Here is a 45351-nt window from a genome sequence, read left to right as displayed (position 1 = left end):
TTCCTTACGTTTGCGTGGCATAACGTGGCTCCTTGGCCATCAGTTTATGCCTCACACACAAAGGTTCGGATAGGCTCCACCGGAGGGGTAGCCAAGATGATGATTCATCTCGCCGCTCAGCGCTCGCTCGATCAGCGCCTTATTGAGCGCCAGCGTCGCGGCATTGATGGCTTCTGCTGTCATCGGACCGTTGCCAAACTGCTCAAGCAGTTCGGCCGGAACCGCCGGCAGCTCCACCGGCTGGGCTTTCGGTTTGCGAGGCATGCACTCTCCTTGAGAGCATGTTATGCCTTAAACACGAAATTCCTGACAGGCCCTCACGGATCGGTCTCTGAATCTGGACATCTGGTTCGCAGATCCCTACGCCCCTCGGCAACGGGACAACAACGAAAACACCAACGGCCTGCTGCGCCAGTTTCTGCCCAAGGGTGCGGACCTGTCAGGCGTCACCCAGACGCAATTGAACGACATTACCAATTTGATGAACGGCCGCCCTCGCCAAACCCTCGAACGGCCCCCCTGAAGAGGCTATGGCGATGGAATCGGCTGTCGCCGGATTGGATAACCGTTGCACCTGATTCTTGAGGCCGCCTGGTCACCATTGGCTGCGGCGTTCTTAGTCACCCATCCTGTATAGTCCCCGATCTGCCGCAATACCGTATTCGAGATTCACTGCTTACATTCCGCCGTCGTTCCCGAGTTGTACTCCATGGTCAAACCATAAACGTTCATCCGCTTTCCCGGAAACCACTCCGGAACGAGATTCAGCTTCGCCAGCACCTCTTCTTTGCAATACGAAATTTTTTGTGAACTTGAGTCAATGACACGCCATCCTTGATAAGCAAAAGTATCTCGATAAGCGGCCAGCAATTTTTCATCCACCGACCGGGAGTCCATACTCACCATAATCAGCGCAGCACTACCTCGTTCGCTTTCTTTATAAAATACAACCAGCCCACCTTGCCCAAGGATTCCATTGATATCAGACTTCATCTGCCGATATTTTTCAACAGTATCCATAGGAATATTAATCAGCACCCTCGCAAAAAAAACATAAGCCACCGCCGACAGCAATACACTAGCAATCAAAGTCTTTAGCAGTCTCATCAAAAATCATCCATCATTATTGAACCTTTCCTATTCTTGCTCCGTTCCCAACCCCAAGAGCGCCACCCATGCTTGGTATTTTCGTTACGCCTCCTGCATCAACGCCGGGCCTCGCTACGGCTCGTATCCTGCACCGACGTGAGATTCAGGTTGCCACCCACCTCCGCCATCACCCTGTTGGCGTTGACGTTTGCCCCAACGATGTTGGTATTGCCGCCGCTGACGATCGTCGCCGTATTGCTCGCGTCGACGTGTGTATTGTTCTGCGTCGCCGCATCCGAATTCGCGTCGCCGCGCGCAAGCGACATCGACACCGAGACACCGAATCCGCCGGTGCCATATGACACGCCCACGCTCGCGCTCTTCGATTCGTTCGTGCTGCACGTGCTGTCGGTACGCGACCGTCGTATTTACGTCACGGCCCGCCACGATCGCGAGATTGCCACCCGTCGCGATCTGCGTTCCCGTGTCGCTCGACACCGAATGCTCCGCGTGGTTGCGAGAGTCCCCCTCCGCCGCATCCTGACTACTCTGGCGAACCGCCTTCAAATTAACGTCGTTGTTCGCTGCGAGCACGACATCGCCGGTCGTCGCAATAACCGCCGCGTTGGCGTTCAGGTTCCGACCAGCAGCATTCAGCTAAAGAAGATGTTCTTCAACACCACGTACACAATGAAACTCATCATCGCAGTGAAACAGCACCACCAGATGATCTTCTGCTTTCGCGTCTTCGGCGTTTGCCCAGGGAAGCTCATCATAATTACCACCTAACTCCTGTTTTACCTTGGTCGACTGTATAACCCATCCCGGCCGATGCCGGGTTACTAGTTTTACCAAGGTTTGCGCCAGCACCAATACCAATGACTGTCGCAGTTCCATTACCCGGCGAATACACGATACCACCACCGATGACCGATAAGGCACCCGTCCCATTACCAGCGTACCCAGACAAAAAGTTGTTTGTCTGTCCCGGCCGCACCGAGCTTTGGTTAAGCCAACCGAATTGCACACTTGCAGCGGCATTCACAGAATTTGGCAGTGCCTTGTTCACGCCGTAACCAAAGTACGAGTTCCCATCTCGCGAGAACGTCCCCCACACACTACCCACGAAATAATCAATCTGGAAGTTCACGAAGTCCGGAGCACGAGCCAAGCCCGGATTCTTGCCCGTCGTCGTCGCGTGATACGCGAACCCGCTACCCTGCGCTCCCTTCACAATATACGCCTGCAAATCCGGATCACCCGGCCCCAGCGATTGCGTCCACACCGTCTGACCGGCCTTGTTCACGCCGTACCGTGTCCACTCCGTCCCGTCTTGCGGCTGGTCGCCCGATGCAACGCGTACATTGCCCGGCAGCACACCACCATCGCTCATCACCAGATCCATTTGCGCCATCTGCTCTTGAATCTGCTGCTCCGTATATTTCCCGCCGCTCTCCGCCGCCAGTTTCTTCGCTAGCGTCTGTTCCTTCGCTTTGCTGTCCTCGTGTAACTGCCGATTAAACCGATCAGCACTCGCCCCAGTCAACGCTCCAGTCCCGCCACCGACCAATGTCCCAGCTCCACCAGCCAGCACATTCGATGTCAGATTTCCCAGCAGTTCGTCGACGTTCTTGTTACCCGTCGGCCCTGAATCCTTGATCGACTGCGCAATCTCATTCAGTTGCGGAGCAAGCTTCGCCGACACACCAGCACCGGCAGCGCCACCAACCGCACCCAAGCCACCGCCGGTCAACCCACCCGTCAGCGCACCGCCGGCAATGTGTAGCGCAACACGATTGTCACCACCCTCGGCCCAACTGTTGGCCTCCTGCTGGTACTGTGCCTTGAGCGTCGGATCGGTCGCGTTGTTCGCTTTCGTCTGCGCCTCCTCCCGCTTCTTATCGGCATAGCTCCCAATCTGCTTCGCAATCGTCTCCGCCGCTGCCTGCGCCGCGTTGATCAAATCCGACTGATTGCTCAACACCTGCTGCAAATCCGGCGTCTTGCTGACCGTGCCATTCAGATTCGACGTATCACGATTGAGCGTCGCCACGTCCTGTTTCTGGCTCGCCTGATCCGTAATCGTGATGGTACCGGTACTGATCGCACTCTTCGTACTCGCGCTGCTGCTGTCGCTCTCGCTCACATACAGCGGCTGGCCGCCACCGGTATTCTTCCCGCTCGTCGGCCCGTGCGTCGCGTAATTGCTGCCCCCATCACCCACACCACCACCAGCACTGATCCCGAAGCTACTCGCGTTGTAGCTCGAACTGTTCTGAATATCCGAGAACGACAACGTCCCGGTCGTCAGCTGGTTCTTGTCCGGCGTCGCCGTGCTCGCGATATACGCCCCCTTCAGGTCCGTATTGCCCTTCACGTTGATGTCGAAACCACCGTCCCCGGCCTGAATCCCCGCCTGCTCGTTCACACCCGCATAGTTACCGCTCGCATGGCCGTTCTGCATGCTGACGCTGGCGCTCGCACCACCCTGGCTGACACTGAACCCGCCGCCCGAACTACTCTGGTGGGCCTCGCTGCGGCTCGTATCCTGCACCGACGCGAGATTCAGGTTGCCGCCCACATCCGCCATCACCTTGTTGGCGTTGACGTTGGCCCCAACGATATTGGTATCGCCGCCGCTGATGATCGTCGCCGTATTGCTCGCGTTGACGTGTGTATTGTTCTGCGTCGCCGCATCCGAATTCGCATCGCCGTGCGCACGCGACATCGACGCCGAGACACCAAATCCGCCGGTGCCATACGACACCCCCACGCTCGCGCTCTTCGATTCGTTCGTGCTGCGCGTGCTGTCGGTATCCGTGCTGTTGACCAGATTGACCTTGTTCGTCGCCTGCAGCAGCACGTCCTTCGCGTTCACGTCCGATCCCTGGATCGTCACGTTCCCTTGGCCCGCGTTCTTGTCGCCCGTCGCGACGAACGCCGCCGTGCCGCCCGCCTTCACGCTGCTGCCGTTGTTCTGCCTGCTGTCCTCGGTGAACGTCGTCTTGCTGTGCGACGAGCCGAAACTCAGTTCGATCTTCGCCTCCGGCTTGCCGTTCGGATCGCTCAGCGCCTTGGTCATATTGCCCGTCGCGCCGACCAGATCGGCCATGCCGCCGGCCGCGGCGATCGCATGCAGCGCGGCGGCACGTCCGTCCTGGCTGCCGCCGGCACCCTGCGCCTGCTGATTCACGTTCTGGATCGCATCGATCACCGGCGACTTCACCGCCAGCGTGAAACCCGAACTCTTCACCTCGTGCGTTTCTTCGTGATGGCGATCCGTCTGCGACGCATCGATCGTCACTTCCTTCGCGATGCCCGTCACGTCCTTGCCTGCGACAATGTCGGAGCCCGTCACGTGGAGTTTGTTGCCCGCTACCATCGACACGCTGCCGTCGGTGCTGCCGATCAGGCTGCCCTGCGAACCCTTCACCGTGTCGCGGCTGGTATCGATGGTCTGGTTCGTGCCGTACGAAATCCCCGCGCCCGCACTGCCGAGGCCCGACTTCTTCACGTCCTTGTAGTGATATTCGCTCGAGGCCGTGTCCCCTGTCGTAACCGTCAGGTCGTGACCCGCGGAAAGACTCACATCGTTGGTTGCCGCAATCGTCGCGGCCTTCGCCGTCAGGTCATTGCCTGCCTGCACCGCGACACTGTTACCCGACAACGTCGTGCCCACCGCGTTCGTGTAACTGCTCGAATCGATCGTGTGCGTCGATTTCGACGACAGGAAGCCGTTTTCCTTGCGATAGTGCTCGTCGTTTGCGCTCGCGCTTTGTTCACCGGCATGCAGATTGACATCGTGCCCGGCGCTCACGCCAATCGCACCTTGCGCATTCGCATACGCGGCCGTCGCATTCACGTCATGGCCCGCCACGATCGCCAGATTGCCGCCCACCGCGATCTGCGTGCCCGTGTCGCTCGACGCCGAATGCTCGGCATGATTGCGCGCATCCCACTTCACCGCATCCTGGCTGCTCTGGCGAACCGCATTCAAATTGACGTCGTTGTTCGCCGCGAGCACGGCATCGCCGGTCGTCGCAATCACCGCCGCATTGGCGTTCAGGTTCCGACCGGCAACAGCCTGAAGCGTACCCGCATTGACCGTCGATACACGGTCGATGCCGGTCGCGCTGCCATTCGCGGCCTTCGCCGAGCTGGTCGTGCTCGTCAGGTTCAGGTCGCGGCCAGCCGACAGCGCTACGGTGTTGCCTTGAATCAACCCGCCAAGATTATTGAGGTCCTGGTTCGCACTCGCGAGCACGGTTCCACCCGACACCGTACCGCTGTTGTCGATCGAATCGGCATGAATGATCGTGACGTTGCGGCTAGCGATCGTGCCCGAGTTCTTGTACGCGCCGTTGGCATCGACCGTGACGTTCTTGCCGGAGATGATCGTGCCTTCGCCAGTCACGTCCGCCGCGTTCGCGCGCAGATATACCTGCGGCACCAGCACCGTCTGCTGACTGCCGTTCGGCAATGTCACCGTCTGATTCACAAGCCACACGATGTCGCTCGTCAGCGCAGCCATCTGCGCGTCGGTCAGCGCCGTGCCGACATTCAGCCCGAACTGCTGCGACGCCTTCACGCCGTTCGCCATCAGCGCTTCGTATTCCTTCTGATTGTCCGTGTAGTCACCGATGAACCGCTGGCCGGCGGTCTGGATGATCTGCTGCTGAACGAGCTGCTGCTCGTAGAAGCCATCGCCGATGCGCTTGAGGACCGTATTCGGATCGACCTTGAGTGCATCCAGCATCGTGTCGCTGGACAACCACTTCCTGTAATCGGTAAAGCGCGGGTCCGTCTCGATCAGGAAGTGGCTGCCCGGGTCGCTCGTCACCCGATACAGCGCGTTGTTCGGCAGGCGCGTATTCGGCGTGACCGTGCGCACGACTACATCGCCGACACTGGCCTTCACGGCCGATACGGTCCCGACGCCGACGCCCGACACACCCGAGCCGACCAACACTTGCCCGCCAACTTCCTTGCCCGCTACTGGCGTCACGCCCGTACCGCTTGCGCCCTGCGCAGCGGATGTCGCCGCCGCCACGCTCTTGATCGGATCGGACGGTTTGCCCGGATCGGCCAGCACCACCGGCAGATCGATCGTTTGTGACGGAATAGCCGGCGAGTAGTTGGTCGTCGAGGTCGCGCGCTCGTCACCGCTGAAGGCCCCGCCGGACTGCACCCAGGTATAGATCGCCTTGCCCGAGCCCGTGAACGTTTCAGTACCGGTCGCGCCGATGTTCTGCACGTTCCTCGGATGGTTGCCGTCGCCGGCCACGATCTGGCTCTTGTCGTTGACGCCGGACGGCGTGTTGATCGTGATATGACGGCCAGCGGTAACCGTGCCGGGTTGCGAAGCCGTTACAACGTCCCTGGTCGATTTCACGTCTACCGTGTAGACGGTATAGGTCTGGACGAGCCGGCTCGCGACATCCCCGTTATACCCAACGAGCGCCTGATTCAGATTTTGGTAGGCCGCGACGGTGGCCTTGTACCACTGTTGGAACGGTGCGCATGCCGCGTTTGTCGAGGTCAGACATGAAGGGCTCGGTGGGCTGAAGAGAGGCGGTTTTGCGCCCGTCACATCAGCTTCAGTAGGGGGCTTGATGGCGAACCAATCGCTGCCAACGCCGCGTCTGCCAGTAACCAGTCCAGCACCCGCAGTCATGGCGAACGGCCCCGACGTCATCCATGCCGGATTCGCGTCCGGCGGCGGCGCTACGCCGAACGTCGCCCAGATGTCAGCCGGGACCGTCCGATACGCACCAGTTTGTGTAGCTGCGCCGCCCCCACCAAAGTTGATTGCGGCATACGCCGTGTTATCGATCTTGCCCGCCACCCCGTTCATCGTGTACTTCGCATACTCGGCAAACGGATATTTCGTCGACGGCAGCAGGATGAATTTCTGATCGTCGTCCAGCGCCCACTGGTAATCCGTGCCCGGATGGATTTCCTGGCTGTTCTTCTGGTACAGGTAGACCGTCGACGGGTCGATCTTCTCCGTCGAGCCCGGCACCTGATACCAAAGCTGATTCCCGCTGTCGGTCGTGACGGTCGTGGTCTGGAAGTTCGAATTCAGGTTCTCGAACCGGTTTGCGCCGATCGTGATGTCGCGACCGGCGTCGATCTGCGCGCCGTTGTTCGTCACGGTCTGCGCAGCGCCGGTTGCCTGATGGTTCGCGTCCAGCGCGCCGCCGACACGAATGTCGTTGCTCGCGTACATCAGCGCGTTGTTCTGGTTCATGAGCGTCTGCGCCCCGATGTCGAGGTCACCGCGAGAAGCAATCACGCCACCGACACCCTGGGCATTCCGGTCGTTGACAACCGTGTTCGCGCCCACTGCGACCGTGTCGCCGTAAATCCGGCCACCGGCATTCGTGATCGTGTCCCCGGCCGTCACCGTTGTTGTGCCGCCATCGATCAGACCTTCGTTCGTGATCGACTGGTTCGCGTGAATGTTGGTCGCGTTGCCACCGATAATCTCACCGGTCGCACGGTTCCGGATCGAATTGGCGCTCACATTGGCGACATTGCCCGCCGACAGCGTACCGCTGTTGTCGAGCGTGCCGCCGGCCGTGGTCGTCAGATCATGACCGGCCACGATCCGGCCGGTGTTGGTCAGGTCACCTTGCGCCGTTACGTTGACGTCGCCCGATGATTGGAGCTTGCCGTCGTTGCTCAAAGTCCCGGTCGAGACCGTCAGTTTCTGACCACCATTGATGTCGCCCTGGCTGTTGACCAGCGTATTCGCTGCCGTCAACGTTGCAGAGCCTTTCGACTGGATGCTGCCCGACGTGTTGTCGATGATCGGTGCGGTCAGCTTCGCATTCCTGTCCGCTCGAATCGAGCCGGACGTATTGTCGATCGCCTGATTCGCATCAAGGGTGACGCTTGCGCCTTCCATCCCGGCAGTCAACCCCGGCACGCCTGCGGTGGTCGGCAGCGTTGAATTGGCAGTCTGCGCATTGCGAATCGTATCGCCCGTCACCCACAGCGCGCCGCGCGCATGCATGGCACCGCGCGTGTTATCGACCGTCGTACCGGACACCGTGACATCGCTGTTGCCGCCGATCTGGCCGGCCACGTTCGACACCGTACCGGCGCTTCGCACCGTCAGTACGCCGTCCGCCACGAGCGAACCCGCATCGTTCGTCACGGAAGCAGCGTTGACGGTTGCCGCACCGCTCGACGAAATCGCACCACCTGCGTTGCTCAGTGCTCCCGTTGTCAGCGTGACGCCATTGCCGAGAACCTGACCACCCGTGGATTGCCCTGTCAGTATGCCGTTGTCGAACGTCTGGCCGTGCGTATCGAGATCGACCGATCCCGTCGCCTGCACCAATCCCGACCGGTTATCGAACGCCCCCGAACGGCTCGTCAGCGATTGGCTCGCCGCCACGTTGCCGAGCGTGTTGTCGATCGCACCTTGTCCGGACGCGAGCGTGACGTTCGCCCCCGTGATCGTACCGCCCGAGTTCAGCAAGCCGGAATTGGTGAGCGTCGCGTCCCCCGAGGCCAGCAGCTTGCCGCCCGCATTGTCCGTCGTATCGGATGTCGCCACCGACAATGCGCCGGAGACGGAGCCGATGGTGCCACCGCGGTTCGTCACGGTGTGCGCCGCCACGGTCGTGTCGTGTGTCGTCGCGATCGTGCCACCTGCATTCGTCAATGCGCCTGCAACATTGAGCTTCGCTGCGTCCGCTGAAACCGCGCCTTGCGAATTGTCGAACGTGCCGGCCTGCGTGTTCAGCGCACCGGCAGCGGTAATCTTGCCTTGGGTATTGTCGAGTACCTGCGAGACGATCAGCGTCATGTCGCCGTTGGACGCGCCGATCTGGCCTGCACGGTTATTGAGGATGCCGGCTGTCGCGGACAGCCCGCTCGCCCCCACCAGCTTGCCGCTGTCGTTCGACACCGTGCGGGTTGCGGTCAACGACAACGCATCAGACGATGACCCGATCTGACCGCCCGCATTGACGAGATCCCCCGCCTGGACCTGTGCGCCGCGCACGGCCGTCATACTGCCGTTCGAGTTGTCGATCGTGTCGCTTGCAACGACGAGCGCATTGGCCGAACTTACCGTACCGCCAACGTTCGTCAGAGACTTCGTCGCACGCAGCGCCGTGTCGCCGGCGGCCGATCCGATCACGCCCGCCGCATTGCCAACGCTGTTTGCCGTCACCGACAGACCATTGCCGCCGACTATCGCGCCGGACTCATTCGAGACCGCGCCCGTCGCCGTCACGGTCAGCATATCGGTGGTGCCGATCTTGCCGCCCGTATTGACGACATCGGTCGCGGTGATCCGTGCGGCGTGCGCGCTCACCGATCCAGCCGAGTTGTCGAGATGGGCCGTGTGAATCGACAGATCGTTCGCGGACGCGACCTTGCCGTTTGCGTTGTTCAGCGATTGCGTGACGTCGAGCGAGGTATCGCCCGCGACGGACCCGATCTGGCCCTGTGCGTTGGAAACCGCATTCGCCGTCAGCGTGAGACCATTGCCGCCCGCGAGCTTCCCGTTGTCGTTCGACACGTTCCCGGTCGCCGTCAATGTCAACGCGCCCGTCGACGTGCCGATCTCGCCGGCCACGTTCGTGAGCTCGGTTGCCGCGATCTGCGCCGTGCGTGCAGTCATGTGCCCCTGCGTATTGTCTAGCGCGCCGGCCGAGTTCAGGGACAGTGCGTCCGCCGCCAACGTCCCCGACCGGTTCGAAACCGATTGCGCGGTTACGTTCGCGAGGCTGTGCGAACTGATGGTGCCGGAGTCGTTGACCAGTTGCCCCGCACTCAGCGTCACGTTCTGTCCGCTCATCGTGCCGGCGACATTCGACAACGTACCATTCGTCGTGACGTTGACCGCGCTGGCCGCGTTCACGGTTCCGTGGTCGAGCGTGACGTCGTTTGCGAACAGATTGACGTTGTCGCCCGCGGCCAGTGTGCCGCTGCTCGTCACGTTCGCGGCGCGCGCCGTGACGGAGCCACCGCCGACGAGATTGCGTGCGGAATCCGCGCCCGCGTATGCCAGCCCGCTATTGTTGAACGACGTGGCGGCTGTCAGGTTCGTGTTGCCGGCCGACGAAATCGTTCCGGCGTTCGACAGCGCCCGAGACGCGTTCAGATCGGTGGCCTGCGTACTGACAATCGTGCCTTGCTGGGCGACGTTGGCGCCATCGATCCGGGTATTCGCGGCCGACTGAAGACGCGCCGTCGGCGCAATCGTCACATCGCCGTTGTTCGAGACTTGAATATCGCCAGTCAGTGACGTGATGGAACCGGCATCGCGCACACCCACGCCGGCCTCGGTCCCGATCATCCGGACGCTATTGGCGAACATGCTTCCCAACGCCTGCACGTCGATCGCGACGCCCGGCGCGGCATCGGTACCGTTCCGCGCCTGCGCGGTGTTGCTCGCATAGTCGACCCGGTTCGTCCCCGCCACCGCGGTGATCGAATCCGCCCACACCTGGCCGTTGATCGTCATCGCGCGTGCGATCAGGTCGATCGCGCTGCCATGCGCGTCGAGCCCCGCACCGGCGATGCCGATCTGCCCCTGCGTCACGTTGAAACCTGCCAACGTGCCATCCGGATTGAAAGTCGGCACGCCCGTCGTCAGCGTGACACGCGGAACATTCAGAAAGCCGCAACCCGCACAGGTGATGCCTGCCGGATTCGCGATCACGAGATTCGCGCGATTGCCGGCGATCTCGGTGGGCCCGAGCAGTTGACTGGGGTTGCCCGACGTGACCTGGTTGACGATCACGCGCGCGGCGTTGTTGCCCAGGAATGGATTGCCTTGCACCCAGCCGGCGAGTTGCGTCCGCGAATCCCGGCCGCTGTTGACCAGCACGGCCCCCTTCGTGCCGACGTTGTACTGCGTAAAGTTGTTCAGCGAGACGCCGTTCTTCGGTGCGGTAATGTTGACGAGCGGTACGCCCGATGCCGACACTCCGACGACCGGATGGGTCGGACCGCTTCGATCGGGCGTGATCGGCAGCGTTGCCTGCGCTTCGGCGACGAGCGGCTGCATGCCGAACGTACAGAGCGCGGCGAACGCGGTTGCGCGTGCCGCAAACCAGATCGAGATTCCGGAATCCACCGACACGGGTCGAGTGGCTGGCCGCACGCGAGCGCGTTCACCGCCCCCGTGCGCCGATGCGTATTCGTCAACCGCTACCAGCATGCCGCGCACGGCACTGAAGACCAAGCGAAAGATTCCGGAATTCATGATCGTCTTATTCTTGAATGCATGTCGAGCCGGCCGTCCACGCATCGCGAGAATGACCGGCCGCTACTCACGTTACTTGCAGCTCAGTGCCGCCAGACCGTTGATGTTGCCCGTCGTCGCGGCCGGGATGCCGTACGACACCACCAGATACGGTTGCTTCGCGTCCGTGCCCATGACCGTGCTCATCAGCGCCGATCTGGTTTTCGAGCTGAGCTCCGCCAGACCAATCGCGGAGGTTCCAACGAACGACTGGTTCTGGTCGCTGCCGATCGAGTACTGCAGATTCAGCGTGTAGTTGATGGCCGGATGACCAAAGGTGTCGGTACCGCTCGTCAGCGTCGCCGTGGCGCCATTCAGCGAGCCCGGCGCCGTATTGCCGTCCGTCGACGTCGGACGCGTTGCGAACGCCAGCGAGCATTGCATTTGCACGGGCGACGTCGTATCGATCGCAACCGGCACACCGATTGCCCATACTTGCCCCTGATTGGCGTTGTACGTCGCGCCTGCCGAATCGGCGCCGTCCGCCCAGCGGCCGATGGCGATGTCGCCATTGCCGGCGAGATCCGTCACGGTGCCTTTGGTCAGGGTCTTGATCGTGCCCGACGAGTCGTAGGGAATCGCGACATAGGCGCCTGGCGCCTGCTCCTTGAGCGACGCGGTCGGCTGGGACAGGGCTCTGAGCGTGTAATTCCCGTTCGGCATCTGTCCACCGTTCCACGATGCCGGCGGCATCAGAATGCGGACCGTCGAAACCTGGCTCGAGATCGATTGGGATTGCCCTTCCACGCGAATCCCCGTCGAAGACGACGCACTACCCGACGGCGCTCCGTTCGACGACGCACCATTCGATGCCGCGCTGCCACCGCCACCACCGTCGTCACCACCGCCACATGCGCTTAGGCCAAGCGCCGCCACCACCGCAAACGTTGCCGTCGCGGCTTGCAAAAGCCGATGCTTCTCGTACCGGTGCTGCATGGTTACTCCTTCTTCTGATTGACGATCTGATTGACGATCAACAGGACACCGAGTCGAGATCGACACCCCGCTCGGCCCGCCCCGCTACGCTCAGAACAACGTGCTGACCTGGAACAGCAACGTCGGCGACCCCGTCTTGAATCCTTCCGGCTTCGACAACGGGAAGCCGAGCGATACGTCGTAGTTCAGCGCGGCGCCGAGCACGTTCTTCGGTGCGAGATTGCCGCGCATGCCGACGACGGCGCCGACCAGCGTTTCGCCGAGCAGGTATTGGGCGGCCGGTCCCCGCACGCGCCCGGCATCGATGCCGGCATAGAGCGCCTGCGTACCGACAGGCGTCGGCACGTACCAGTCGAGTTCGTTGGAAACCACCCAGCCGCTCTCGGCGGCGAGCGTCAGTTGCTGATCGAAGCCGCGCACCGCGTAACGCGTGCCGATCGTGAAATAGTCGGAAGGGGTCAGCGGCGTACGTGCGTTCTGCATGTTCCAGCCGAACTGGTACGAGAACGCCTGACTGCCGATCCTGAAAGGAACTTGAGCGCCGAGGCTTGCCAGTTCGACCTGCGTCTTGCCGTCGAAGTCGGGAGTGCCGACCACCGTGCCCGAATGGCTGGAGACGCCCGGCAACGATGCGCGCCACGCGAATGAGCCGTCGAGCACGACATTGCCGATGTACTGGCGATGCGCGATACCCAGTTCGTAACCGATGATGTCGCGATGCTGCACCGGAATGTCGACACCGTCGATCGCGTTGCGGCTGATCTTGTGGAACAGGTTGCCGTGAATTTCGGTGCGCGCGTGCGCGTTCCGATAGATCACGCCGGACAGCCCGGCCTGAAGTTGAGACTGAACACCGCTGTATTCGATCGGCTCGTCAAAACCCGCGACCGTCTGCTTGTACCGCGAGCGGCTCGCGTTCAGCGTCAGCATCGCGTAACCGATCGGCACGCTGTAGTTCGCGGAGACGGACTGATTCCCCTTCGCGGATGCGCCAATGTTTGCGTTCGTCGTGCCTGCGATCTGCAGTTGATCGTACAAGTGAAACGGGGAATCGAAGGTGAACGAGCCCGACAGCTCGTACTTGCCGGTCGAATCGAGACCCGCGTTGTCCGCGCCGATGACGGCATGCCAGCGCTTGCCGGTGCCCGGATGGAACACCAGCTCCGAGTCGCCCGGATTCATGCCGGGTGCGATGTCGAACGTCGCATCGGACTGTGACTGGAGACGGCGCACGTTCTCGAGCCCCTGATCGATGTCGCGCTGATTCAGCAACGCACCGGCCGATGCCGGCAATGCCGCGCGCGTCCAGCCGATCGTCGGTTTGCCGGCGCGGATGTCGCTGATCCGCCCGGGAACCACACGAAGCGTCAGCGTTCCGGCTTGCAGCGATTGCACTGGCACGAGCACGCGTGACGTCACGTAGCCACGGTCGATCAGTGCGTTATTGGCCGCGTCCTGAATCTGCTTGAGCGCGGCCTTGCCGACGCACTGGCCGACGACCGGTTGCAGAAAACGCGCAAGCCATGCGAACGCATTGTCTTCCAATGCGATTGCCTTGATCGGAAAGCACGGATTATCGAGCGGCAAGTTGTCGACGCCGGTTGTCGATGCCTTCTCGCCCGTCGGCGTCAGGACGGTCGGACGAGGATTCAATTCCTTCGTCGCGTCCAGTTGCTGTTGTTGCAAACGCTGGATTTGCGGGCCAGACGTGATCTCGGACGGCGGAACGCCTTGCGCGAATGTAGAAACGCTCGCCAACGCCGAAATCAACGCTGCCGAAGTTTCTCGTTTCTTCACTTGTTAGCCGCGTAATGATTGGTCTCTCGCGCCGCAATTTATCAAAACACTCGAAAGCACAGTGTCAGAAATTGCAATGCCGTACCAATATCCTCAGCCGTGAATGTTCACCCGCCGTGGCTGCATGATCGGCGATCGCGGCGTACTCCAATCAGATATGCACAAGTCAATCCCTCTAAAAAGCAAAAAAATTGACACTTCGAAAAGGTTATCCAATAAAAATCACGCATCAAAAACAGAGCAGTTTCTCTAGGGAGACCGCCAGGCAAAAGAGGCGCCATCGCCCCCACATCAACTCAATAAATCATTGATTTATTTAGACCACTCGCAAATCAACAAGGAGTACCGGGCACATCTCCGTGGAATCGCCCTGCGAGACTTCATCGTTCTTACGAAAATCCCAAAAACCACCCTTAATACTGAGATAGGAAATATCAAAATCTGGACGATTGACATTCCTCACCGCCGTTAATCCACTGATCATCGACAAGTGACAGTAGACGTCCGTGCGATACTAAACGTCTCCAATTTGCAACACGATTTTCGCCACACGCCCTGTTTGGCTCCGGAATGTAGAATTTTTGAGACACATATCACTTTCCCGAACACGGCCAGCTGCGGCCGCTCCGCCGATGTACTGTTCAAGGCTGAGCGGGCCGAATCGGTTTTGGGTGTCCGACCTTCCGCAGCGATTACCGGAGAACGCCACGCATGGATCAAGACAACGCATCGGAACTCGTCGCTTCTTCCCCCATACACGCCGGCAGCGGCGCATCCGCGTCGATCCCGGCCGTCGCGCCATCCAGAACCGCGCTGCTCGTCATGCATTACCAGACCGACATCCTCGGCCTCTTCCCGTCGGTCGCGGCCGAGCTGCTCTCCAATACGCGCAAGCTATGCGACGCCGCACGAGCGGCCGGCGTCGGCGTCTGGTTCGCGAACCTCCGCTTCAGCCCCGGCTATCCGGAAGTCAGCCCGTTGAACAAGAACGGCCAGGGCATCAAGCAACTCGGCCTGTTCATCGACGACGGCCCGTGTCCCGAACTGGCCCGGCAACCCGACGAACCGCTGATCATCGCCCACCGCGCGAGCGTCTTCTTCGGCACCGATCTGCAGGCGCGGCTGAGCGCACGAGGCGTCGATACGCTGATCATGGTCGGCATCGCGTCGACCGGCGTGATGCTGTCGTCGATCGCTCACGCGAGCGACGCCGATTTCCGCCTCTATACGGTCAAGGATTGCTGCTACGACCCGGACCCGATCGTCCACGAGCATCTGTTCGCCACCGCGTTCGAATCGCGCACGACGGTGCTGTCGCTCGCGGATGCGCTGCGGCTGCTGGCGTAACGGCGGACTCGTGGCACCGCCGTTCGGAACCGTACGCCGGACGCCGCTTACCGAGCCGCCGCGCCCATTCCCGCCAGAATGAGATCGATGCCAGCCAGGAACTGCGCGCGCTCGTCGTGCGCGGCCAATTGCGCCACCACCTTGCGCACGAACGGGTACTGCGCCGGATCGAGCTGCGCCCACCGCCGGGCAACGGCCGCGACGATCTCCGGCTGCCTCGTCTCGCGCGGATGCAGCCGCGCGCCGGCCGCGTACTGGCCGGCCAGCCCGAAGATGTAATGCATCAGTGCGGACGCGCCGTCGAATTGCGCGGATTCCGGCACGCCCAGCGCCTGAAGCTGCCCGCCGACGCGCTCCAGGATCCGCAGCACCGCGTGCTGCCACGGTTCGCGGAACAACTGCGCCCCCACCCACGGATGCGCGCTGAACGCGTCGAACAGACGCAGCGCGATGCGCCGGAGCGCGTGCGCCGCATCGCCGTCATGCTCCGTCGGCACGTCCGTTAGCGCAGCTGCGATCACTTGATCCGCGGCCGCCGCGAGCAGGTCGTCCTTGTCGGCGACGTGCCAGTAGATCGCGCCGCTTCCGGTCGCCAGGTGTGCCGCGAGCGAGCGAAACGTCAGCGCGCCCTCGCCTGCATGGTCGAGTATCCCGATCGCGGCCTCGACGATCCGCTCTTTCGACAACGCATCCGCGCGCCGCTCGGTCCGGTTGCTGGTTTTCATGCGCGTCAGCTTGACACATCTGGAACATCGTTCCAATATCTCGCCAATGGAACACCGTTCCATTACTTTTCCGAAGCGGGCGCGATGCCGGGGGTACCGCGTTCTCGATCACACCGGGCCGCCCTGGCCTGAAACCGAGCCACCGATGAATCCGCCCGTGACCCATGATGTCGTGATTGCCGGAGCCGGCCCTGTCGGCCTGTTTCTCGCATGCGAGCTGCGCCTCGCCGGTGTGTCCGTGCTGGTGGTCGAGCAGACGGACGATTCCGAATCTCCGCTGAAGCGTCTCCCGTTCGGCATGCGCGGCCTGTCCGCGCCGACCATCGACGCGCTCTACCGTCGCGGCCTGCTCGACGGCATCGCATTGCCGGCCCACGCAAAGGACACCGCGCACTGGATGCAGCAAGCACGTCGTCCGGCCGGCCATTTCGCCGGCATCCAGTTCTTCCACGACGACATCGATGCGTCGCGGTGGCCGTATCACCTGCCCGGCCCGGCCGGCACGCACATGGCGACCGACATGGCGCGCGTCGAATCCGTGCTGACCGCCCGTGCGGGCGCAACGGGCGTCGAGATTCGCCGCGGCCTGGCGGTTGAAGGCTTCGATCAGTCGGCCGATGCGGTCACGCTGCGCGTGGGCGGCGAGACTTTCCGCGCACGCTGGCTCGTCGGTTGCGACGGCGGCCGCAGCGCGGTCCGCAAGGCCGGCGGCTTCGCGTTCACCGGCACCGACGCCGAGCTCACCGGTTATTCGATCGAAGCCGGGTTCGCCGATCCGGGCGCGCTGCCGCCGGGCCGTCACTACACGCCGGCGGGCATGTACACGTACACGCCGCCCGGTACCGTCGCGCTGGTGGAGTTCGACGGCGGTGCGTTCCATCGCAGCGGGCCGGTGACGCTCGAGCATGCGCAGGCCGTGCTGCGTCGCGTGTCCGGCGCCAGCGTCACGTTGAACACGCTTCGGCTCGCCGCCACGTGGACCGACCGCGCGTATCAGGCTGCGACGTATCGCAACGGACGCGTGCTGCTCGCAGGCGATGCCGCGCACATCCACTCGCCGCTCGGCGGCCAGGGGCTCAATCTCGGGCTCGGCGATGCGATGAATCTCGGCTGGAAACTTGCCGCGACGATCCGCGGCGACGCGCCGGCGGGCCTGCTCGACAGCTACACGGATGAACGGCATCCGGTGGGCGCGCGCGTGCTCGACTGGTCGCGTGCGCAGGTCGCGCTGATGCGGCCGTCCTCGGGTTCGCGCGCGCTCGCGGCGATCATGCGCGATCTCGTCGATACGCGCGACGGCGCGACGTACTTCGCCGAACGCCTGTGGGGCGTGTCGCTCGCGTACGATCTCGGCGGCGGCCATCCGCTCGTGGGCCGCAGCGTTCCGGATTTCGAACTGACTGATGGCACGCGGCTCGGTGAACGCGCGAGGCGTGGCAAGGGTGTGCTGCTGGAGTTCGATGTCGGCCGGCCACTTCACGCGACGGCAAACCGCTGGCGCGACCGCGTCGCCTATATCGCGAGCGACGCGAAGGACCGGCTCGGATTGCGCGCGGTGCTCGTGCGCCCCGACGGTTTCGTCGCCTGGGCGTGCGATGACGACGTGGACGCGGACATCGACGCCGCCACGCATGCGCTCACACGATGGTTCGGCACGCCGCGCGCGGCAAATTGAGCGCCGCCGCCCGACGCAGGAAGCTGCCGACCGACAAATCTCCATGCGCGCCATCAACGGCACGCCCGACATTCTCGAACGCCCACGCGATCCGCCCTGCCGCAGCCCGGACCACCCGCGACGTGCGCGACATCGCGCACATCGGCCGCGTCCGCCTCACTTCGCGATAAACACCCCCGACGTCGGGCACGTGCCCTGCGTATTGCCATCCGTCACGAGCGACGCCGCGCTCGGAAACTGCGCAGTCGCATTCGTCTTCACGGCGATCCACGCTTCGGTGAAGTAGCTCACGCCGTTCGTCTTCGTGCATTTCAGCGACACCGCGCTGCGCGTGTTGCTGCCGAACGCGCCTTCGAACGCCGACAGCAACTGGTTACGCGTGACCGTCTTGCCCGCGTTCGCCTGCAGGAACGCGTTGAACGACGTGTTGCCCAACCGGCTGATCATGCCCGACGCCTGGTTCCAGTACGCATCGGGCGTCGCCGAATTCGAACAGGTGCCGTGCTTGAACCATTCGTGCTTGTCGAGACACGACGCAACGCCCGGCATGTACGTCGACAGCGTGTCGCGGGTCGCGCTGCTGATCGGGTACGCGTCCATGCTGCACCACTGGTGCGCGTTGTCGAGATCGATATCGTTCTGCGGCACGCCGCAGTAGAACGGCTGGTTGCCGTCATAGCGGTTCGGCCACAGCCCGTGCAGCGACAGGCTCGTCGCCGCATACGAGCCGGCGAGGTTCGTGCATTCCGGCGTGTCGTGCGACGCGCAGAAGCCGGGCTCCCACGATGCGGCGAGCAACAGGTAGTCGTAGCTGGTCTGCGCGGCGGCGTGCAGTGAAACGGAAGCGACGGCGAGTGCGGCAGCGGCGCGGGCGAGCGTCTTGAGCATGGCGTGTTTCCTCGGAAAGGGCTTGCGGGCGCGGGATGCGCCGCAAGGTTGTCGAATGTCTGCTCGCGATTGTTGCTGCCGCAACGTGGCACGAATGTGAAGGTGCACGAAAGAATGCGGGGATCGCTCAGGCGCCGAGCTGCGTGCACGCCCGCGCCGATGCTTGCGGGCCTTCGAGCGCGAGAATCTGCCACACGCCGATGCTGACGCGCCGGCGCGCCGCCGTCGATGCGTCGGCCAGCAACGCCTCGACGCGCGGCGCGGCATCGGGCGCCTTCTGCTTCAGCGCCGCATGGTGCCGCGCGCGCGACGCCGGTTCGGGCTCGTACACGTCGCACAGGCGCACCATGCCGGCGAGGCCGGCCAGAACGTCGTCCTTGTCGATCGCACCCGGCTCGACGGGCGCGAGCCCGTTGCGCTCTTCCGGCGGCAGCCTGTTGCGCGCGCCTTCGTCGATCGCCGTGGCGGAAGCCGGCGGCAGGCCGCCCATCGCCGCGACGATCCGGCTGCCCGCGGCGATCATGTCGCCCTGGCATGCGATCTTCTCGGCGGCCGCGACGTTCGAGCAGAACGACACCGACGTCCGGTACACGTCGTCGCTCATGCGCAGCACTTCGTCCGTGTCCGCCTGCGCGAGGCCCGCGCTCGCCAGCGCCAGCGCGGCCGGAATCAGGATGCGGAACGCCCTCGTCTCGTTCATGGTTGTGTCATCCGTGGGTGCTGATGGCGGACAATCTCGCCGGGCCGTGCGCAAGCGCCCCTTGTGATGCCGGGCCCGCGGCCGGCGCCACGCGTTTCACTTCATCGACGCCGCCTCCGATCCGCCAGGCGACAACGCCGCGCTGTCCTGCTCGCGCCACGCGCGGCGCGACGCCATGATCGCGCTCACCGCCGAGCGCGCGACCTTCCACCATGCGAACGGGCGCGGATCGGCGAGCATGCTGAGCGCGCGCGCATAGTCGAGCGTGAGGCCGGGCGTCCACGCCATCGTCACCGCGCGCTTGCGGATCTGCGCGGCCACCCACAGCTCGGGCGTGAGCAGCAGCCGCACGAACGCGCCCCACCCGGCCCGCTCGCCCTTCAGCCGCCACACCGCACCGTCGAGCGCAGCCTCGAGCGCATTCGACACGGTACTCGAGCAGTTGCGGTGCGTGAGGTTGTACGTCGTGTTCTGCCGGTACGACGACCAGAACGCGTCGAGCTTGGCCGGATCGTAGTTGCGGATGCGCACGCGCACGGTCGACGGGCACCACGCTTTCGACTCGGTCGCATAGTCGGGCTGGAACAGGCCGGGCACGTCGTTCTCGCGCGTCGCACGCAGGATGCGCGTGAATTCGTCCGGAGAACGATCGATTTCGACGCCCGGATACAGGCTGATGTAGATGCCCTCCGGCGATTCCAGCGCCGCATGGCCGGTCGAGATCACGCCGTTGACGTCCACCGCCGCGATGTAGCGGTCGATCACCGGATAGCGCTGCGCTTCGGCCTTCGACGTGCCGGTCGGCGTCCATACGTGCACGGTGAGCGCCCGCTCGCCGTCGGCCGGCGGGCCGTCCCATTCGGATTGCGCGAACTGCGGCAGGCCCTGCGCATCGTCGAGATCCGGCGCGAGCGCCGGCGCGGGCGACGTCGCGAACGCCGGGTTGCGCGTCAGCCGGCGCACGCGTGCGGCGAGGCTCAGCATGTGCATTCCGCCGAACATCAGCAGCAGGCCGAGGCAGTACGGCACGGTGCCCGCGTAGTGCGTCGGGTACGGCTGGAAGAAGAAGATCGCCAGCAGGATCTCGACGACGCCCCACGCGAACGCGACGTGCCAGCGGCGATAGCGCACCATCCACGCGGACGTGCACTGCAGCAGCCCGTCGACGAGAAACAGCGTGCCGAAGATCATCGACAGCAGGAAGTGGCCGTGATGATGGCCGGCGAACACGAGCCCCGCGGCCACCACGACCGCGACGCCCTTCACGTAGCGCAGGATGCGCTGCCCGCCGACCCCGCTGCCGGCCACCGCGAGCGTCGCGAGCCCTTCGATCAGGAACAGCCACGCGAACAGCTCGATCGGGAAATGCAGCGCGCCGTCCAGCGCGTCGATGAAAATGCCGACGCCCGCGGCCACCCACAGCCAGCCGAGCACGGTCAGCCCGCGCCAGCGGGTTCGCAGATATTCGATGCCTAGCAGCAGCAACACCAGTCGTACCATTGCGCCCTCGTTTTTTCGGGATACGCGCGGCCTCGCGTTCCCGGTCGTTTCGGCCGCGCATGGTGCGACGCGCCTGCCGGATGGCGGTCATCGTTGCCGGCGCGTCATGCCGTCGACATGACCGATAGCGGCCGGCACGCGCCGCTCTGGCCGAATAATAAGATATGACGGAGCCGGGAGAAAGCGCCGCGAAAACGTTTTCGACGGGCGCGAACGCACGCGGGCGCCCGCTGCCGCGGCAGACTTCCGGTTCGACAACGTGCGGCGGATACGCGAGAATCCGGCTTCCGAGGGCGAAAGCCACTGAACTGAAGCGAACCGCACGGACGGCGTAGCCGTCGCGACGTGCGCCGCGCGACGGCAGCATCGACCGGAGCACCACCATGCCCGCCTCCCCGCTTCATCCCCCGCCGCTCGGCCCGCAACTCAGGCGCTGGCGCGCGCTGCACCGCGTGAAGCAAAGCCACGCAGCCGAACTGTTCGGCGTCGCGCAATCGACGATCTCGCGCTGGGAGGCCGGCCTTCAGCAGATGTCGCCCGACGAGCGCGCAACGGCCGAACGGCTGCTCGCCGCGCGCCTCGACTCCGCGGGCGATCACGCGCTCGCGCGGCTGATCGCCGGCAGCGCGGGCCGCATGCATCTCGTGTGCGACCTCACGCACCGTCTGCTGGCCAGCTCGCCGGCGCGCGCGGCCGAATTCTCGCAGCCGGTTTCGGCACTGCTCGGCACGTCGCTGTGGCGCTACGCGACACCGGAAATCGTCCGCATGGAAGCCGCGCTCGATCCGCTCGGCTGGCACGACCGCGCGGGGCCGCCGAGCGTCGAGTTCGACACCGGCGCGAATGCGTCGCGCGTCGTGCCGATTCGCGGCAGCCGGTGCCGGTGGACGCGGATGACGCTGTCGGACGGCTCGGCCGTGCGGCTCGTTGAAACGCTCGACGCGCGCTGACGCACGCGCATATTTCATGCGTGGACGAAGCGCGTCCGGCCGGCGTACGCTTGGCGGTTCATCGCAAGGACGCCGATCATGAATCCCGATACGATCCACGCGCGGCTCGCTTTCCTGCGCGAAGCCGAGCGCCTGAAGGACGTGCTGCGCAGCGGCCATACGTCGGCCGGCCGTGCGGAAAGCACGGCCGAGCACAGCTGGCGGCTGTGCCTGATGGCGCTCGTGTTCGCCGACGCGCTGCCCGGCGTCGACGCGCTGAGGCTGCTGAAACTGTGCGTCGTCCACGACCTCGGCGAGGCGCTGCATGGCGACATCCCGGCGATCGAGCAGGCCGCGCACCCCGACAAGAGCACGCACGAACGCGACGACCTGCTGACGCTGACCGCGTCGCTCGACCGCACGATGCGCGACGAGATCGTCGCACTGTGGGACGAATACGAGGCAGCCGCGTCGCCGGAAGCCCGCGCGGCGAAGGCGCTCGACAAGCTCGAAACGATCCTGCAACACAACCAGGGCCGCAATCCGCCCGATTTCGACTACGCGTTCAATCTCGGCTACGGGCGACGCTACACCGACGCGCAACCGCTGTTCAGCGCGATCCGCGCGATCGTCGACGCCGATACGCAACGCCGGATCGACGCGAGCGGCCAGCGCGCGTAAGCTCGCGGGATCGGGCAGCCGGCCGGCCCGCCCCCGCACGAAAGCCGCCGCATGACTCAGAACATCTACGACGACCCCGCCTTCTTCGAAGGCTACAGCCGCCTGAACCGCTCGATTCACGGGCTCGACGGCGCCCCCGAATGGCCGGCGCTGCGCGCGCTGCTGCCGGGCCTGCGCGGCCGCCGCGTGCTCGATCTCGGCTGCGGCTACGGCTGGTTCAGCCGCTGGGCCGCCGACCAGGGCGCGGCGAGCGTGCTCGGCATCGACGTGTCCGAGCGGATGCTCGAACGCGCGGCATCGAGCGCCGCGCATCCGGCGATCGCGTACCGTCGCGCCGACCTCGAAACACTCGCGCTGCCCGATGCCGCGTTCGATCTCGCGTACAGTTCGCTCGCGTTCCACTACATCGTTCACCTCGACACGCTGCTGCGTACGATCCATCGCGCGCTCGTGCCGGGCGGGCGGCTCGTGTTCTCGATCGAGCATCCGATCCATACGGCGCCGCGCCGGCCCGGTTTCGTCGTCGATGCGCAGGGCCGCCGCTCGTGGCCGCTCGACGGCTATCAGCGCGAAGGCGAGCGCGTGACCGACTGGCTCGCGCCGGGCGTCGTCAAGCAGCATCGCACGCTCGGCACGCTCGTGAACCTGCTGATCGGCAGCGGCTTCACGCTCACGCATCTGGACGAATGGGGGCCGACGCCCGAACAGGTCGTCGCACAGCCCGCGCTCGACGAGGAACGCGACCGGCCGATGATGGCGATCGTCGCCGCGCAGCGCTAGCACCGCGCGCCGCACGCGCGGCGGGCCCGTTCCACGAATCGCGACAAACTCGCCGTTTCGCCCGCCCGATGGTGCGGCGTCCACACAATTCAGCACAATTTCCACACGATTTGGCGCGAATTCCTCGCTTACCATGAGCGCCTGATTCGATTCGGCACGCCCGCGCGATGCGTACGCGGAACCCGTTGCGCGCAACACGCCCGGCACGCGACGCCTACCGGATCGTTCCGCCCGGCCGCACGCATCGCCGGCGCCGCTTCATCCTCGCTGCATGCTCATGACCCAGAAGACCCATCGCCGCCGGCGCATCGTGCTGGCCACCCTCGCCGTCGTCGCGATCGCCGCCGGCGTCACGCTGAAGGCCTGCGCGCCCGACAAGCATCCGCAGTACCTGTCCGCGCCGGTCACGCGCGGCAACCTCGAGAACGCGGTGCTCGCGACCGGCGCGCTGCAGGCGTTCAGGCAGGTCGACGTCGGCGCGCAGGTGTCGGGGCAGTTGAAGACGCTGAAGGTCAAGCTCGGCGACAAGGTCACGAAGGGCCAGTGGCTCGCCGAGATCGACCCGGTGATTTCGGAAAACGCGCTGCGCCAGGCGCGCGCCAGCGAAGAAAGCCTGCGCGCGCAGCAGCAGTCGACCGCCGCGCAGCTCACGCAGGCCGAACTCGCGTTTCGCCGCCAGCAGGCGATGCTGCCCGACGACGCGACGTCGCGCGAATCGTTCGAGGCCGCGCGCGCAACGCTGGACGTGCAGCGCGCGACGCTCGCGTCGCTCGCCGCGCAGATCCGTTCGGCCCGCATCCAGATCGAGACCGCGCAAGCCAACCTCGGCTACACGCGCATCGTCGCGCCGATCGACGGGGAAGTCGTCGCGATCGTCACGCAGGAAGGCCAGACCGTGATCGCGCAGCAGCAGGCGCCGGTGATCCTGAAGCTCGCGAATCTCGACACGATGACGGTGAAGGCGCAGGTGTCGGAAGCCGACGTGATCCGCGTGAGCGCCGGCCAGACCGCGTATTTCACGATTCTCGGCGAACCGGACAAGCGCCACTACGGCAAGCTGCGCGCGATCGAACCCGCGCCGCAGAACTACGCGGAAGCGCAGAGCGCGCTCGGCGGCGGGGGTAGCGGCGGCAGCACGAAGCCGAACAGCGCGGTGTTCTACAACGCGCTGTTCGACGTGCCGAATCCCGGGCATCGGCTGCGCATCGCGATGACCGCGCAGGTCAACATCGTGCTCGGCAACGCGCGCAACGCGCTCAGCATTCCGGCCGCCGCGCTCGGCGACAAGCGCAAGGACGGCACCTACGCGGTGCGCGTGCTGCGCGCCGACGGCGGCACGGACACGCGCCACGTGCGCATCGGCATCAACAACAACGTGCGCGTCGAAGTGCTGGCCGGCCTGAAGGACGGCGAACGCGTCGTGATCGGCGAGGCGTCGCCGGACGAGCGCGCGCCGCTGGCGGACGCGGTATGACGATGAGAAGCCAGCCCCTGCTCAAACTCGCCGCCGTCACGCGACGCTTTCCGGCCGGCGACAAGGACGTCGTCGTCCTGAACAACGTGAACCTGTCGATCGACGCGGGCGAGATCGTCGCGATCGTCGGCGCGTCGGGCTCCGGCAAGTCGACGCTGATGAACATCCTCGGCTGCCTCGATCATCCGAGCGAAGGCACGTACACGGTCGGCGGGCGCGACACGCACATGCTCGACAGCGACGAACTCGCGCAACTGCGCCGCGAGCACTTCGGCTTCGTGTTCCAGCGCTATCACCTGCTGCCGCACGTCGACGCGGTCGCGAACCTCGAAATGCCGGCGATCTACGCGGGTACGCCGCGCGCCGAGCGGCACGCCCGCGCCCGCGCGTTGCTCGCGCGCCTCGGGCTCGCGGATCGCGCGCATCACCGGCCCGGGCAACTGTCCGGCGGCCAGCAGCAGCGCGTGAGCATCGCGCGCGCGCTGATGAACGGCGGCCAGGTGATCCTCGCGGACGAACCGACCGGCGCCCTCGACACGAAAAGCGGCCAGGACGTGATCCGGATCCTGCACGAACTGAACGCGCTCGGCCATACGATCGTGATCGTCACGCACGACAAGGCCGTGGCGCGCCATGCGCGGCGCATCATCGAGATCAGTGACGGCGAGATCATCGCCGACCGGCCGAACCGCCACTACGCGGAAGCGCTTGCCGAAGCGCTTGCCGAAGCGCTTGCGGAAGCGCCCGCCGAAGCGCTCGCGGAAGTGGGCGCCGACGCGGCCGCGAGTACGCCGTCCGCGCCCGCCGCTGACGATGCACGGCCGCCCGTCGGCGCCGATCCCGTCGCCAATGCCGATCCCGCGCCGCCCGGCCGCCGCTTCGCGGCCGGCACCGGCCGCTTCGCCGAAGCGTGCCGGATGGCGTGGATCGCGCTCGTGTCGCATCGGCTGCGCACGCTGCTGACGATGCTCGGCATCATCATCGGCATCACGTCGGTGGTATCGATCGTCGCGGTCGGCGAAGGCGCGAAGCGCTACATGCTCGAAGAGATCGGCAGCATCGGCACCAATACGATCAACGTCTATCCGGGCACCGACTGGGGCGACAGCCGCGCGGACACGATCCAGACGCTCGTGCCCGCCGACGTCGCCGCGCTCGCGGAGCAGCCGTACGTCGACAGCGCGACGCCCGAAACGTCGCGCACGCTGCTGCTGCGCTACCGCAACATCGACGTCAACGCGCTCGTGAGCGGCGTCGGCGACCGCTACTTCCAGGCGCGCGGGATGCGCTTCGCGCTCGGCGTCGCGTTCGACGACGATGCCGTGCGCCGCCAGGCGCAGGTGGCCGTGATCGATCAGAACACGCGCCGCAAGCTGTTCGGCGCGACGCGCAATCCGGTCGGCGAAGTGATCCTGGTCGACAACGTGCCGTGCGTCGTGATCGGCGTGACCGCCGACAAGAAAAGCGCGTTCGGCAGCGTGAAGAGCCTGAACGTGTGGGTGCCGTACACCACCGCGAGCGGGCGCCTGTTCGGCCAGCGCTATCTCGACAGCATCACCGTGCGCGTGCGCGACGGGCAGCCGAGCGCCGCGGCCGAGAAAAGCCTCGAGAAGCTGATGATCCAGCGCCACGGCCGCAAGGACTTCTTCACGTACAACATGGACAGCGTGGTCAAGACCGTCGAGAAGACCGGCCAGTCGCTGACGCTGCTGCTGTCGCTGATCGCGGTGATCTCGCTCGTGGTCGGCGGGATCGGCGTGATGAACATCATGCTGGTGTCGGTCACCGAGCGCACGCGCGAGATCGGCATCCGGATGGCGGTCGGCGCGCGCCAGTCCGACATCCTGCAGCAGTTCCTCGTCGAGGCCGTGCTCGTATGCCTGCTCGGCGGCACGATCGGCATCGCGCTGTCGTTCGGGCTCGGCGCGCTGTTCTCGATGTTCGTCACGCAGTGGAAGATGGTGTTCTCGGCCGGCGCGATCGTGACCGCGTTCGTGTGCTCGACGCTCACCGGTGTGATTTTCGGGTTCATGCCCGCGCGCAACGCGTCGCGGCTCGACCCGATCGATGCGCTCGCGCGCGACTGACGAAACATGGCCATCATCACGTACGCCTCCCCGCTTCACCGTCTCGGCGCATTCGCGTGCGCGGCCGCGCTGCTCGCCGGCTGCGCGGGTGCGCGCCACACACCGCCGCCGGCCGTCGCGATGCCCGCGAACTGGGCCGCGCCGGTCGCGGCCGACGCGCCGGCCGCCACGCGCGACTGGTGGCGCAGCTTCGGCGATCCGCAACTCGACGCGTTGATCGACGACGCGCTGCGCGCCAACAACGACCTCGCGATCGCGGCGATCCGCGTGTATCGCGCGCAGTTGCAGGCCGGGCTCGTCGATACGAACCTGACGCCCAGCGTGACGCTCGGCGCGAACGGCGCCGTGTCGCGCACGCTCGATACGCACCGGATGAGCCGCTCGAGCGGCCTCAACGGTTCGCTCAGCTACGAAATCGACCTGTGGGGCCGGCTCGCCGCGCTGCGCGATGCCGCGCGCTGGGAAGCCGACGCGACGGCCGCCGATCTGGAAGCCGCGCGGCTGTCGCTGATCGGCACGACCGCGGCGCTGTACTGGCAAATCGGCTATCTGAACCGGCAGATCGCGCTCGGCGACGCGAACATCGCGTATGCGCAACGCACGCTCGCGCTCGTCCGGTCGCGGCACGCGGCCGGCGCCGTGTCGGGGCTCGACCTCGCGCAGGCCGAACAAAGCCTCGCCGCGCAACGCGCGGCGCAAACGCAACTGATCCAGCAGCGCACCGAGAACCGCCACGCGCTCGCGATCCTGTTCGACCGGCCGCCGCAGCAGCGCGCGGCCGAACCGTCGGCGCTGCCCGACGCGGCGCCGCCCGAGGTCGCGGCCGGCCTGCCCGCGAGCCTGCTCGGCCGGCGCCCCGACCTGCGTGCGGCGGAATTCCGCCTGCGCGAGTCGCTCGCGCAGGTCGATGCGACGCGTACGAGCTTCTACCCGACCTTCACGCTGACCGGCGGCGCCGGCACGACGAGCACGAGCCTCGAGCGCGTGCTGACGAATCCGGTCGGCACGCTCGGGCTCGGCCTCGCGCTGCCGTTCATCCAGTGGAACACGATGCAGTTGCAGATCCGGGTGTCGAAGTCGCAGTACGAGGAAGCGGTGGTCGGGTTCCGCCAGCGGCTCTACACGGCGCTCGCGGAAGTCGAGAACGCGCTGTCGGCACGCGTGCAGCTCGAACGCGAAGCCGAACAGCGCGCGCTGTCGCTCGCGCAGGCGCAGCGCGCCGAACGGCTGGCCGCCGCGCGCTTCGCGGCCGGCGCGACCGCCGTGCAGCCGTGGCTCGACCAGCAGCAGGTGCTGAGGAGCGCGCAGAGCGCCGACGAACTGACGCGCCTGAACCGGCTCAACAACCAGATGAAGCTCTACCGCGCGCTCGGCGGCGGGACCTCCTGACCGGCCGTCACCCGTCACCCGTCATCCGTCATACGCCGCGCGCCGCCCGCGTCATTCGCACACGGCCGCCCCGCGCCGCACCGGCGCGAACGCCACCGCGCTCGCGGTCGCGAGCACGGCCACGCCCGCCGCGCCGTACAGCATCACCCAGCCGAAGCCGTGCACGAGCGCCGCATGCAGCGCCGCGCCGCTCGGATCGGCCTGCGCGAGCGCCGGCGCGATCGCCTGCAGCCCGTCGGTGCGGCCCGCTGCGATCTCCTGCGCGAGCCGGCGCAGCGCCGCGTCGCCGATCGCGCCGGCCGGCCCGCCCTGCAGGCTCGCGACGATCCCCGCCACCAGCACGAAGCCCATCGTCGCGATGTTCAACGCGAGCGAGATCATCCGCGCGCTCATGTCGATGCCCGACGCCATGCCGGCGCGCGCACTCGGCACCGCGCCCGTCGTCGTGTTGGTGACGGGCGTGTTGGTCAGCCCGAGCCCGATGCCGGCGATCATGCAGCCCGGCAGCATCGTCAGCCAGCTTGCGTGAACGGCCGCGCTGCCGAGCCGCATCAGCACGAAACCGGCCGCGATCGTGAACAGGCCGCCCGGAATCACGACGCCGGGCCCGTACCGCAGCGCAAGCCGTTCGCCGAACGGCGGCGCGATCAGCGTCGGCAACGTGTACGCGAGCAACGCGAGGCCGGCCGTCACGCTGTCGTAGCCGAGCGTGACCTGGAACCAGATCGGCAGGTAGATCATGAACGGCCAGAAGCTGAAATTCATCCCCATCGAGCCGAAGATCGCGCCGGTGAACGCGCGGATCCGGAACACCGAGAAGTCGAACATCGGCCGCGCGCTGGCGCGCTCCGCGATGAAGAAACCGACCAGCGCGAGCACGGTCGCGCCGAGCACCCCGAGGCCGGCCGCGCTCGCGAGCCCGAGTTCGCCGCTCTGGGTGATGTAGAAGGCAAGGCCGAGCACCGCGAGCGACAGCGTGACGATGCCCGCGACGTCGAGCGTGCCCGCATGCGGATCGCGCGATTCCCGCACCGCGCCGCCGATCAGCACGAGCGCGACGGCCGCGAGCGGCGCATGAACGAGAAACACCCACGGCCAGCTCGCGAGCGCGACGATCGCGCCGCCGACGATCGGCCCGAAACCGAGCCCGATGCCGAACACGATCCCCCAGATCCCGAATGCGCGGCCGCGCTCGCGCCCTTCGCGGAACTGGTGCGACAGCACGGCGATCTGGCAGATCAGCATCGCGCCGCCGCTCGCGCCCTGCAGCAGCCGGCCCGCGACGAGCACCGGCACGTTCGGCGCGAGCCCGCACAGCAGCGACGTCGCGCCGAACAGCACGGTGCCGATCACGTACACGCGTTTGCGGCCGAACCGGTCCGCGAGCGTGCCGGCCGCCATCAGCACCGTCGTACAGGCGATCGTGTACGCGTTCATGATCCACTGCATGCCGTTGAAATCGCCATGCAGCACGTGTTCGAGCGTCGGCAGGATCACCGGCACGCTCGAGATCTCGAGGCCGAACATCAGCGACGTAAGACAGACGGCCGCGAGCGCGACCGCATTCCTGCGGGAGTCGGATAGCGTCATGCGTATTTGCGCGGCGGCCCGGCGACGGGCCGCGCGCCTCCAGGTCAGTAGGATTCGCCGCGCGCGGCCGGCGACGCACGCTGGGCGGGAATCGGTACTATAGTGAGAATTCGCCTCCCCATTGACGCACGCATTTCCACGCACTGGGGAATTTACGGACCCAATCGACGCAACGCGATGACCGACAGACTCGACGGCGTAACGACCTTCGTCCAGGTGGTGGAATCAGGCAGCTTCGCGCTGGCCGCGGAGCGGCTCGACATGACGCGCTCGGCGGTCGGCAAGGCGATCGCGCGGCTCGAGAAGCGGCTCGGCGCGCGGCTGCTGCAGCGCACGACGCGCAGCCAGAGCCTGACCGACGACGGCCAGGCGTACTACGACCGCTGCGTGCGCGCGCTCGCGGAACTGGAAGCGGCGGAAGCCGATCTCGACTGCGGCCGCCACGAGGCACGCGGCAAGCTGCGGCTGAGCGTGCCGCTCGCATTCGGGCACCACTGCGTGACGCCGATCGTGCTCGATCTCGCGCGCAGCTATCCGCACCTGCGCATCGACGTGTCGATCACCGACCGATTCGTCGATCTCGTCGAGGAAGGGATCGACCTCGCGGTGCGGATCGGCACGCTCGCGGACAGCACGAGCCTCGCGGTACGGCGGCTCGGCACGCAGTACGGCAGCCTCGGCGCGGCGCCGTCGTATCTCGCGCGCCATGGTGTGCCGAAGACGCTCGACGATCTGAAGCACCACCGCACGATCGCGTATTCGCGTTCGGGCGTGGTGCAGCCGTGGGATTTGCGCGCGCCGGACGGCTCGACAGTGCGCATCGACATGCCGCATCAACTGAGTTTCGACGACGTGCAGGCGATCGCCGCGGCCGGCGCGGCCGGGTTCGGGATTGCGTGGGTGCCGAGCTGGCTGCTCGATCAATACGTGAAGCGCGGGGAGATGGTGGTCGTGCTCGATCGCTGCTTCGTCTGTGAAGGCGACATTCACGCGATCTGGCCGAAGACGCGCTACCTGCCGCGCAAGACGCGCTGCGTGATCGACGCGCTCGCGCAGGCGATTCCGCCGATGATCGAGCGCGCGGACGACGCGCGCTGACGCGCATTGAAACCGACGCGTCGCACGGGCGCGCCGGGCCATCTCGCAAGGATCACGCCGCGCCGAGATCGGCGAGCGGATGCGCGAACAGCTTCCACGGCGACGTCAGGAAATGCCGCACGCGTTCGGCGCGCAGCTCGACGAGCGACGCGGGCGCCCAGCGCGGCTTGCGATCCTTGTCGACGAGATGCGCGCGCACGCCTTCGCAGAAATCGCCTTCCTCGATCGCACGCGCGACGATGCCGAGCTCCATCCGGAACGATTCCGCGAGCGTCATCTGCCGGCCGCGCAGCAGCGCCTCGCGCGTCACCGCGAGCATCGTCGGCGAATGGCTCGCGAGCGCGTCGAGCGTCGCCTGCAGCCATTGGCGGTGCTCGCGCGCGAGTTCGTCGCGCGCCAGATCCTGCGTGAGCGTCGCGACGATCCGCTCGACGGTCGAGCGCTTGTCGAAGTGGCGGACGATCCACGGCATCTGGCTGTCGAGCGCCGCATGCGGCACGACGTTGCACGGCGGCTCGAACACCTTGCGCAGCAGCGGCAGCGCGTCGCCGTCCCACTTGACGCTTTCGATGCGCGTCTCGAACGTGTCGAGCCACGCGGACGGCACGCAGAGGTCCGCGAGCTTCGCGGCGAGCGCGTCGGCGCCCGACAGCATCGCGCCGGTCAGTCCCACGTACAGTTCGAGTTCGGCCGGCATGCGCGACAGGAAATGCGTCGCGCCCACGTCGGGCACGAGGCCGATGCGCGTTTCGGGCATCGCGATCTTGCTGCGCTCGGTCGCGACGCGCAGCGCCGCGCCCTGCGCGAGGCCCATGCCGCCGCCCATCGTGATGCCGTCCATCAGCGCGACCACCGGCTTCGGGAACGTGTGGATCGCGTAGTCGAGCCGGTATTCGTCGACGAAGAACGGCAGCCAGGTTTCGCGCTGCGCGACCATCTTGTACAACGCGCGCACGTCGCCGCCCGCGCAGAAGCCCTTCTCGCCCGCGCCGCGCAGCACGACCGCGACGATCCGGTCGTCGCGGCGGCAACGCTCGAACAGCGCGGCCAGCTCGCCGATCATCGCGTACGACAGCGCGTTGAGCGCGGCCGGCCGGTTCAGCGTGATCAGCGCCACGCGGTTCACCACGCGAAACAGCACCTCGGGCGCATGCTCCGCGAATGCATCGTGATTCGTCACCGGCGTGCTCATCGTTGCGGCTCTCCCTCGGTGCGCCACTGCGGCGCGCGCTTGCCCAGGAACGCCGCCACGCCTTCGCGCGGATCGGCCGTGTCGAACAAATCGACGAAGCGTTCGCGCTCGACCGCGAGCGCCGCGCCGCGCGGCACGCCTCGGCGCGCGAGGCCGATCAGTTCCTTGCTGTAGGCCACGGCATGCGGGCTTTGCCGCGCGACGTTGCGAGCCAGCACGAGTGCCGCCTCGCGCGCGGCGCCGCTTTCGACTACGTCCTCGACGAGGCCGATCCGCAGTGCGGTGGCCGCATCGACGCGCGCACCGGTCAGGATGATCTTCTTCGCCCAGCCCTCGCCGACGAGCCAGGGCAGCGTCTGCGTGCCGAGCCCGCACGGCAGCAGCCCGACCGACGGCTCGGGCAGCGCCATCTGCGCATGCGTCTCCGCGATCCGCAGGTCGCACGCGAGTGCGCATTCGAGGCCGCCGCCCATCGCATAGCCGTTGATCGCCGCGATCGTCACGACGCGTGCGTCGTGCAGCGCCTCGAACGCCGCGCCGAAGCGCGACGCCATCGCACGCGCGACCGCGCGATCGCCGTCGGCGAACGTGTTGAGGTCGGCGCCCGCGCTGAAGAACTTCGGGCCGTCGCCGGTGATCACCAGCGCGCGCACGCGCGGGTCCGAATTCAGTTCGGCGACGGTTTGCTGCAGTTGCCGCAGCCCGTCGGCGGTAAAGGCGTTCGCGGGCGGACGCTTGAGCGTCGCGCACGCGATCGCGCCGTCGTCGACGTAGTCGAGTTCGATCATCACGCGTCCTTCTTCGTGGCCGGTTGGTACAGGCGAATCACCGCCGAGAAATCGAGCTGGCCGTCGCCGCGGCTGCTCATCGTCTGATATAGCTGCTGCGCGAGCGCGCCGAGATAGACGGGCTGGCGCGCCTGCTTCGCCGCGTCGTTCGCGAGGCCGAGATCCTTCAGCATCAGGTCGGTGCCGAAGCCGCCCGAGTAGCCGCGCGACGAAGGCGCGGTCTCGATCACGCCCGGATACGGGTTGTACGTGTCCGAGCTCCAGCAGCGGCCCGTCGACGTGTTGACGATGCCGGCCAGCACCTTCGGGTCGATGCCGAGCGCGACGCCGAGCGACATCGCCTCCGACACCGCCGCCATCGAGATGCCGAGCACGAGGTTGTTGCAGACCTTCGCGACCTGCCCCATGCCCGTCGCGCCGCAGTGGACGATGTTCTTGCCCATCCCGGCGAGCACCGGTTTCACGCGCTCGAAATCCGCGTCGCTGCCGCCGACCATGAAGGTCAACGTGCCTGCCGCCGCGCCGCCGGTGCCGCCCGACACCGGCGCGTCGACGAACGCGCCGCCGTGCTCGCGCACCAGCGCGCCGAACGCCTGCGCGCTCGCCGGGTCGATCGTGCTCGAATCGATCACCGTCGCGCCGGCGCCGAGGCCGGCCAGCACGCCGTTCTCGCCGGTGAGCACCGAGCGCACGTGCGGCGCGGCCGGCAGCATCGTGATCACGAACGTCGCGCCCGACGCCGCATCGCGCGGCGACGCGGCCACCTGCGCGCCGGCGTCCTGCAGTGCGCGCAATGCGTCGGCGCTCAGGTCGAACGCGTGCACTTCGTGGCCGGCTTTCAGCAGGTTCAGCGCCATCGGCGCGCCCATGTGGCCGAGGCCGATAAATCCGATTTTCATGGTGGTGTCCTCCGCCGCTCAATGCAGCCGGATCGTCGTGTTCACCGGGCCAGCCGTCGTATCGTCGTCGAACCAGCGCGCGGTGACCGTCTTGGTCTGCGTATAGAACTGCACGACCTGCTTGCCGTACGGGCCGAGATCGCCGAGCTTCGAGCCGCGCGAACCGGTGAAGCTGAAGAACGGCACCGGTACCGGGATCGGGATGTTGATGCCGACCTGGCCGACGTCGATCTCGCTCTGGAACCGGCGCGCGGCCGCGCCGCTCTGCGTGAAGATACCCACGCCGTTGCCCATCGGGTTCGCGTTGACGAGCGCGATCGCCTCGTCGAGCGTGTCGACTTCCATCACGACCAGCACCGGCCCGAAGATTTCATGCGTGTAGATCGTCATGTCGGTCGTCACGCCGGAGAAAATCGTCGGCCCGATGAAGTTGCCTTCCTCGAAACCGGGCACCTTCACGTCGCGGCCGTCGAGCTCGAGCTTCGCGCCTTCCTTGATGCCCATGTCGATCAGCGACAGGATGCGCGCCTTCGCGCCGCGCGACACGACCGGCCCGACGTCGGTGCCCGCTTCCGAGCCCGCGTTGACCTTCAGCGTCTTCGCCTTCGCGACGATGTCCGGCAGCCATTCGCGCGCCTTGCCCACCAGCACCGCGACGGACGTCGCCATGCAGCGCTGGCCGGCCGCGCCGAAACCCGCGCCGACGAGCGCGTTGATCGCCTGTTCGCGGTTCGCGTCGGGCAGCACGACCGCGTGGTTCTTCGCGCCCATCATCGACTGCACGCGCTTGCCCTGCGCGCTGCCGAGGTTGTACACGTGCGTGCCGACCGTGGTCGAACCGACGAACGAGATCGCCTTCACGAGCGGATGCGTGCAGATCGCGTCGACGACGTCCTTGCCGCCGTGCACGGCGTTCAGCACGCCTTTCGGTATGCCGGCTTGGAGCGCGAGCTCGACGAGCTCCATCGTCGACATCGGGTCCTGCTCCGACGGCTTCAGCACGAACGTGTTGCCGCACACGATCGCCATCGGGAACATCCACAGCGGAATCATCGCGGGGAAATTGAACGGCGTGATGCCCGCGCACACGCCGAGCGGCTGGCGCAGCGTGTAGGTGTCGACGCCGCCCGCGACGTTCTCCGCGAATTCGCCGAGCTGCAGCGTGCCGATCGAGCACGCGTGCTCGACCACTTCGAGGCCGCGGAAGATGTCGCCTTCGGCGTCGGGAATCGTCTTGCCCTGCTCGGCCGTCAGCGTCCTGGCGATGCGCTGCTGGTTCGCGCGCACCAGATCCTGGAACTTCAGCATGATGCGCATGCGCGCGGAAATCGGCGTGCTCTTCCACGTCGCAAACGCGGCGTGCGCGGCCTGCACGGCCGCGTCGACTTCCGCGACGGTCGCGAACGGCACGCGCGCGAGCACCTGTTGCGTCGCCGGGTTGACGATGTCGCGCCACTCGCTCGTGGCGGACTCGACGAAGGCGCCGTCGATCAGCAGCTTGACCGTCGGCACGTCTTGCCCCGTACGGGGCGTCGGATTCGCGTTCATCAGTGCAATCTCCTTGCAGTGGGCCGCGACGTAACGGCATGCCGCCGCGCGACCGTTTCAATTCGGCTGCGGGCGGCCGCCGCGGCATGCGGCGCGCGCGGCCCGCGGCCGGTCATTTCAGTTCGGCGGCGAAATCTTCTTCCCAGTACTCGCCGGGCATGCGCGCGCTCGCGTCGTCGCCGCGCTCGATCTCGCGGCGGCGCAGCTCGACGCGGCGAATCTTCCCCGAGATCGTCTTCGGCAGCTCCGCGAACTGCAGGCGGCGAATGCGCTTGTACGGCGCGAGCTTCTCGCGCGAGAAGCGAAAGATCTCCAGCGCGAGCGCGGGGCTTTCTTCATAGCCCTCGCGCAGCGTGACGAACGTCTTCGGCACCGACAGCCGCACCGGGTCCGGGCTCGGCACGACGGCCGCTTCCGCGATCGCCGGGTGCTCGATCAGCACGCTCTCCAGCTCGAACGGGCTCAGCCGGTAGTCGGACGACTTGAACACGTCGTCCGCGCGGCCGATGTACACGTAGTAGCCGTCGTCGCGACGCATCGCGATGTCCGACGTGCGGTAGTGGCCGTCGCGCATCGCATGGGCCGTCGCGTCGGGATTGTTCGCGTAGCCCTTCATCAGCCCGACCGGGCGCGCGACGCCATCGCCGATCGGCAGCGCGACCTCGCCTTCGGTCACCGGCGCGCCGTCCGGGTCGAGCAACGCGATCCGGTAGCCGGGCAGCGGCCGGCCCATCGAGCCCGCGACGACCGGCTGGCCCGGCGAGTTGCCGATCAGGCAGGTCGTCTCGGTCTGGCCGTAGCCGTCGCGAATCGTGATGCCCCACGCGTTCTTCACGCGCTCGATGATCTCGGGATTCAGCGGCTCGCCCGCGCCGACGATCTCGCGCAGCTTCACGTCGAACGACGCGAGCGGCTGCTGCACGAGCATGCGCCACACGGTCGGCGGCGCACACAGCGTGGTCACCCGATATTTGACGAGCGCATCGAGCACGGCCTTCGGCTCGAAGCGCGCGTAGTTGAATACGAACACGCACGCCTGCGCATTCCACGGCGCGAAAAAGCAGCTCCACGCGTGCTTCGCCCAGCCCGGCGAGCTGATGTTCCAGTGGATGTCGCCCGGCTGCAGGCCGACCCAGTACATCGTCGACAGGTGCCCGACCGGATAGGTGCGGTGCGTATGCTCGACGAGCTTCGGCTTCGACGTCGTACCCGACGTGAAGTACAGCAGCATCGGATCGTTCGCGTGCGTGACGGCGTCCGGCTCGAACGCGGCGCTCGCCGCATAGCCGTCGTTCATCGCGAGCCAGCCTTCGCGCGGCGCGCCGGCGACGATCTTCTGCTCGAGGCCGAGGCCGGCCTGTTCGAACTTCGCGGTTTCGTTCTCGTCGACGATCGCGTAGGTCGCGCCGCCGATCTGCACGCGGTCGCGCACGTCGTCGGGCGACAGTTGCGTGGTGGCGGGCAGCACGATCGCGCCGAGCTTCATCGCCGCGAGCATCGCGTCCCACAGCTCGACACGGTTCGGCAGCATCAGCAGAATGCGGTCGCCGCGCACGACGCCGATCGAGCGCAGCCAGTTCGCGATCCGCGACGAACGCTCGGACATCTGCGCGAACGAATACGGATCGCCCGTGCCGGTTGCCGCATCGACGATCCACAGCGCGGGCTGGTCGTTGCCGCGCGCCATCGGATCGAAATAGTCGAGCGCCCAGTTGAACGCGTCGAGCACCGGCCATGCGAAATCGCGATACGCGGTGTCGTAGTCGGTGCGATGGCGCAGCAGAAAGTCGCGCGCGTCGAGGAATGCCTGTACCGTCATGTGTCGTCTCCGTCCAGTCTCCATGCCCAGCGGTCAACCGGCGCAGGTGCTGCAGCACCTGCCCGGCTCCGTGTCGCCCGGCGCACGGTCACGTCGCTGCGTGCCGCGTTTGCCGCGCTGCCCTCGTGCCTGCGTTGTATGCCTGCTCGTTCGACCGTTTGTTCGACTGCGTGATGCCGGATGGGCGCGCGCCGCGACTCACAGCTGCCGCGCGATCACCATCCGTTGCACTTCGCTGGTGCCTTCGTAAATCTGCGTGATGCGCGCGTCGCGATAGTGGCGCTCGACTTCGTAATCGGCGAGATAACCGTAGCCGCCGTGGATCTGGATCGCATCCGAACACACGCGCTCGGCCATCTCGGACGCGAACAGCTTCGCCTGCGACGCTTCGGACAGGCACGGCAGCCCGGCCGTGCGCAGCTTCGCTGCGTGATGCACGAGCAGGCGCGCGGCGTTGATCTGCACGGCCATGTCGGCGAGCTTCTGCTGGATCGCCTGGTGCTCGGCGATCGGCTTGCCGAACTGCACGCGCTCGCCCGCATAGCGGCGCGCCTTGTCGAACGCGGCGCGCGCGATGCCGAGCGCCTGCGCGGCGATGCCGATGCGGCCGCCTTCGAGGTTCGACAACGCGATCTTCAGCCCTTCGCCGCGATGGCCGAGCAGGTTCTCTTCGGGAATCGCGCAGTTCTCGAACGTGATCGGGCACGTATCCGACGCGCGGATGCCCATCTTCTTCTCGGGCTTGCCCACGATGAAGCCCGGTGTGTCGGTCGGCACCAGGAACGCGGAAATGCCGCGCTTGCCCGCTTCCGGATCGGTCATGGCAAAAACGATCGCCACGCCCGCGCGCTGGCCGTTGGTGACGAACTGCTTCGCGCCGTTCAGCACCCATTTGCCGTCGCGCAATTCGGCCCGCGTGCGCAGGTTGTTCGCCTCGGAACCGGCCTGCGGCTCGGTCAGGCAGAATGCGCCGATCACGCGGCCGGCCGCCATGTCGGCCAGCCAGCGATCCTTCTGCGCGGGCGTGCCGAAGCCGAGGATCGGCCCGCAGCCGACCGAGTTGTGCACGCTCATCATCGTCGCGCACGCGGCGTCGCCGGCCGCGACTTCCTCCATCGCTAGCGCATAGGCGACGTAATCCGTATACGAGCCGCCCAGTTCCTGCGGCACGATCATCCCGAGCAGCCCGAGCTCGCCGAGCTGCGCGACGATCGCGTCGGGCAGGTGCGCGTCGTGGTCCCACTGCGCCGCGTTCGGCGCCAGCCTCTCGGTGGCGAACGCGCGCGCGGCGTCGCGGATCATCCGCTGGTCTTCGGTGTAAAGCTCGTCCATGGTGCTGCTGTCTCCCGCGGCCGCCGGGCGCGACCGTCCTTGCGTTTCGATGCAACAAGTGTAGGCAAGCACGCGCGACTGTTCGATGCTCGCGCCGCTCATTTACACTGAGCGTTTTTGCCATACCGGCGACACCGATGAAGCAGGAAGACAAGGGAACCGTCGCGATCAGCCTCGTCGCGTACAGCGTCGCGCTGGCCGCGCGGCGCGGCGTCGCGGCCGAGCCGCTGCTCGCGCAGGCCGGCATCGCCCCGGCGCTGCTCGGTCAGCCGCGCGCACGCGTGTCCGCGCAGCAATACGGCGCGCTGTGGAACGCGATCGCCCGCACGCTCGACGACGAGTTCTTCGGGCAGGACAGCCACCCGATGCGCAGCGGCAGCTTCATCGCGATGAGCCAGGCGGCGCTATCCGCGCGCGACGGGCTGCACGCGATGGCGCGCGCGGTGAACTTCATGCACTGCGTGCTCGACGACCTGCACGCGGAGCTCGACGCGAACCCGCAGCGCGTGCGGCTGCGCTTCGTGCACCGCAACAACGGCGCGACACCCGCGATGTTCACGTACGCGACCTATTTCATCATCGTGTACGGGCTCACCTGCTGGCTGATCGGGCGGCGCATCCCGCTGCTGCATGCGAGCTTCCGCTGCGACACGCCGCCCGCCGACCACGAATACCCGTCGATGTTCTGCGACGACATGCGCTTCAACGAGCCCGATTCGTATGTCGATTTCGATCCCGAATTCGCGACGCTGCCGGTCGTGCAGAACGCGAAGACGCTGAAAACGTTTCTGCGCAACGCGCCGGCCAGCTTCATCGTCAAGTACCGCAACCCGAACGCGCTCGCGCAGCGCGTGCGGGCGGTGCTGCGCGGAATGCCGCCCGCCGCGTGGCCGGGCGCGGGCGGGATGGCCGCGCGGCTGCACGTGGCCGAGGCCACGCTGCGCCGCAAGCTGCACCAGGAAGGCCACGCGTACCAGTCGATCAAGGACACGCTGCGGCGCGATCTCGCGTTCGAGGCGCTGGCCGACCCCGCCCGCACGATCGCGGACGTCGCGGCCGCGACCGGGTTCGCGGAGCCGAGCGCGTTCTACCGCGCGTTTCGCAAATGGAGCGGGCGCAGCCCGGCCGACTATCGCGACGAAGTGCTCGCGCGCGGCGGCGGCGCAAGCTGACGCCGGCCGGTACGGCCGCAACTTCGCGCTTTCGGCCGAAACCGCCTAATCTTCAAGCATCGGGCCCACGCCCTTTTCGCGAGCCGGACGGCACGCGGCCGTGCGCCGCCCGGACGTCCCGATGCGCTTTCACCGTCATGGGCCGCCGCCGGCGCCTGCCGCGGCCGACGGCCGCCCCCGTCACCCGCTGTCCGCGCGGGTCGCGCGCGCCGCGCTGTTCGCGGCGCTGCTCGTCGTGTGCGCCGCGGTCGCCGCGCCGCCATCGGCCGACGCGCCCGCCGCGCATCCGGTCGTCGTGATTCCCGTCAACGGCGCGATCGGCCCGGCCAGCGCCGATTTCATCGTGCGTTCGCTCGCGCGCGCCGCTCGCGAGCACGCGCCGCTCGCGATCCTCCAGCTCGACACGCCCGGCGGCCTCGATACGTCGATGCGGCAGATCATCAAGGCCATCCTCGGCTCGCCGGTGCCGGTCGCCGCATTCGTCGCGCCGGGCGGCGCGCGCGCGGCGAGCGCGGGCACCTACATCGTCTATGCGAGCCACTTCGCGGCGATGGCGCCCGGCACCAATCTCGGCGCGGCGTCGCCCGTGCAGTTGGGCATCGGCGGCGCCGCGCCGCCGGGCGCGAACCCCGCCGCGCCACATCCCACCGGTGCGCCCGGTGCATCGGGTGCGTCCGCCACGCCGGCCGCGCTGCCGACCGATACGCAATCGACCGAGATCCGCAAGGCGATGCAGGACGCTTCCGCGTACATCCGCGGCCTCGCGCAGTTGCGCGGACGCAATGCCGAATGGGCCGAGCGCGCGGTGCGCGAGGCCGTGAGCCTGTCGGCGAACGAGGCGCGCGCGCAGCACGTCGTCGACCTGATCGCGCAGGACGCGGCCGATCTCGCGCGGCAGCTCGACGGCCGCGCGGTGACGACCACCGCCGGCACGCTGCGTCTGGCGACCGCGCACGCGCCGCTCGTCGCGCTCGCGCCCGACTGGCGCAGCCGCTTCCTCGCGATCATCGCCGATCCGAACGTCGCGCTGATCCTGCTGACGATCGGCATCTACGGCCTCTTCTTCGAATTCGCGAACCCCGGTTTCGTGCTGCCGGGCGTGGCCGGCACGATCTGCCTGCTGGTCGGGCTGTTCGCGATGCAGTTGCTGCCGGTCAGCTATGCGGGCCTCGGCCTCGTGCTGCTCGGGCTCGGCTGCCTCGTCGCGGAGGCGTTCCTGCCGACCTTCGGCGTGCTCGGGTTCGGCGGAATCGTCGCGTTCACGATCGGCGCGCTGATGCTGATCGACACCGACGTGCCCGGCTACGGGATTCCATGGCCCGTGATCGCGAGCCTCGCGCTCGGCGGCGGGCTGCTCGTCGCGGGCGTGTCGGGCGTCGCGCTGCGCGCGCGGCGCCGCCCGGTCGTGACGGGCGCCGAGGCGCTGCTCGGCAGCATCGGCGAAGTGCTCGACGACGGCCTGCAGCCGGACCAGCCGCCAGGCGCGGCCGGCGCCGCGCCGTCGGCCGCCGGCTGGGCGCGCGTGCATGGCGAGCGCTGGCGCGTGGCGAGTAGCATGCCGCTGGCCGCCGGCTGCCGCGTGCGCGTGACCGGCCGCCACGGGCTGACGCTGACGGTCGCGCCGCTCTACGACGTGCCCGCGCCGGTCCATCCCCAGGGAGAACCTTCATGATCGGTTACACGTTCGGCTTCAGCAGCGTCCTCATCGTCTTCGTCGTGGTGCTCGTCGCATCGTCGATCCGCATCTTTCGCGAGTACGAACGCGGGGTCGTGTTCATGCTCGGCCGGTTCTGGAAAGTGAAGGGGCCGGGGCTCGTGCTGATCATCCCGATCGTCCAGCAGGTCGTGCGGATCGACCTGCGCACCGTCGTGTTCGACGTGCCCGCGCAGGACGTGATCACGCGCGACAACGTGTCGGTGAAGGTCAATGCGGTCGTGTATTTCCGCGTCGTCGATCCCGAAAAGGCCGTGATCCAGGTCGCGCGCTTCTTCGAGGCGACGAGCCAGCTCGCGCAGACGACGCTGCGCGCGGTACTCGGCAAGCACGAACTCGACGCGCTGCTCGCCGAGCGCGAGCAACTGAACGCGGACATCCAGAAGACGCTCGATGCGCAGACGGATGCGTGGGGGATCAAGGTGTCGACGGTCGAGATCAAGCACGTCGACCTGAACGAGACGATGATCCGCGCGATCGCGCGGCAGGCCGAAGCCGAGCGCGAGCGGCGCGCGAAGGTGATTCACGCGGAAGGCGAATTGCAGGCGTCGGAAAAGCTGCTGCAGGCCGCGCAGCGGCTCGCGCTGCAGCCGCAGGCGATGCAACTGCGCTACCTGCAGACGCTGACGACGATCGCGGCGGACAAGAACTCCACGATCGTGTTTCCGTTGCCGGTCGATCTGCTGGGGGCGTTGCTGGATCGGTTGGGCGCCGCGCGCGAGCGTTGAGACGCGCGTGTGCCGGGCCACATGACGCCGCGGCCGGTGCCGATGGGCGCGGGGGCCGACGCCCCGCCGCCCGGCGCCCCGCCCGCGTCAGGCCAGCAGCTTGCGCTCGGCCTTGCCGTACTTGATCGACTTCTCGTCCGGAATCATCAGGCCCGTGTGCTCGTCGCGGCCCTGCAGCAGGAAGCGTGCGTCCGGGTTGCCGATCTGTTCGGCCGCGAGCTTGCTGTCCGCGCCGATCTCGCCCTTCTTCATCCGGTTGACGATCACGCCGGCCGCGGTGTCCTTGAAATCGCGCAGCATCCACGCGTCGCCGTCGCTGTCGCCGAACACCAGCAGCGGGCCGTAGCCCTTCTTCGACGCGAGGACGTTGCGAATGCCCACCGTCTTGCCGGGCCCCCAGTTGAAATGCCAGCCGGCCGGATAGGTGCTCGTGTACTTGCCGTCCTGCATGTCGAGACGCAGGCCGATCACGTTCTCGGGCGGCACGCCGTAGCCGTAGTTCGGATTGCCGGCAAATACGCGCACGACGTCGTCGAGCGACGCGGTGCTCACGTACACGTCGATGCCGTTCGCGCGCAGCGTATGCATCACCGCGCGGATTTCCTCGTGAATGCGGATGCCGTGGAAATGCGTGTCCGCGACCACGCCGGCCTTGCCCGGCAGCGTCTTCGGGCTTTCGTAGCGGACCTTGCGCAGCGCGTCGCCGATACCGTAGTTGTTCGACGCTTCCGCCATCGCCTGCAGCTCGGCGGTCGTCATGTTCTTGTAGAAGTAGATGATCCACTTGTAGCCGACTTCGAGCGGATGCGTGTCGCAGATCGCGTCGTACATGAAGTACAGCTTCGCGCGAAAATCCTTGAACTGGTCGGTCTCGCGGATCTCGTCGAGGCTCTTGTCGCCGCCGAGGCCCTTGTAGTTCGCATGGAGCCAGCGGTAATCGGACTCGACGTCGGCGGCGAGGTCCTCCATCGTCACCGGCTTGCCGTCGAGCGTCGTGTAGTCCTTCATGAACGCGCCCTTCGGCACGTCCTTCCACATCACGCCGACGAATTCATCCGGCGTCAGCTTGTACTGCAGATGGTTGATCTGGTACATCAGCAACGCCTCTTCACAGTCGTTCATGATGCACGTGTTGTCCCAGTCGAACACCGCATACGGGCGGCGCTTTCCGTCGTAGTGCGCGCTCGCGACACCATGCCGGTCGAGTACCGCCTGCAGGCGCGCGGCGTTGAACGGCGACCAGCGGCCCGGGTCCAGCGCGTCCGGCGCGGCTACGCTCTTCGCGCCGGACGTGCCGGCCTTGAGCATCAGCGGCGTCGCGGCGGTCGCCGCGGCAAGGGTGTTCATGAACCGGCGGCGCTGCATGGTCTCTCTCCGTGGAAATGTCGAATCGGCTTCGGTCGCCCCGCGCGACGCGCGACACACCGGCCCCGCGAAGCCGCAAAGGCTTCGAATCCGGGCGCATGATGTGACGAAATTATTTCGGCAATTTGACAGCGTCGCACCACGACACGACGGAGAGTTGATCCGGCGCGACATCCCGGGCCCGTGCGGCGCTCCCCGGCCGGCCCCCGCCGCTCGAGACGCGTGCGCAGCGATGGACATCCGGCCCCCACCGCCGGAAACCTAGAGCAACCCCTCCATTTCGACCCTTCATTAGGAGAAGCCCTCATCTCCGGGCGCTGGCGCGCGACGTCGAATCGGCTATTATCGTTACATCACACAATGGCACATTAAATGCTGACTGAATAATCCGCCTCCGAATCACCGGCGGAAGCGTTCCGGATCAGCGCCCAGCCTTGCACAAGGACCCGCATCGCGCCGACACGCAAACGCGGGCCGACACATGGAGACGCATCATGACCGCCCACCATCCGCTGCCGGAAGTCCACCTCGACGAGCTGCCGCAATTCCGCGCGGTCCGGCAACTGGCCTACCGCTGCGTCGAGACCGTCGGCGCGATGCTCTACCCCGGCATCACCGAGAAGGAAGCCGCGCGCCTGCTGACCGAATGGCTGCAGGATCACGGCGTGCACGACTGGCTGCACAAGCCGTTCGCGTGGTTCGGCGACCGCACCGCATTCGACGGCTTCTCGGGCCTCAAGCACATGGGCGGCTTCAATCTCGCGTTCTTCCCGAGCAACCGTCAGCTCGAAACCGACATGCCGGTGATCCTCGACGTCGCGCCCGTGCTCGACGGCATCGTCGCCGATGTCGGCTATGCGCACTGCGTCGGCCGCAACCCGATCCTCGAGCAGTTGCAGGACGACCTGATGGACCATCGCGACATGATCGTGCGGCTCGTGAAGGCGCGCCGGTCGATGGCGGAGGTCGCGCAGGAAGTCGACGCGCTGTGCCGCCGCCAGGGCGTCGACCCGCGCCACAAGGCCTATCCGTTCAAGGTGCTCGCGCATCGTGTCGCGAAGATCCACAAGCTGTCGAAGCCGCGCTTCGTCGCGCGCTTCGGGCTGAACGCGACGCGCAACCTGCTGCTCGACCAGGGCCGCGCGGCGAAGCAGCAGGGCTGGTCGCCGCTGTGGTCGATCGACCGCCGCTCCGAGCATGCGCCGGTGCCGGGCCTGTGGGCCGTCGAGCCGCATCTCGGCTTCGCGGGCGTCGGCGCGAAATTCGAGGAACTGCTCGTGATCACCGACGACGACGCGTACTGGCTCGACGACGACCTGCCGCACGTGCGCCGCTGGCAGCGCCGCCAGGCCGAGCGCGCGCAGGCGGCGGCGGACGTGCCGGCCGCCGCTTGACACGCACGTCACGCGCCCTCCTCCCGACTCCCTGAACGACGGACTCACGATGCAGCCTCTTTCCGACGAAGCGCCGCTGGCCCTGTTCGAATCGGTTCACAGCGAAACGGCGGTCGCCTCCGGCGACCTGACGCTCGCGGTGCGCACCTGGGGCGACCCGGCCCGCTCGCCGGTCGTGCTGGTGCACGGCTATCCCGACGACAGCAGCGTCTGGCGGCACGTCGCGCCGCTGCTTGCGCGCAAACACTACGTGATCGCGTACGACGTGCGCGGCGCGGGCCTGTCCGGCGTGCCGACGCGCACGGCCGACTACCATCTCGCGAAGCTGACCGACGATTTCGTCGCGGTGATCGACGCGCTCTGCCCCGGCCGCGCGGTGCACCTGATCGCGCACGACTGGGGGTCGATCCAGGGCTGGGAATTCGTCACCGATCCGCGCCTGGCC

The 45351-nt window shown here is 66.6% G+C and carries 30 protein-coding genes and 3 pseudogenes (1 of these 33 cut by a window edge); 15 read left to right on the top strand and 18 right to left on the bottom strand.

Features of this window, described 5'->3' with window-relative positions; genetic code table 11:
* Positions 1-66: 66 nt before the first annotated feature.
* Positions 67-264, bottom strand: a pseudogene (locus C5F75_RS19030) (IS256 family transposase); the annotation flags it as partial.
* 85 nt (positions 265-349) lie between these two features.
* On the opposite strand from C5F75_RS19030, the pseudogene C5F75_RS37650 reads away from it, so the two are divergent.
* A pseudogene (locus tag C5F75_RS37650) lies at positions 350-578 on the top strand (transposase); the annotation flags it as partial.
* Between the two features lie 91 nt (positions 579-669).
* Here C5F75_RS37650 and C5F75_RS36400 read toward each other — a convergent pair.
* The 5 genes and pseudogenes from C5F75_RS36400 to C5F75_RS19005 form a co-directional block, all read right to left on the bottom strand.
* Positions 670-1107 carry a hypothetical protein gene (locus C5F75_RS36400; RefSeq protein WP_143328757.1) on the bottom strand — a complete coding sequence of 146 codons (438 nt, stop codon included), beginning with the start codon at positions 1105-1107 and terminating at the stop codon, positions 670-672.
* Between the two features lie 101 nt (positions 1108-1208).
* A pseudogene (locus C5F75_RS37645) lies at positions 1209-1505 on the bottom strand (hemagglutinin repeat-containing protein); the annotation flags it as partial.
* 362 nt (positions 1506-1867) lie between these two features.
* The gene (locus tag C5F75_RS19015; protein ID WP_104012589.1) at positions 1868-11320 is read right to left on the bottom strand and encodes a two-partner secretion domain-containing protein; all 9453 of its coding nucleotides are present in this window, start codon (positions 11318-11320) and stop codon (positions 1868-1870) included.
* Positions 11321-11392: 72 nt separating this feature from the next.
* Positions 11393-12295 (bottom strand): hypothetical protein, encoded by a 903-nt coding sequence (locus C5F75_RS19010; RefSeq protein ID WP_104012588.1) that lies wholly within the window; start codon positions 12293-12295, stop codon positions 11393-11395.
* 90 nt (positions 12296-12385) lie between these two features.
* On the bottom strand, positions 12386-14092 hold the full coding sequence (locus C5F75_RS19005) for a ShlB/FhaC/HecB family hemolysin secretion/activation protein (protein WP_059584547.1): 1707 nt from the start codon (positions 14090-14092) through the stop codon (positions 12386-12388).
* 711 nt (positions 14093-14803) lie between these two features.
* On the opposite strand from C5F75_RS19005, the gene C5F75_RS18995 reads away from it, so the two are divergent.
* Positions 14804-15439, top strand: coding sequence for an isochorismatase family cysteine hydrolase (locus tag C5F75_RS18995; RefSeq protein WP_059584546.1), 636 nt, complete (start codon positions 14804-14806; stop codon positions 15437-15439).
* 47 nt (positions 15440-15486) lie between these two features.
* Here C5F75_RS18995 and C5F75_RS18990 read toward each other — a convergent pair whose 3' ends face one another.
* Entirely contained in the window at positions 15487-16164 is a 678-nt protein-coding gene (locus tag C5F75_RS18990) for a TetR/AcrR family transcriptional regulator (RefSeq protein WP_179231786.1), read from the bottom strand.
* Between the two features lie 145 nt (positions 16165-16309).
* On the opposite strand from C5F75_RS18990, the gene C5F75_RS18985 reads away from it, so the two are divergent.
* Positions 16310-17839, top strand: a complete 1530-nt coding sequence (locus C5F75_RS18985; RefSeq protein WP_059584544.1) for an FAD-dependent monooxygenase — start codon at positions 16310-16312, stop codon at positions 17837-17839.
* A gap of 156 nt (positions 17840-17995) precedes the next feature.
* On the opposite strand, the gene C5F75_RS18980 is transcribed toward C5F75_RS18985, so the two are convergent.
* From C5F75_RS18980 to C5F75_RS18970, 3 genes are all read right to left on the bottom strand, one after another.
* Positions 17996-18727, bottom strand: coding sequence for a ribonuclease T2 (locus tag C5F75_RS18980; protein ID WP_059584543.1), 732 nt, complete (start codon positions 18725-18727; stop codon positions 17996-17998).
* Between the two features lie 127 nt (positions 18728-18854).
* Complete coding sequence (locus tag C5F75_RS18975; RefSeq protein WP_059584541.1) at positions 18855-19427, bottom strand: hypothetical protein; 573 nt, start codon at positions 19425-19427, stop codon at positions 18855-18857.
* Between the two features lie 96 nt (positions 19428-19523).
* Complete coding sequence (locus C5F75_RS18970) at positions 19524-20927, bottom strand: HdeD family acid-resistance protein (protein ID WP_059584539.1); 1404 nt, start codon at positions 20925-20927, stop codon at positions 19524-19526.
* 383 nt (positions 20928-21310) lie between these two features.
* Here C5F75_RS18970 and C5F75_RS18965 point away from each other — a divergent pair, with 383 nt between their 5' ends.
* The 6 genes from C5F75_RS18965 to C5F75_RS18940 all read left to right on the top strand — a co-directional run bounded on the left by C5F75_RS18965 (position 21311) and on the right by C5F75_RS18940 (position 28267).
* The gene (locus tag C5F75_RS18965; protein WP_059584538.1) at positions 21311-21877 is read left to right on the top strand and encodes a helix-turn-helix domain-containing protein; all 567 of its coding nucleotides are present in this window, start codon (positions 21311-21313) and stop codon (positions 21875-21877) included.
* A gap of 78 nt (positions 21878-21955) precedes the next feature.
* Complete coding sequence (locus tag C5F75_RS18960) at positions 21956-22537, top strand: HD domain-containing protein (RefSeq protein WP_059584536.1); 582 nt, start codon at positions 21956-21958, stop codon at positions 22535-22537.
* A 51-nt stretch (positions 22538-22588) separates the two neighbouring features.
* On the top strand, positions 22589-23317 hold the full coding sequence (locus C5F75_RS18955; protein WP_059584534.1) for a class I SAM-dependent methyltransferase: 729 nt from the start codon (positions 22589-22591) through the stop codon (positions 23315-23317).
* A gap of 277 nt (positions 23318-23594) precedes the next feature.
* Positions 23595-24791, top strand: coding sequence for an efflux RND transporter periplasmic adaptor subunit (locus C5F75_RS18950; RefSeq protein WP_059585095.1), 1197 nt, complete (start codon positions 23595-23597; stop codon positions 24789-24791).
* Complete coding sequence (locus C5F75_RS18945; RefSeq protein WP_181035443.1) at positions 24788-26878, top strand: MacB family efflux pump subunit; 2091 nt, start codon at positions 24788-24790, stop codon at positions 26876-26878. Before C5F75_RS18950 ends, C5F75_RS18945 begins: the two co-directional genes overlap by 4 nt.
* A 6-nt stretch (positions 26879-26884) precedes the next feature.
* On the top strand, positions 26885-28267 hold the full coding sequence (locus tag C5F75_RS18940; protein ID WP_104012587.1) for an efflux transporter outer membrane subunit: 1383 nt from the start codon (positions 26885-26887) through the stop codon (positions 28265-28267).
* 51 nt (positions 28268-28318) lie between these two features.
* On the opposite strand, the gene C5F75_RS18935 is transcribed toward C5F75_RS18940, so the two are convergent.
* Positions 28319-29857, bottom strand: a complete 1539-nt coding sequence (locus C5F75_RS18935) for an MFS transporter (protein WP_104012586.1) — start codon at positions 29855-29857, stop codon at positions 28319-28321.
* A 177-nt stretch (positions 29858-30034) separates the two neighbouring features.
* Here C5F75_RS18935 and C5F75_RS18930 point away from each other — a divergent pair, with 177 nt between their 5' ends.
* Positions 30035-30955, top strand: coding sequence for a LysR family transcriptional regulator (locus C5F75_RS18930; protein ID WP_089465713.1), 921 nt, complete (start codon positions 30035-30037; stop codon positions 30953-30955).
* A gap of 52 nt (positions 30956-31007) precedes the next feature.
* Here C5F75_RS18930 and C5F75_RS18925 read toward each other — a convergent pair whose 3' ends face one another.
* The 6 genes from C5F75_RS18925 to C5F75_RS18900 all read right to left on the bottom strand — a co-directional run bounded on the left by C5F75_RS18925 (position 31008) and on the right by C5F75_RS18900 (position 38533).
* A complete protein-coding gene (locus C5F75_RS18925) occupies positions 31008-32147 on the bottom strand; it encodes an enoyl-CoA hydratase/isomerase family protein (protein ID WP_089465714.1) in 1140 nt (379 codons plus the stop codon).
* Positions 32144-32935, bottom strand: a complete 792-nt coding sequence (locus C5F75_RS18920) for an enoyl-CoA hydratase (protein WP_104012585.1) — start codon at positions 32933-32935, stop codon at positions 32144-32146. Before C5F75_RS18920 ends, C5F75_RS18925 begins: the two co-directional genes overlap by 4 nt.
* Positions 32935-33834 carry a 3-hydroxyisobutyrate dehydrogenase gene (gene mmsB / locus C5F75_RS18915; protein ID WP_059640845.1) on the bottom strand — a complete coding sequence of 300 codons (900 nt, stop codon included), beginning with the start codon at positions 33832-33834 and terminating at the stop codon, positions 32935-32937. The genes C5F75_RS18920 and mmsB overlap by 1 nt, the downstream gene beginning before the upstream one ends.
* An 18-nt stretch (positions 33835-33852) precedes the next feature.
* Positions 33853-35382 carry a CoA-acylating methylmalonate-semialdehyde dehydrogenase gene (locus C5F75_RS18910; RefSeq protein ID WP_104012584.1) on the bottom strand — a complete coding sequence of 510 codons (1530 nt, stop codon included), beginning with the start codon at positions 35380-35382 and terminating at the stop codon, positions 33853-33855.
* A gap of 112 nt (positions 35383-35494) precedes the next feature.
* On the bottom strand, positions 35495-37201 hold the full coding sequence (locus tag C5F75_RS18905) for an AMP-binding protein (protein ID WP_099317737.1): 1707 nt from the start codon (positions 37199-37201) through the stop codon (positions 35495-35497).
* A gap of 198 nt (positions 37202-37399) precedes the next feature.
* Positions 37400-38533 (bottom strand): acyl-CoA dehydrogenase family protein, encoded by a 1134-nt coding sequence (locus C5F75_RS18900; protein WP_104012593.1) that lies wholly within the window; start codon positions 38531-38533, stop codon positions 37400-37402.
* A 137-nt stretch (positions 38534-38670) separates the two neighbouring features.
* On the opposite strand from C5F75_RS18900, the gene C5F75_RS18895 reads away from it, so the two are divergent.
* The 3 genes from C5F75_RS18895 to C5F75_RS18885 all read left to right on the top strand — a co-directional run bounded on the left by C5F75_RS18895 (position 38671) and on the right by C5F75_RS18885 (position 42147).
* Positions 38671-39705: an AraC family transcriptional regulator gene (locus tag C5F75_RS18895; protein WP_060011855.1), complete on the top strand. Its 1035-nt coding sequence runs from the start codon at positions 38671-38673 to the stop codon at positions 39703-39705.
* A 121-nt stretch (positions 39706-39826) separates the two neighbouring features.
* Entirely contained in the window at positions 39827-41377 is a 1551-nt protein-coding gene (locus C5F75_RS18890) for an NfeD family protein (protein ID WP_104012594.1), read from the top strand.
* On the top strand, positions 41374-42147 hold the full coding sequence (locus C5F75_RS18885) for a slipin family protein (RefSeq protein WP_104012583.1): 774 nt from the start codon (positions 41374-41376) through the stop codon (positions 42145-42147). Before C5F75_RS18890 ends, C5F75_RS18885 begins: the two co-directional genes overlap by 4 nt.
* 87 nt (positions 42148-42234) lie before the next feature.
* Here C5F75_RS18885 and C5F75_RS18880 read toward each other — a convergent pair whose 3' ends face one another.
* Positions 42235-43512 carry an HAD family hydrolase gene (locus C5F75_RS18880; RefSeq protein ID WP_059584514.1) on the bottom strand — a complete coding sequence of 426 codons (1278 nt, stop codon included), beginning with the start codon at positions 43510-43512 and terminating at the stop codon, positions 42235-42237.
* Between the two features lie 494 nt (positions 43513-44006).
* Between C5F75_RS18880 and C5F75_RS18875 the strand changes: the two genes are divergently transcribed.
* Together C5F75_RS18875 and C5F75_RS18870 are read left to right on the top strand one after the other, a co-directional pair.
* Positions 44007-44906 (top strand): M24 family metallopeptidase, encoded by a 900-nt coding sequence (locus C5F75_RS18875; RefSeq protein WP_104012592.1) that lies wholly within the window; start codon positions 44007-44009, stop codon positions 44904-44906.
* Between the two features lie 49 nt (positions 44907-44955).
* Positions 44956-45351, top strand: partial view of an SDR family oxidoreductase gene (locus C5F75_RS18870; RefSeq protein ID WP_104012582.1) — the 5' end (the start) only. It continues 1392 nt past the right edge of the window; 396 of the gene's 1788 nt are visible here — the first part of the coding sequence; it begins with the start codon at positions 44956-44958; its stop codon lies off the right edge, out of view.

The organism is Burkholderia anthinoferrum (genome assembly GCF_002925705.1).
Classification (GTDB): domain Bacteria; phylum Pseudomonadota; class Gammaproteobacteria; order Burkholderiales; family Burkholderiaceae; genus Burkholderia; species Burkholderia semiarida.
This window is presented reverse-complemented; position numbering and strand designations above follow the sequence as displayed.

Excerpts from the sequence above, each read along its gene's own strand:
- C5F75_RS18950 (WP_059585095.1), top strand. The coding sequence starts at position 23,595 with ATGACCCAGAAGACCCATCGCCGCCGGCGCATCGTGCTGGCCACCCTC.
- C5F75_RS36400 (WP_143328757.1), bottom strand. The coding sequence starts at position 1,107 with ATGAGACTGCTAAAGACTTTGATTGCTAGTGTATTGCTGTCGGCGGTG.
- C5F75_RS18985 (WP_059584544.1), top strand. The coding sequence starts at position 16,310 with ATGAATCCGCCCGTGACCCATGATGTCGTGATTGCCGGAGCCGGCCCT.
- C5F75_RS18990 (WP_179231786.1), bottom strand. The coding sequence starts at position 16,164 with ATGAAAACCAGCAACCGGACCGAGCGGCGCGCGGATGCGTTGTCGAAA.
- C5F75_RS18955 (WP_059584534.1), top strand. The coding sequence starts at position 22,589 with ATGACTCAGAACATCTACGACGACCCCGCCTTCTTCGAAGGCTACAGC.
- C5F75_RS19010 (WP_104012588.1), bottom strand. The coding sequence starts at position 12,295 with ATGCAGCACCGGTACGAGAAGCATCGGCTTTTGCAAGCCGCGACGGCA.
- C5F75_RS18975 (WP_059584541.1), bottom strand. The coding sequence starts at position 19,427 with ATGAACGAGACGAGGGCGTTCCGCATCCTGATTCCGGCCGCGCTGGCG.
- C5F75_RS18925 (WP_089465714.1), bottom strand. The coding sequence starts at position 32,147 with ATGAGCACGCCGGTGACGAATCACGATGCATTCGCGGAGCATGCGCCC.
- C5F75_RS18880 (WP_059584514.1), bottom strand. The coding sequence starts at position 43,512 with ATGCAGCGCCGCCGGTTCATGAACACCCTTGCCGCGGCGACCGCCGCG.
- C5F75_RS18965 (WP_059584538.1), top strand. The coding sequence starts at position 21,311 with ATGCCCGCCTCCCCGCTTCATCCCCCGCCGCTCGGCCCGCAACTCAGG.
- C5F75_RS18935 (WP_104012586.1), bottom strand. The coding sequence starts at position 29,857 with ATGACGCTATCCGACTCCCGCAGGAATGCGGTCGCGCTCGCGGCCGTC.
- C5F75_RS18995 (WP_059584546.1), top strand. The coding sequence starts at position 14,804 with ATGGATCAAGACAACGCATCGGAACTCGTCGCTTCTTCCCCCATACAC.
- C5F75_RS18900 (WP_104012593.1), bottom strand. The coding sequence starts at position 38,533 with ATGGACGAGCTTTACACCGAAGACCAGCGGATGATCCGCGACGCCGCG.
- C5F75_RS18905 (WP_099317737.1), bottom strand. The coding sequence starts at position 37,201 with ATGACGGTACAGGCATTCCTCGACGCGCGCGACTTTCTGCTGCGCCAT.
- C5F75_RS18920 (WP_104012585.1), bottom strand. The coding sequence starts at position 32,935 with ATGATCGAACTCGACTACGTCGACGACGGCGCGATCGCGTGCGCGACG.
- C5F75_RS18895 (WP_060011855.1), top strand. The coding sequence starts at position 38,671 with ATGAAGCAGGAAGACAAGGGAACCGTCGCGATCAGCCTCGTCGCGTAC.
- C5F75_RS18980 (WP_059584543.1), bottom strand. The coding sequence starts at position 18,727 with ATGCTCAAGACGCTCGCCCGCGCCGCTGCCGCACTCGCCGTCGCTTCC.
- C5F75_RS18945 (WP_181035443.1), top strand. The coding sequence starts at position 24,788 with ATGACGATGAGAAGCCAGCCCCTGCTCAAACTCGCCGCCGTCACGCGA.
- C5F75_RS18890 (WP_104012594.1), top strand. The coding sequence starts at position 39,827 with ATGCGCTTTCACCGTCATGGGCCGCCGCCGGCGCCTGCCGCGGCCGAC.
- C5F75_RS18940 (WP_104012587.1), top strand. The coding sequence starts at position 26,885 with ATGGCCATCATCACGTACGCCTCCCCGCTTCACCGTCTCGGCGCATTC.
- C5F75_RS18930 (WP_089465713.1), top strand. The coding sequence starts at position 30,035 with ATGACCGACAGACTCGACGGCGTAACGACCTTCGTCCAGGTGGTGGAA.
- C5F75_RS18875 (WP_104012592.1), top strand. The coding sequence starts at position 44,007 with ATGACCGCCCACCATCCGCTGCCGGAAGTCCACCTCGACGAGCTGCCG.
- C5F75_RS19015 (WP_104012589.1), bottom strand. The coding sequence starts at position 11,320 with ATGAATTCCGGAATCTTTCGCTTGGTCTTCAGTGCCGTGCGCGGCATG.
- C5F75_RS18960 (WP_059584536.1), top strand. The coding sequence starts at position 21,956 with ATGAATCCCGATACGATCCACGCGCGGCTCGCTTTCCTGCGCGAAGCC.
- C5F75_RS18910 (WP_104012584.1), bottom strand. The coding sequence starts at position 35,382 with ATGAACGCGAATCCGACGCCCCGTACGGGGCAAGACGTGCCGACGGTC.
- C5F75_RS18970 (WP_059584539.1), bottom strand. The coding sequence starts at position 20,927 with ATGGTACGACTGGTGTTGCTGCTGCTAGGCATCGAATATCTGCGAACC.
- C5F75_RS18885 (WP_104012583.1), top strand. The coding sequence starts at position 41,374 with ATGATCGGTTACACGTTCGGCTTCAGCAGCGTCCTCATCGTCTTCGTC.
- mmsB (WP_059640845.1), bottom strand. The coding sequence starts at position 33,834 with ATGAAAATCGGATTTATCGGCCTCGGCCACATGGGCGCGCCGATGGCG.